The 45538-nt window shown below is 47.5% G+C and carries 36 protein-coding genes, 2 tRNA genes and 1 pseudogene; 16 read left to right on the forward strand and 23 right to left on the reverse strand.

Annotation, left to right across the window (positions count from 1 at the left end):
- Positions 1 to 611 precede the first annotated feature (611 nt).
- Both SGI98_10265 and SGI98_10270 read right to left on the reverse strand, forming a co-directional pair.
- Positions 612 to 1751, reverse strand: coding sequence for a DEAD/DEAH box helicase (locus SGI98_10265; GenBank protein MDZ4743787.1), 1140 nt, complete (start codon positions 1749 to 1751; stop codon positions 612 to 614).
- A 23-nt stretch (positions 1752 to 1774) separates the two neighbouring features.
- Positions 1775 to 1921: pseudogene (locus SGI98_10270) on the reverse strand (VF530 family DNA-binding protein).
- Positions 1922 to 2152: 231 nt separating this feature from the next.
- Between SGI98_10270 and SGI98_10275 the strand changes: the two are divergent.
- Positions 2153 to 2590: a hypothetical protein gene (locus SGI98_10275; protein MDZ4743788.1), complete on the forward strand. Its 438-nt coding sequence runs from the start codon at positions 2153 to 2155 to the stop codon at positions 2588 to 2590.
- A 712-nt stretch (positions 2591 to 3302) separates the two neighbouring features.
- On the opposite strand, the gene SGI98_10280 is transcribed toward SGI98_10275, so the two are convergent.
- The 7 genes from SGI98_10280 to SGI98_10310 form a co-directional block, all read right to left on the reverse strand.
- A tRNA-Pro gene (locus SGI98_10280) sits at positions 3303 to 3379 on the reverse strand.
- A 109-nt stretch (positions 3380 to 3488) separates the two neighbouring features.
- Entirely contained in the window at positions 3489 to 5099 is a 1611-nt protein-coding gene (locus SGI98_10285; protein ID MDZ4743789.1) for an Rne/Rng family ribonuclease, read from the reverse strand.
- 5 nt (positions 5100 to 5104) lie between these two features.
- Positions 5105 to 6283: a rod shape-determining protein RodA gene (rodA, locus tag SGI98_10290; GenBank protein ID MDZ4743790.1), complete on the reverse strand. Its 1179-nt coding sequence runs from the start codon at positions 6281 to 6283 to the stop codon at positions 5105 to 5107.
- A gap of 5 nt (positions 6284 to 6288) precedes the next feature.
- Complete coding sequence (gene mrdA / locus SGI98_10295; protein MDZ4743791.1) at positions 6289 to 8409, reverse strand: penicillin-binding protein 2; 2121 nt, start codon at positions 8407 to 8409, stop codon at positions 6289 to 6291.
- A 3-nt stretch (positions 8410 to 8412) separates the two neighbouring features.
- Positions 8413 to 8928, reverse strand: coding sequence for a rod shape-determining protein MreD (gene mreD, locus SGI98_10300; protein ID MDZ4743792.1), 516 nt, complete (start codon positions 8926 to 8928; stop codon positions 8413 to 8415).
- Between the two features lie 48 nt (positions 8929 to 8976).
- Complete coding sequence (gene mreC, locus SGI98_10305; GenBank protein MDZ4743793.1) at positions 8977 to 9861, reverse strand: rod shape-determining protein MreC; 885 nt, start codon at positions 9859 to 9861, stop codon at positions 8977 to 8979.
- Between the two features lie 43 nt (positions 9862 to 9904).
- Positions 9905 to 10948, reverse strand: coding sequence for a rod shape-determining protein (locus SGI98_10310; GenBank protein MDZ4743794.1), 1044 nt, complete (start codon positions 10946 to 10948; stop codon positions 9905 to 9907).
- 112 nt (positions 10949 to 11060) lie between these two features.
- Here SGI98_10310 and nadC point away from each other — a divergent pair, with 112 nt between their 5' ends.
- Positions 11061 to 11924 carry a carboxylating nicotinate-nucleotide diphosphorylase gene (gene nadC / locus SGI98_10315; GenBank protein MDZ4743795.1) on the forward strand — a complete coding sequence of 288 codons (864 nt, stop codon included), beginning with the start codon at positions 11061 to 11063 and terminating at the stop codon, positions 11922 to 11924.
- A 206-nt stretch (positions 11925 to 12130) separates the two neighbouring features.
- On the opposite strand, the gene SGI98_10320 is transcribed toward nadC, so the two are convergent.
- Positions 12131 to 12619 carry a DUF2062 domain-containing protein gene (locus tag SGI98_10320; GenBank protein ID MDZ4743796.1) on the reverse strand — a complete coding sequence of 163 codons (489 nt, stop codon included), beginning with the start codon at positions 12617 to 12619 and terminating at the stop codon, positions 12131 to 12133.
- Between the two features lie 138 nt (positions 12620 to 12757).
- Here SGI98_10320 and SGI98_10325 point away from each other — a divergent pair, with 138 nt between their 5' ends.
- Positions 12758 to 16231 carry a hypothetical protein gene (locus SGI98_10325; protein ID MDZ4743797.1) on the forward strand — a complete coding sequence of 1158 codons (3474 nt, stop codon included), beginning with the start codon at positions 12758 to 12760 and terminating at the stop codon, positions 16229 to 16231.
- On the opposite strand, the gene SGI98_10330 is transcribed toward SGI98_10325, so the two are convergent.
- Positions 16223 to 17323: a uroporphyrinogen decarboxylase family protein gene (locus SGI98_10330; protein ID MDZ4743798.1), complete on the reverse strand. Its 1101-nt coding sequence runs from the start codon at positions 17321 to 17323 to the stop codon at positions 16223 to 16225. The genes SGI98_10325 and SGI98_10330 overlap by 9 nt on opposite strands.
- 286 nt (positions 17324 to 17609) lie before the next feature.
- Between SGI98_10330 and cysS the strand changes: the two genes are divergently transcribed.
- The 8 genes from cysS to SGI98_10370 all read left to right on the forward strand — a co-directional run bounded on the left by cysS (position 17610) and on the right by SGI98_10370 (position 28307).
- Positions 17610 to 19058 carry a cysteine--tRNA ligase gene (cysS, locus tag SGI98_10335; GenBank protein ID MDZ4743799.1) on the forward strand — a complete coding sequence of 483 codons (1449 nt, stop codon included), beginning with the start codon at positions 17610 to 17612 and terminating at the stop codon, positions 19056 to 19058.
- 74 nt (positions 19059 to 19132) lie between these two features.
- A complete protein-coding gene (locus SGI98_10340; GenBank protein MDZ4743800.1) occupies positions 19133 to 20515 on the forward strand; it encodes an FAD-dependent oxidoreductase in 1383 nt (460 codons plus the stop codon).
- Between the two features lie 303 nt (positions 20516 to 20818).
- Positions 20819 to 21895, forward strand: a complete 1077-nt coding sequence (aroB, locus tag SGI98_10345) for a 3-dehydroquinate synthase (protein ID MDZ4743801.1) — start codon at positions 20819 to 20821, stop codon at positions 21893 to 21895.
- 22 nt (positions 21896 to 21917) lie between these two features.
- Positions 21918 to 23021, forward strand: a complete 1104-nt coding sequence (gene dprA / locus SGI98_10350; GenBank protein ID MDZ4743802.1) for a DNA-processing protein DprA — start codon at positions 21918 to 21920, stop codon at positions 23019 to 23021.
- 259 nt (positions 23022 to 23280) lie between these two features.
- A complete protein-coding gene (locus SGI98_10355; GenBank protein ID MDZ4743803.1) occupies positions 23281 to 25854 on the forward strand; it encodes a DNA topoisomerase III in 2574 nt (857 codons plus the stop codon).
- Positions 25817 to 26842, forward strand: coding sequence for a tyrosine recombinase XerC (locus SGI98_10360; GenBank protein ID MDZ4743804.1), 1026 nt, complete (start codon positions 25817 to 25819; stop codon positions 26840 to 26842). The genes SGI98_10355 and SGI98_10360 overlap by 38 nt, the downstream gene beginning before the upstream one ends.
- Positions 26839 to 28146, forward strand: a complete 1308-nt coding sequence (locus SGI98_10365) for a 3-deoxy-D-manno-octulosonic acid transferase (GenBank protein MDZ4743805.1) — start codon at positions 26839 to 26841, stop codon at positions 28144 to 28146. Before SGI98_10360 ends, SGI98_10365 begins: the two co-directional genes overlap by 4 nt.
- The gene (locus SGI98_10370; GenBank protein ID MDZ4743806.1) at positions 28146 to 28307 is read left to right on the forward strand and encodes a hypothetical protein; all 162 of its coding nucleotides are present in this window, start codon (positions 28146 to 28148) and stop codon (positions 28305 to 28307) included. The genes SGI98_10365 and SGI98_10370 overlap by 1 nt, the downstream gene beginning before the upstream one ends.
- Before the next feature lie 363 nt (positions 28308 to 28670).
- Here the strand turns inward: SGI98_10370 and SGI98_10375 are convergent, their stop codons facing one another.
- The 6 genes from SGI98_10375 to SGI98_10400 form a co-directional block, all read right to left on the reverse strand.
- A complete protein-coding gene (locus SGI98_10375; protein ID MDZ4743807.1) occupies positions 28671 to 29762 on the reverse strand; it encodes a PilT/PilU family type 4a pilus ATPase in 1092 nt (363 codons plus the stop codon).
- Positions 29763 to 29779: 17 nt separating this feature from the next.
- The gene (locus SGI98_10380) at positions 29780 to 30133 is read right to left on the reverse strand and encodes a hypothetical protein (protein MDZ4743808.1); all 354 of its coding nucleotides are present in this window, start codon (positions 30131 to 30133) and stop codon (positions 29780 to 29782) included.
- An 83-nt stretch (positions 30134 to 30216) separates the two neighbouring features.
- A complete protein-coding gene (leuB, locus tag SGI98_10385; GenBank protein MDZ4743809.1) occupies positions 30217 to 31302 on the reverse strand; it encodes a 3-isopropylmalate dehydrogenase in 1086 nt (361 codons plus the stop codon).
- Between the two features lie 65 nt (positions 31303 to 31367).
- A complete protein-coding gene (locus SGI98_10390) occupies positions 31368 to 31979 on the reverse strand; it encodes a 3'-5' exonuclease (protein MDZ4743810.1) in 612 nt (203 codons plus the stop codon).
- Positions 31980 to 32068: 89 nt separating this feature from the next.
- On the reverse strand, positions 32069 to 33100 hold the full coding sequence (gene cydB, locus SGI98_10395; GenBank protein ID MDZ4743811.1) for a cytochrome d ubiquinol oxidase subunit II: 1032 nt from the start codon (positions 33098 to 33100) through the stop codon (positions 32069 to 32071).
- Positions 33097 to 34467 (reverse strand): cytochrome ubiquinol oxidase subunit I, encoded by a 1371-nt coding sequence (locus tag SGI98_10400; GenBank protein ID MDZ4743812.1) that lies wholly within the window; start codon positions 34465 to 34467, stop codon positions 33097 to 33099. The genes cydB and SGI98_10400 overlap by 4 nt, the downstream gene beginning before the upstream one ends.
- A gap of 165 nt (positions 34468 to 34632) precedes the next feature.
- On the opposite strand from SGI98_10400, the gene SGI98_10405 reads away from it, so the two are divergent.
- Together SGI98_10405 and SGI98_10410 are read left to right on the forward strand one after the other, a co-directional pair.
- Positions 34633 to 35301 carry a hypothetical protein gene (locus tag SGI98_10405; GenBank protein ID MDZ4743813.1) on the forward strand — a complete coding sequence of 223 codons (669 nt, stop codon included), beginning with the start codon at positions 34633 to 34635 and terminating at the stop codon, positions 35299 to 35301.
- A complete protein-coding gene (locus SGI98_10410) occupies positions 35298 to 36617 on the forward strand; it encodes an AarF/UbiB family protein (protein MDZ4743814.1) in 1320 nt (439 codons plus the stop codon). The genes SGI98_10405 and SGI98_10410 overlap by 4 nt, the downstream gene beginning before the upstream one ends.
- 107 nt (positions 36618 to 36724) lie before the next feature.
- On the opposite strand, the gene SGI98_10415 is transcribed toward SGI98_10410, so the two are convergent.
- From SGI98_10415 to SGI98_10425, 3 genes are all read right to left on the reverse strand, one after another.
- On the reverse strand, positions 36725 to 37168 hold the full coding sequence (locus tag SGI98_10415; GenBank protein MDZ4743815.1) for a type II toxin-antitoxin system VapC family toxin: 444 nt from the start codon (positions 37166 to 37168) through the stop codon (positions 36725 to 36727).
- Positions 37165 to 37428 (reverse strand): hypothetical protein, encoded by a 264-nt coding sequence (locus SGI98_10420; protein ID MDZ4743816.1) that lies wholly within the window; start codon positions 37426 to 37428, stop codon positions 37165 to 37167. Before SGI98_10420 ends, SGI98_10415 begins: the two co-directional genes overlap by 4 nt.
- A gap of 554 nt (positions 37429 to 37982) precedes the next feature.
- Positions 37983 to 38057: transfer RNA gene (locus tag SGI98_10425), tRNA-Cys, on the reverse strand.
- 180 nt (positions 38058 to 38237) lie between these two features.
- Here SGI98_10425 and SGI98_10430 point away from each other — a divergent pair.
- The gene (locus SGI98_10430) at positions 38238 to 39491 is read left to right on the forward strand and encodes a glycosyltransferase (GenBank protein MDZ4743817.1); all 1254 of its coding nucleotides are present in this window, start codon (positions 38238 to 38240) and stop codon (positions 39489 to 39491) included.
- A gap of 59 nt (positions 39492 to 39550) precedes the next feature.
- Positions 39551 to 41530, forward strand: coding sequence for a phospho-sugar mutase (locus SGI98_10435; protein MDZ4743818.1), 1980 nt, complete (start codon positions 39551 to 39553; stop codon positions 41528 to 41530).
- A 7-nt stretch (positions 41531 to 41537) separates the two neighbouring features.
- Here the strand turns inward: SGI98_10435 and SGI98_10440 are convergent, their stop codons facing one another.
- Genes SGI98_10440 through SGI98_10450 form a run of 3 tightly spaced genes read right to left on the reverse strand, consistent with a single transcriptional unit; the run spans position 41538 to position 44934 of the window.
- Positions 41538 to 42506 (reverse strand): GTP-binding protein, encoded by a 969-nt coding sequence (locus tag SGI98_10440; protein MDZ4743819.1) that lies wholly within the window; start codon positions 42504 to 42506, stop codon positions 41538 to 41540.
- A 4-nt stretch (positions 42507 to 42510) separates the two neighbouring features.
- On the reverse strand, positions 42511 to 43563 hold the full coding sequence (locus SGI98_10445) for a hypothetical protein (GenBank protein ID MDZ4743820.1): 1053 nt from the start codon (positions 43561 to 43563) through the stop codon (positions 42511 to 42513).
- 24 nt (positions 43564 to 43587) lie between these two features.
- Positions 43588 to 44934 carry a GTP-binding protein gene (locus tag SGI98_10450; GenBank protein MDZ4743821.1) on the reverse strand — a complete coding sequence of 449 codons (1347 nt, stop codon included), beginning with the start codon at positions 44932 to 44934 and terminating at the stop codon, positions 43588 to 43590.
- A 129-nt stretch (positions 44935 to 45063) separates the two neighbouring features.
- Here SGI98_10450 and SGI98_10455 point away from each other — a divergent pair, with 129 nt between their 5' ends.
- Positions 45064 to 45513 (forward strand): SufE family protein, encoded by a 450-nt coding sequence (locus SGI98_10455; GenBank protein ID MDZ4743822.1) that lies wholly within the window; start codon positions 45064 to 45066, stop codon positions 45511 to 45513.
- Positions 45514 to 45538 lie beyond the last annotated feature (25 nt).

The following is a 45538-nucleotide window of genomic DNA, read 5'->3' on the forward strand; positions in this document are numbered from 1 at the left end:
ATATAATAATTAACAATACGTAGCCCTACTTCAAAGACAGCGAAACGTTAGTCCCATGGTTCTTGGGTGGGGGTGAGGGTGTGGAAGGATTTTCAATAATGGCCAATCTTGTACCATTCATTCCAATAAAACTGGCTTTCGGGAAGTTTTCTTTGTCTTTATCTCGTCTCCAACAATCCCAGTGCACTTCATGATTTATAAACAATGCGGCAACTGCCGCAATAACCCTTTGCTGGCAACGGAGGGAGAAGACGCTAAAAATTACTCTAGAAACCCCACTGAAACCGACCAATGTTTTATTGCCTTCCGAGGCTTGGCAAATTGTTCTTGGTTCGTCTTTTAGCTTTATCACCATCTCATCATCTGGTAGTGAGGAGAATCTGGGGATCAGCTCAGTTAATCACTTGATCATAGGTTGATTGTGCATATATAAGTAGGGACTGTCCTTAAAACGGGGAATTTTCAAACCAGCTCAAATGGCCAGATTGCGGACAGTGATATCTACTAGGATTGTTGAGACGGGATTCTCGCTTGTAAGAGAATCTCGTGTCTACCTTTTCCAGCACAGATCACACTTTGGACTCCCCGCCCTCCAGACACTGACTTCTGACCTACTCCCTCGTATCTTCGACGACTTTGCCTTCGCGCAAACGCACGCGTATGACCTTAATCCCCAGATCTTCAGAGTAACGTCTCACCAGTCGCGTCTCCGCCTCCGTCAGTAATGAAACTGCCACTCCTTTGGCCCCTGCGCGCCCAGTTCTGCCAACCCTGTGCAGATAGTCCTTGCTCACCGACGGGGCATCGACATTGAAAATGTGTGTGACTCCCGGGATATCCAGTCCGCGGGCGGCAATATCAGAAGCAATCAACACCTGAACACGCCCTGCGCGGAAATCATCCATGGCCTTCTTTCGATCCATTTTTTCATAGGCCCCATGTAAGTCCGCGACAGGCACATGATGAAAGTCCAGCTTGGAGGCGATGGTCTCCGCTGTTTCGTTCCGGTGTACAAAAACAATGGCCTTTTCAGGATTCATGGCGTGAATGAGTTTACGCAGGATATCCGGTTTGTCGCGTTCCTCGCAAACGAGATAAAGGTGTTCGATATTTTCGTTCACTGGTTGCGCCCCAGTTTGTAACATGACGAGATTCGGCGCGAGCTTTTCAATCTCCACACCGCTCCTTGACTGTTCTGTGGCCGAGACAAAGATCAACTGACGATCGCGCGGGGCTGCGAGAATGATATCGTGGATAAACTCCGCACTCTCATCGCCGAGCAGACGATCAGCCTCGTCCACGACAATGGTTTTAATCGTTTGGCCCTTGAGTTTTCCCATAGCTATCAATTCGCGGATACGGCCCGGTGACCCGACCGCGATGTGGGGTTTCTTTTTCAACTTCTCGATCTGGCGCGCCATCGATGTGCCGCCGATCAATAGCAATGTTCGGACTGGCATACCCGAATGTTGTGCTAGGTCCGCACACTGGCGTTGAATCTGGATGGCCAGTTCGTGTGTGGGCGCGACAATGATGACCTGCGTGATGGGTTGCTTCATATCCATCCGGCAGAAGAGGGGCAGGAGGTAGGCGAGCGTTTTTCCGGTCCCTGTTTCGGAATGGATGTAGGCATCCTTCCCCGCCTGTAAGACAGGCACGGCCGCGGCCTGAATCGCCATCGGTTCCGTTATTTTCTGCTTTGCCAGCGCCGCTACAAGAGAGTCCGGCAAACCCAATTCACTGAAAGTCATGCTTCGTTCCTTTCCCCGGGACATCACTCCATATCATGCGTTTTGTGCCAGTGGTCATCAAAATTCCAGTCTTCCACCTTTTCTCGTGCCCAGGGATTTTTCCGTAAAAAGGTGAGACTTGATTTGATCGTCGGACTCTAGACCAAATAGCGGATAGGGATCCGCTTGGCTGACATTATTTGGAAGTGTCTTTTGGCTTTATCTTCTTCGGCTTCTTGACTTCTTTTCTCTTGCTGTTGTTACCTTTGCCCATAATGAACCCCCGGTTAATGTTTCCATCAGTTATGCCCTAAAGCTGACACATTGCAACAGCAGAACCTCGAAATAATGCGAACACCCTCTCGACACGGTTACCACGGAGCAGATATGCCAATACTGCATCCATCTGCAGACCGTCAAGAATGTCGCCCTCTCCTTCTCCACACGCGCCCCCTGACCGAGAAAGAGGTGTTAAATCAATTCTTCGGTTCGCCAAAACCGACTTAATTTTTGAAAAAAATTGCCTTCTTGCCAACGGGGCCCTCTTCAATCCGGACGACTACATCGTCAGAGCGGACAGTAATCCTCCACAGAAAAACCAAACCAAACGAGCTCGTCCCTGCATGAAAAAATGGAACCGGACAAAAACGATTTATTACGACGAGGTGATGAAATCTCTGGAGTGGATTGACAGCTGCAAGCCGGGAATTATAAGGGAAATCGAAACTCAAATCGTGCGCCTCCCATTCATGAAGGAGGGGGAAGAAAATAAAATGCTGACTGCGATCCGGCAGTTTTTAGAAAAAGATGTAATTATTAAGTACACGAAAAAGTTACTGAATCGCTTTAAAAATAAATAACGCCACATCAACTAGTTTACTAAAGTTGTTTGTTGATATTCTTTTCAGTAGACTGAATCTTCTCCCCCAATGTGGTGTGGGGGAGGGAATTATTTCCAGTTGTTATTTTTCTTCATTGCTCATGGGTTGTTTTTCAGGCCATTCACTTCCTCAAATCTTTCACAACCCGATTAATCTACCCTGACTCAGGACTGAGTGAGGGCGGAATATATCCCTTTTAACGTGGTCCTATCTGTCCGTGACATAAATACAGCAGGTTTTAAAATAATAGAGGTTCTCCTTTGAGAAGACGTTTCATGTATTCTGTAAAACGCATTTCAGGAATTCCGTAGTACGACACCCTAAAAAAACCGTGCTTCCCTAAATATTGGGCGAATGAGAACGGATACAAAAAATGGGATTTAATGCCCTGAGGTGTCCAAAATATATTGATTCCTTGTGTCTATGATAGAGTCGAAAAGATGGGGTTAAGAATCGATTTTATGAAGATAAATGAGCTGAAATTCTATTATACATTGGACAGGGGGTGAAATAAGTAGAAGTTGGAAGTGCACTGAAATGAATGACTTCTGTTATGTGTCCAAAATACAATGATTCGATTGGATTGATTTGTCTAAGGTTGGATGACTTGAAGTGTCCAAAAAAGCGTAGTTCCCTACACTACAACCTACAACCCTACAAAAACACCTGAAATCATTAAGTGGAAAAATAATGGTCGGGCCGGTGAGATTCGAACTCACGACCTTTTGAACCCCATTCAAACGCGCTACCAAGCTGCGCTACGGCCCGAACCTAAATACATTTTGCCACATTGAATAATGCGGCAAAAAGATGAATGATTACTTTAAGAGGCTTCCGTCCGATTTGTAAATAGCTGATTTTCGGAAGAATTGCATGATTAAGCCCCGTAAACCAATAGTTCCTCGTTGGTGACGGAATCGGTGATTTTAAAATGTTCGATAGGCATTCCGGCGTCAGAACGGAAAGAGAGTTTACCCGCATACTTTCTTTCGAGATCCACAAGTAAATCCTCATCTTCCTTACGGAGGCGGTTAAGGATTTCAGGGTTAACAAAAATACGGTATTCACGACCGGGTTCATTTTGGCGCATGATCTGGGCTACACGGCGTTGGAGCTCGACACTGATACTCTCGGGGGATTTAACCACACCGCGACCTTTACAGCTAGGGCACTCGACATAAACAGCGCGTTGGATGCTTTCGGCATGGCGTTGACGGGTCATTTCCATGAGTCCGAGCTGGGAGATCGGTAGGATATGGGTTTTTGCCTTGTCCTTGCGAAGATTATCACGCATACGGTTAAAGACGGACTGTTGGTCACGGCGACCTTTCATATCGATAAAGTCGAGGACAATGAGTCCTCCGATATTACGCAGTCGTAACTGGCGGCAGATTTCATCAACAGCCTCAAGATTAGTATTCAAGAGGGCGTTTTCATCCTGTTGTCCGCCGACTTTATGTTTGCCCGTATTTACGTCAATAGCAACCAAGGCTTCTGTTTCATCAATAATGATATAACCGCCGCTCTTAAGGGAAACTTGCCGGTTAAAGGCGTTGCTGATTTGTTTTTCAATATTGAATTTTTCAAAAATCGGTTGAGGATCCGCATAATGGCGTACACGGTTGACGGAACGTTTGGAAATACGTCCCATAATGTCCTTGATACGTTCACTTTCAGTCGCGCTATCAATGACAATGCGATCGACCTCCTCGGTAAGGAAATCACGGACCGTCCGCTCGATGAGGTCGGGTTCGCGGAAAAGGCAGTTCGGCGAGGAGAGGTTTTTCATTTTACGCTCAATATCACTCCATGTCTCGACGAGCATGGCTAGATCGCGGACAAAGAACCTTTCCTTTTGTCCGACTCCCGCAGTGCGCATGATAAGTCCCATGTCACTGGGGATTTCCATATTTTCCAAAATTTTGCGGAGGCGTTTACGTTCCTTGGGATCCTCGACTTTACGCGAAATACCACATGCATCGGAGAAGGGCATGAGTACAAGAAAACGTCCGGGCATGCTGATATTTGTGGTGACGCGGGGACCTTTGTTTCCGATAGGTCCTTTGGTGACTTGGATCATGACGTCCGAACCGGGAGGGTAAAGGTTAGGAATATCTTTTACTTCAATTCTTTTCCTGCTTTTCTTCCGTCCGTTACGATCGATTTGTTCCATTTCTTCGTCCAAAGCAGCCGGGATCATGTCCCAGTGGTGCAGGAAGGCATTCTTTTCAAAACCGATATCCACAAAAGCGGCCTTGAGTCCGATCTCATGGTTTTTGATCTTTCCTTTAAAAATACTCCCGACGATACGTTGCTCTGTGGTGCGTTCAATGGAAAACTCCTCGAGTTTGCCTTTTTCCAAGAGTGCCACCCGGTACTCGAGTTTTTCGACGTTAATAATGATTTCCCGATCGGTTTTAACGCGTCCGAAAGAAAGGATTTTTTTGACAGTTTCTTTTACTGATTCTTTTACTGATTCGATGCTCATAATTTTCATTTTCTTGAAGGGTTATAATAGCCTGCTGCATTGGCAGGAGGCTGATAAGATTTACGGTGTATCCATACGCTCTGGACAATACCCAGCGCGGATAGGGTGATAATCAGGAATGAACCGCCATGACTGATAAATGGCAGGGGGATTCCTGTGATAGGCATGACCCCGACGGTCATTCCTATGTTTTGAAAAAAGTGGGTGAAAATAATCATAGCGACCCCGATACAAAGAATACGACCGGATAACTCAGTGGTCCGGGTGGCTATCCGGATAATGATACCCATCATGATAGTGAATAGAAAAAGAATGGAGCAGCTCCCGACGAACCCGATTTCTTCAGCGACAACCGCAAAAATAGCATCAGTGTGCGCAACATTGCGGGGAAGATATCCGAGCTTATTCTGGGTGCTGTTCCCATAACCTTTTCCCCACGTGCCTCCAGTTCCAATCGCGGTTTTCATTTGCAAGATCATAAATCCGGATCCACGGGCATCAGCTTCCGGATCGAGGAATGAGGTTAGGCGTTTTTTCTGGTATTCCTTGAGTTTGAATCCGGGAACAAAATCATTATAGACAGCCACGCAGAATACGCAACCGGCAAGGATCAGAGATATAAGGTAACGTTTCGGAATACCCACAATAAACATGATGATAAATGTCACCGGGAGCATGACCATGGCTGAACCCAGATCGGGTTGTTTTAATACCAGCAAAAGAGGAACGCCCAAGATGGCGAGGGAAATGATTAAGTAGATAATTTTGCGGTGATCCTGTTTCGGGAAACTCAAGACATAAGCCAGTAACAGGATGAGTGATACCTTTGCAACTTCTGAGGGCTGGATATGAAAGGAGCCAAAAAAAAGCCAGCTTTTGGAATTGTTAATTTCTTTGCTCCATGGGGTCGGCAGTAATACGAGAATCAGCAAAACCAAGGATACACAATAAAAGTGGGGTGCTAATATAATGATTTTCCTAAAATCAAACATCATCACGAAAAAATAAGCCAGAAATCCCAGACCCATCCAGTGTAATTGGGATTCCCATGCGGTATTCAGGGACACGATCTCGGTTCCGGACTGGGCACTCTTGATAAAAAGAATGCCGATGGCACATAAGGCCATTGCGCAAAAAAACAAGGTCCAGCTTTGGTTGAATATTTTTTTCGGGTTGAAGTCCATAATCATTACATTCTTAACCCCCGTGCACCGCGGATTTTTGACTTGGGATCACCACTTTTTTCCTGTTTTTTTGGAGGTTCGGAGATTTCTTCAGGAATAGTATCGATAGGGAGAGCCTCCGTTCCTGCAGGATTAAGTGCAGATTCTGGTGTCGTAGCCTGTTCGGGAGCCAACTGTGCTTGTACCCCTGTTGTCTGTGTGAAGAACTCGGGGGAGAGTGGCTCGGGTGCTTCTCCGAGTTTCACCTCCGGAAGGCTGAAAATCTGATTCCATATTTGACCCGCCACAGGAGCAGAGGTAGCACCACCCGAGACACCGCCTTCCACCATGACGACCAGTGCATATTTGGGTTTATCAAATGGGGCAAAACTAATAAACCAAGTCTTATTGTCTTTGACGGTGGCTCCAGAGGGCAGACGCCGCCAAGCTTGGGCCGTTCCGGTCTTTCCGGCGATTTTAATCCCCGGCACGCCCCCTTTACCACCTGTTCCATTTTCCACGACTTGGAGCATACCTTCACGGATTACTTTTAAATTTTCCATTTTAAATCCGGTCTCGTTTTTAATGACAGGTTTGCTTTGCACGACGACCTGACCATTAACATCGACGATTTTAGAGACGAGATTTGGTTTGTAGAGGGTGCCCCCATTGGCAATTGTGGAGGTCATCATGGCCATTTGGAGTGGGGTGACCAAGACAAATCCCTGTCCGATGGATGTATTGGCAGTATAACCCGCCCCCCAGAAATCTTTTGGGTACATTTTTTTCAACCATCCGGGGCCGGGCATCACTCCAGCCATTTCATTAGCGATCTCGAGGCCGGTGGATTCACCAAATCCAAGTTTTTTGCCTGTTTGATAAATAGCCTCCGGTCCCGCCCTGAGTCCGATCACATAGAAATAAACGTTTGCAGACATGGCGATGGCCCTGCGCATATTCATCGGGCCCAAATACTGTTTACCAAAGGACCAACATTTGAAAAAGTGGTTACCTATCTGCATGCCCTGTGTGCAATCAATGACGGTATCACCTTTAGCCTTGCCGGTTTCAAGGGCTGCCAAGGCGATGACTGGTTTAAAAATCGATCCTGGAGGGTATGCGCTGACGGAGCGATCAAAAAGTGGAGTATTCGAGTCATTATTTAATCGTGCCCAATCATTCCTCGAAATAGCAGGAACAAAAGCATTTGGGTCAAAGGAAGGGATCGATGCCATGGCTAGGATTTCCCCCGTATAAACATCGACCAATACAGCAGCGCCACGCCCCACGCTTTTCAGGGCGTTCTCGACAATTTGCTGCATTCGTCCGTCAATTGTCAGGTACACATCACCGCCAGGCAAGGCGGGGTGCTCCGAGACTTTTTCCTCGATAAATCCTTTTGTATTTACCCGGATCATACGTCCGCCTTCTTCACCTTGGAGATATTGATCGAAATATTTCTCGATTCCCTGTTTTCCGATGAATTCCGGGGCGAAATCAAAATTGTTATTTTCATTTTTTTCTGGGGGACGCTCGAATTTGCCGACATATCCCAAGATATGGGATGCGAGGTCGTTTTGGGGGTAAAACCGGCTGGCGACGACTGTAATATCAGCTCCTGAAATAATGGGGCTGTTTTCATAGAATTTTGCCAGCCGTTCCTGGTCGAGATTAAAATTCACCCGGTAAGGTTCGAAAGGTTGTTGGTCGTAATGCCTCTCGACACTGCGGACAGTGGCAGCGGATTCCGGGATATCAAGTTTTTCGATCAAACGAGGAATACGGGACTGCACGATAATTCCTACGTCCTCGACTTTATGACCGCCTTTATTGATTTTATACGGGATGGGGACTCCTTTGGGAAAGCTACGGATCATCTCCTTGAGGTAAAGTTCGACAAAAAAAGTCGGTTTATTGTCCGCAAGAATCACCCCGTAACGATCACGGATCAGGCCCCGGGCACTGGGAAGGTGTTGGGAGCGCAGGGATTGATTCTCCATTTGTGAAATGTAATAGTCGCCCTTAATAATCTGGGTTTTCATCAGGAATACAACAAGGATGGTGATGCCAAAAATCATCCCGAAATAGACGAATGCTAACCGTGACTCCACTGACATGAGGAAACTGAATGTTTTTTTCCGTTCCATAGTTTATTGGGCCATTTTCCTGCGATTTTTCTTTGGCAACTTTATTTTCCTGAAAATATTTATCATCCAGAAAACAACCGGGGTAAGGAAAAGATTCACAATACTGGTATAGAGGATGATTTCGCTGATAGAAATCGACCAGTAGAATCCTCCTCTTTGGAGAATGCTCACGAGCAAGTATGAGATGGTACATACCCAGAAAGTGGCGACAGCTCCTGTGAGCATGATAGGGATGAGTCCTTTGTGGTAGAGGATATGCCGTTGGGTATGGATCATCATCCCGATGGATACATAAGCAAATGCGCTGATTCCCATCAGGTTATTGGAAAGGGCATCCTGGATAATACCAGCGAGAAAGGAAAATATGATGATAGTCGTCAGGCTGCAGCTCATCCCGGCATAGGCGATCAGACAGGAGATAATCTCCGGTCTAACCCCATGAAATAATCCGGATGGCCCCATTGATGTCTTGAACAACAAGGCGATAAACAATCCGATTAAAAGTGCGATAATGGTCATGTGTTTGTCTTTCCCGGTCAGGGGGGAAGATTCTTGTTTTTATTTTGATTACCGGCGGCGGGCTTTTTTATCAACATCGACCAAAATGAAAGCGTATTCAAGATTGGCGAGGTTGACCGATGGGCGGATAATGGCTTCCTTATAAAGCCCTAGTGTTCCACTCGTTTTGACTTCCCGTACCTCAGTAATTGTTCCGATTTTTATTCCGGGAGGGAATACCCCCCCCAGACCGCTGGTGATTACTTGCATGCCGGGCCTGACATCGGCTTTGCGGGCGATGTATGACATGCGTAAAACAGGATTTAGCTCGGTGGACTCACGGGTGCCGGCGACGATTCCGTGTTCGCCATTCTCAGAAATGACGGCGGCTACTTTGCAGTTTTCATCGATGAGCATGATCATCCGGCAGGAGTTTTTAAATACGGTAGTGACTTTACCTGCCAAACCATCCGGTGTGATGATGGCTGTATTGCTTTCAAGATAGGGGATTTCAGCGAATCCTTTATCCAACATCAGGCCTTGCCACCAAATGGAGGCATCACGGGCGATAATCCTTGCTGCTGCCAGCTCAAAGGGGGAGTTTTTAACGAAGCCGATCATATCCCGGAGATTATCATTTTCTTTAACCATTTCCCTGAAGCGGTCATTTTCTATTTTTAGGAGTTGATTTTGTTGAGTGAGGTGTGTGTTCTCAGCTTGAATCACATCCAAGGATTTGAGGTTCTGACCCACATGCTGGAATTCTGATTTGGTTTTCGAGATTGTCCCGAAAAATGGCGCGTAAAAATCACTGATGATTTGGGGGATGCGTGCGATGGAGAAACCTTGTGGGTTTTGACCGTTTATATTCTTCGAGGGACGACCAAAGACCAGCAGCAGTACCACTGCAACCAGTACCAAGATCGATACACCAATCAGAATGACTTTTTTCATCGGTTCTCTTTATTTTAAAAACGGGAATTAACCGCCGGTTGCACTAACCGTGATAAGTTTTCGCCTCATCGATGGATATTTCACGGAGAAGCTGAGGATAACTTAAAACTTTCCCGATTCCTTCGGCCACGGCACTCAATGGATCTTCAGCCACATGCACAGGAAGACCCGTCTCATCCGCGAGTAATTTATCGAAACCTTTCAGCAGAGCTCCTCCCCCTGCCAAGACCATCCCGCGGTCGACAAGGTCAGCACTGAGCTCGGGAGGGCAACGGTCAAGTGTCACGCGGACGGCATCCACGATAATCTTGATCGGGGCGGCCAAAGCTTCCCGGACTTCCTGTGAGGAAAGGCTGAGAGTCTTCGGTAGGCCTAGGATTAGGTCGCGGCCTTTGATTTCCATGCTCATTTCGTGTTCAAGAGGGGTCGCTGAACCAATTTTAATTTTGATTTCTTCGGCAGTGCTTTCGCCAATGAGCAGGTTATACGCACGCTTGAGGTATGTCACGATTGCTTCGTTGAACTGGTCACCTGCGACACGCACGCTGCGGCTGTAAACGATTCCGCAAAGCGATATAATCGCTATTTCCGTAGTCCCACCGCCGATATCCACAATCATATTTCCCGCTGGTTCTTGTACAGGCAAACCAACCCCGATTGCAGCTGCAAGAGGCTCTGGAATCAATGAGGCGGAACGGGCCCCGGCATTGAGGGCGGCTTCACGCACAGCCCTTTTTTCGACTTCCGTAATGCCTGAAGGAACCGCGATGACGACAATGGGGCGGATGAACTTGCGGTTGTTATTTACCTTATTGATAAAATGTTTGAGCATTTCTTCGGTGATTTCAAAGTCGGCAATGACACCTTCTCTCAAGGGCCTGACAGCAATAATATTAGCAGGGGTACGTCCGAGCATTCGTTTGGCTTCATCCCCGACGGCGAGGACTTTGCGTGTGCCTAGGGAAACGGCCACGACGGATGGCTCGCGGAGAATGATCCCGCGGTCTTTAACATAGACAAGAGTATTAGCAGTGCCTAAATCTATCCCGATGTTTCTGGGGAATACTCCCAAGATCTGGTCGAACATGCGCTAAATCCTTTTAAGAAATTGAAATTCATTGCAAAATATTATTAATTAAGACATTTCTAGTCTCATCGACTTTTTCCGTCAAGACCATTAACCTAACTAAATAAAGCCCATGAAATCAACACAAATAATTGAGCCGAAAGAGTATAGGATGATTTTGGAGGCTGCTTTGGCGGAAGATATAGGCTCCGGAGACGTGACAAGCATCGCCACTGTGCCCGAAAATGCCCTCTGTGAGGGGGTTATTTTTGCAAAAGAAGAGGCGATTATTTGCGGAACGCAAATTGCTCAAGAGGTTTTTAAACAGGTCGATGGAAAAATTACTGTCGAAATCATTACTCCTGATGCGCAAATTGCTCCCGAGGGCCGGGAGGTTCTACGGATAAAAGGCCCGGCCCGGGGAATTTTGACGGCCGAGCGTACGGCATTAAACTTTTTACAGCACCTTTCGGGCATTGCGACATTAACTCATAAATATATGGAGCAAATTGCGCATACCAAAGCCCGTTTGCTGGATACACGGAAAACGCTGCCTGGCTGGCGCAAATTGCAAAAGTACGCAGTCGCATGCGGAGGCGGAACCAACCACAGGATCGGGCTTTATGATCTCGTGCTAGTCAAGGATAACCATCTCAAACTCATGAACCGCGAAAACCCCGGTGACTTCTCAGTGGCGGTGGCCCGTGCGCGCAACTTGTTTCCCGGCTTAAAAGTCGAAATCGAGGCTGAAAGCTTTCAGGAATTCCAGCATGCCTTGGATGCGGGGGCGGATATTATCCTCCTCGATAATATGACGTGTGAACAAATGAGTAAATGTGTAGTGTCAGCAGGAGGCCGTTGCAAGCTAGAGGCCAGCGGGGGAGTGAATCTCCAGACCGTGAAGCAAATTGCTGAGACCGGAGTGGATTTTATCTCAGTCGGCGCCCTGACCCACTCGGTTCGTGCCGTCGATCTTTCTTTGGAACTGATTTTTTAAACCATGGGATGTTTGCGGTATTGAGGAGCCTATCTGTGATGCTTGTAATGATTGAATAAGGGAAAACGTGGTTGTAATTCAATTTTCCGGCTAATTCCCAGTAGGGTTTGAATATCGTCGGATGTTTTTTACCCCCTTGTCCCAAACTAAGCCGGAAAATGATCTAATCATCCTTTCAAAGGATGGGGGGTGAAGCTTAGGGGGAATCAATCGTTTCGTTTTTGTTTTATTGCGAGTTTTTCTTTCGTCTTTTGGTATTCGTAGACGATGCCTTTCATCATAAAATAAATAATGAAGCTTAATGGGAGTGCTAGAACGGCCGAACCAAGGAGCAGGGGAAACCCGACCCCGAAGAAAGTTGTCCAGTTTAAAATATCCTCGAGTTTAAAGGAATGCATCGGTAAGTGACCTCCAAAATGGTGGGGATCGGAGAGGATCCAATGGCCGACTTGGTACTGGATGAGCAGGACACCGGGCAGGAACGGGGAGGCTATGTCATGAATCGTCACTCCGACAACCGCGGAGATCTTGTTGCCGCGAAAAAACCATGCGTTTAAGATACCTAAGAGCGTTTTCAGCCCGAAAAGGGGAGTAGCACCCCAGAAAAATCCAATAGCGAAACCAAAAGCAATGGAATGAGGGGTGGCATCCAAGTTTAAAAGCTGGTCTTTTTGTTTGATAAACCATTTGCGCATAGGGAAAACACCGAAATGTTACAATTAAAAGGGTATCATTTTTGTCTTCTTTAGCTTAATGAAAACAGAATTAAGCTTTGATATATAAAGCAGTTTTAATGAACATACAAATGCGAATTTAATCCAGAGATTAATCATATGATTTCAGACAGACAACACCGTAAAGATATTCTTGAATCCGTCGGGCTGCATAATACCCATGATGGAGTGTATAAAAAACAGATGGATGAATATATCAATCTGAAGCTAGCGGCCAGTGGTTTGGCTGTCGCAGCCAGTATGGATGAGCTTCCTCTATTTTCCCTGGGAAAATCGATCATTCGTAGTGCGATAGAAAAAAACAGAAAACTCAGCGAGTCCCTTTGTCCTGTCGACCAGAGAATACAGGATTTTCTGGATGCATACCTTTCCGATGTCCCGGACAAGAAGAATATCCGATTGCCGGCTAATACATTGACTTTGGATTTTCATGGACTGGCCCGAGAGCTTTCTCTTCCCCATAATGGTGATCAATACACCTCCGAAATCCTGAGTTCTTACCGGGTAAAGCAGGGAGTGCTTCATAACCCGAAAAGTGATCGCCGGACCACTGAAGGTGTTTTTCATGTTGTGGAAGGGGGCTTGGCCATTCCTGCAGACAAGAAGGCCGTACCGAAAGCTGTTTATTCGAGGATTTTACACCATGCGCTGCATCCCCCGAGTTCACTCTTGGACTTGCCATTCTTGAAAGGGTGTACTGGTAAAACAGGCTCTTTTGTCAGTTTGTTACTGCGTCCGATTATCAGTCCTGAGGTTATCGGGATCAGTCCTGAGTTAAGAATGGAAATCAGGTTTTTTGCACCCGGGAGTATGACGAGTAACTTGGATTTTGTGGAATCGATTTTCGGCAATGCCGGTGACCCGAATCTCCAAGAAAACAATGCTGCACTCGATGAACTCCACTGGAGCGGGCACACGGGCTGCGTGATTTTGGCCCCACACTTGACCAAGTTAACGAAAAAGGAACTGGGACTTCCCCACAATGATGTGGCCACCGTACACCAACGCGGTGATGGTATGTGTTGGCAGGATGAAGGCGAGCTTTATAATGATGGTCAGGCTTTCAAAGTCACTTGCCGTGATCAACGGGGGATTATTGTTACGATTATTGCGGATAATTACTTTGGTTATTGCAAAAAAGAGGTCAAGACCCAGATCAGTTATGCATGCAATTTGCGCGGACTCTCCGAAGAAGAACATGCAGGAGGAGCCATCGCATTCCGGAGTTATGACCTCGGGGACCAATTCGTCGCGGATGATTCGAATAACCAGTCGAGTCATACTTTAAAAGAGAATTTGGAGAGATTAGGGTCATTGATGAGTGTCCACCAGGATGGGTACGCCATCGATAATGAGTTCCCGGACATCATCTACTTGCCGGAGAATTCTGTGTTTAACCTCAGGGAGAACGAGATTTGTTGGAAGACCGGGGGAAAGTCTGGAAAGATTAATTTATTAACCGGCGTCTCTTACCTCCTTCCCAGTGGTTACCGTGTGGAGTTAGTCAAACCATCCGAATTACGTCGGTGGCGCTTGGTAGGGACATATCCCGAGGGAACCTTTTGCCATAAGCCATGTACGGTATCCGGTGGCGGAAAATCTGAAATTTCGAAATCCATTGCTGATGCGATCCTCAATGGACCTGTTTTTATTGCCGATTTTGAAAGGGATTTCGAGTTTGTCCGCCAGATTCTCTTTAAGAATTATTCCACACGTTTCCGTGATGAAACAACCAAACAGGATAATCGTCCGCTCTTGAGCAGTGAACGAACCTTGGGGTCTGTCATTAAATTGCTCACACCCAGCCCGGAATATAACGATGAGTATAACTCTTGGTTGCGTTCGATCCCCCCTCATATCCATGATCTGACATTGGTCATCAAAAGGTTATACCGGCCTGAATGGGGTGAGAAATGGATGGATCAATTCAGCGTGGATAGTGTGGACGGATTGCCGGGTAATGAGCTGAAATACAATAATCAGAAATTAGTCACGCAATATCTCCGGGTGGGATTTGACCAGCAGGGTAAGTGGAGGACTTTCACCCTGAGGAAGGATTATATGCCTTCAATGAAAGTCCAGATGGAAGATGATATCAGTGCCTCTCTGGTCGTTCCCATATCAAGACTCCGAAATTTGAATCCCCATTATGAGAACCCCTCAGTGAAATTTGTCACAAATTGCGAATACCGCTTTTTCCAAAGGCCCGATGATGCGATTCATCGTGGTTATGATAAGCGGACCGAAGAAGATTTTTCTGGATCGGCCGGTTTCTACAGTAATTATGAGGCCTTGACGCGTCAGGATGCCCTCCAAATGATGTCTGTTCCGGTTAAATTCGATGAATTTACTGATCCGATTAAAAAAACAATTCGTGACTTTGCGTCAGGAATAAAACCGGATTATTTAGTGTGTCCTGACCAACCCCGTTTTGTCGATGGGAAACGTTCGAAAAACCCGCGGTATTTGCAAGTGCGCCCCGAGCTGGAGAATCCCCGCTCAGTTTATTTGGCCGAAATGATGACACGAATGTACCGTAAACTCCATGTGGGTGAGCCTGTATATCATCCCGTGAATGCTGTCCTGCCCGGTCGCAGGAATAACCCACCCGAGCAAGGGATCAGACCATTGGCTGTCCTAAATCCGATTCATTATCAGGAATTGCCCGAGCTGTTTATGGATTTCATCAGTAGTCTGACAGGAAAGTCCCCTTCGACGACAGGTGCGGGTTCTGAGGGTGCGCTCACAAAAGGTCCATTCAATGCTTTGTTACCGGTGCATGACCTGAACTATGCCCTCATTTCATTTATTATGACGGGATATAATGGATTCTCGACTGCGGCTGCTTATGTCGGACCAAAATATCAGGTGGCCCATGATGTCAGCCTCCTGGTGCCGGAAATCTGGGCCAGAATGATGCCTAATGAAAGGGAACCTAGATATTTGATGAGTATTGGAGCCCTCGAAAAGCTTGAAGATTTCGAATACAAGGGCAGGAAAGTGCTCTCCAGCCGTTTGGGCTACCGGATTACCGAACGGTTTACACGGGAATTCCTCGGACGTATGTTTAGTAATCCTGAAACGGTCTTTACCCCTGACATGATGCGTCCGGAAAATCAAGGGATCGAATGTTTTATCGATGGTGTGGATAATATCGTCGAAACAATGAAGAGAGTGGCGCTAAATTATTTTGAGGACGGGTCTATCGATGCGGCTTGCCCTCCTCTCAGGGCGTTATTGCACATCATGGCTTATGGGGAATATGAAAGTAAAGATGTCCAACATCCTGATATCCGCACCCTTTTCACCCGTGAACAGGTTATTGCCAGTGATTGGTATCGGCAAAGGCTCCTTGCAGCCCAGAAATCCGAAATAGGACGCTTGGAAAAATGTTTGTATGCTTTCAAGGAAGCCAAAACAAAGCCCCATCTCTTTGATGATGGGTTTTGTGAGACTTTGGACGGCAAAATCAACCGGCTTGAAAACGGTATTGCCGAGGTCTCTGCCGCAGGATATATTGAAGGCCTCGTGGGAACGATCGGGACCGAGCCTTTTTTCCCCCTATCAAAATGATCCGTATTTTTTGACCAATTCCATCAGATAAAGGTAATTCTCCCAAGTGACTTGGGGAGGAATCGAGTGGTCGCTGTGATAAATATAGCCGCCACCCTTTTTGGCCATCGGAATTTTGGCGGCGACCTCAGCCTCATATTTTTCACGGTCATTGCTGATGAGGACCATAATGTCAATATTCCCCATGAAGGCGATTTTTTCGCCATACTTGGGCTTGAGCTCGCGAATGTCGATATTGGCTTTGGATTCCATCGGCTGGAAACAGTCGAATCCATTTTCGAGCATAGCCGGGATTAAAGGACGGAAATCCCCGTCTGTATGGTAGATGACTTTTCCTTGGCGTTCCTTGAACCAACCCACATGGCGTTTGTGGGAGGGTTGTACCATTTTCCGGTACATGGAAGGGGAGCAGAATGGGCCGTGGTTATAGGCGATATCTCCATAAATCCATGCCCCGTCGAATTTAGCCCCTTCTTTTTCAATATAATCATATGTCCTCAAAACGATATCTGTGAGCGTCTCGAAGACATCGCTGACGAGTTCCGGGTCCTCCGCCATTAATACGCAGAGTTGTTCGTGTCCAAAAATATCTTTGGCTATTTCGAAACATTCTACCCCGTTCCAGTAAAACCACAGGTCCTGGTCCTTACAGATTTTCATTTTGGAAAAAACTTCTTCCTTACTAATCCGTTTTTCAACGGGAGTAGCAAGTAGTGCTTTTTTGTGAATTTCCCAAGTTTCACGGTCTTTGACGGTAAAACTCTCGTGTTCAGGTGTGCCTGCTTTTGATTTCCAGTATCGAACCACAGCCCCTTGCCCGTCGAGGTAGCTGACCCATTCATCAGTTTCGCGAATGACTTCCCGGCGGCCTTGATAGGCACTCATCTCCATCCATCCAGCCCCCCACATATCAAAATCAAGATAACGATAGAGCTCGTCCCAGCCCATGTCAGCCGGCATCCCTTGGGATTTCCAGTTCTCGATAGTTTCCGGCCAAAAGGAGTCCATCCGAGGAATATGGTCGGTTTCTTTGTGTTCCATGGCGAGGATTACCCGTTCCCGGGATGTGAGTGTGGTGGGGAGTGTTTTCATAAGATGAGATTAATTTGTATTTATCCATTATGATGAGTGAGAGCCCCTCAAGAATCAATTTTTTAATATACCGATTTGATCACTAAATAAGGTATATTTACACTTAAATAGAATAGAAGATACTGGCGGACAGTGATTAATGGATAGACTGCATTTACGAGTATGATTATATTATGTATTTTAATGATTTTACACCGTATGATCTTTGAGGATGCAGGGGTAAAGAATCGGATGTTGATTTTAGAAGGTTTTTACTTTTTGCTGACGGGTCAAAATACAAAACATTATGTCAGTCCGTCTTTTTGATACACTTAAGCGTGAAGTTCGTCCCTTGGAGGAAACTCAATCCGGGGAATTCCTCTATTATTGCTGTGGACCTACGGTTTATGGCCCCGCCCACATCGGCAATTTCCGGACTTTCCTGATTCAGGATGTGCTCCGCCGAGTCTTAGAGGTTTCCGGTTTTTCCGTCAAACATGTCCGGAACCTGACGGATGTGGATGATAAGACTATCCGTCATTCCCAGTCCCAAGGGAAAACGCTTGGGGAATTCACAGATTACTGGACAGGTTTTTTTCATCAGGATTGTACAGAGCTTAATATCCTGACTCCCCATGTCGAGCCCAGCGCGGTCAAAACGATTCCCGAGCAAATTGCGATGATTGAAAAGCTCATGCAATCGGGCTTTGCCTACGCAGGCCAGGACGGATCGGTTTATTTTAAGATTAATGCCTTTAAAACCTACGGACGCCTGTCCCATTTACAACAGAGGGAGATCCAGGTCGGTGCATCGGCATTTGGTGCCGGTGATGCGGATGAATATACTAAGGATAACGCCTCGGATTTTGCACTTTGGAAATCACATAAGCCCGAGGACGGGGCCAACGGCTGGGAAGCTCCTTGGGGTAAAGGCCGTCCGGGCTGGCATATCGAGTGCAGTGCCATGTGTAAACATTATCTAGGGGATACGATCGATTTGCATTCCGGGGGCGAGGATCTTGTTTTTCCCCATCATGAGAATGAAATCGCCCAGAGCGAGGCGGCTAATGGTGTGGAATTCTGCCGGCATTGGTTCCATATCGCCCACCTGATGGTGGATGGGGCAAAAATGAGTAAGAGCCTAGGGAATCTCTATACCCTCGACGATATTAAAAAACGCGGTTTTACCGCTAATGAAATGCGTTATGTCCTGATCAGCGGCTTTTACCGCCAGCCGTTGAATTTCACCTTTGACTCGATGCATGCCGCTAGCAGTGCCTTGGGCAAATTGCGTAAGATGGCCGAGCAAGTTGCACTAGTGGCTGATGAAAAGATCGATCTTGTTTTAAATTTCCGCCCTCAAAAACAATTTATTTATGCCGGTGAATTTGTCGATTTTTGGATGTCATTACAGGATGACTTGAATATTCCCAAAGCCCTTGGTGGCCTTTTTACGGGGGTGAAAAAAGTCGAGGATGCTTTAAAGTCGGGCACTCTCACCCAAGACGCTGCGAAACTCATCCTTTTGGATCTCGGGCAGGCTCTTTATGCTTTGGGACTACATTTGCCTGAGGCGAAGGGGGAAATAAATGTCGTTGCCGAAATCCCCGAGGATGTGCAGCAACTTGCGCAGGGGCGCTGGGATGCTAAACAATCCAAGGACTGGGCTAAAGCGGACGAAATCCGTAAGCTACTCGACGGGATGGGGTGGATTATTAAAGACCGTAAGGATGGATTTGATATAGTAGCGAAATGATGTCGCCTTTTTACTGGGGGAAAATAGCCATTCCTTTAGAAGAAACTGATTGATTAGAACGGAGATTTAAACTCATGAAAACTTACGATTTTATCGTTATTGGAGGGGGAAGTGCCGGGTATGCCGCTGCGCGGACGGCCCGGGAATATACGGATGCAGTCGCGATTATCGATGGGGCCAAAGAGCTCAGTGGACTGTGCATTTTGCGAGGGTGTATGCCCTCGAAGACACTGATTTATTCTGCTGAGATCCTGCACCTCGCCCAAAAAGGCAAACTATTTGGTTTAGACATTCCGGAGGCCGCCGCAGACATGCGCAAATTGCACGAGCGTAAATCGCGAATTGTCGGGGAGTTTGCAGGGTATCGGCAGGAACAGATTACATCCGGACGTTTTGATTTTTACCCGTCCTACGCGCGTTTTGTTTCACCAAATGAAATCGAGCTCACTGATGGTACCCGGCTGGCGGGAAAGAGGTTTTTTATCTCGACGGGCTCGACGGTCAGTGTGCCTCCGATTTCAGGCTTGTCTACTGTTCCCTTCTGGACGAGTGATCATATCCTAGATTTGGATTTTATCCCGGAGTCGGTGATTGTGTTAGGCGGTGGAGTGGTGGCTTGCGAACTCGCCCAGTACCTCGCCCGGATTGGTTCCCGTGTCACGCAGATCCAGAGGAGTGAACACATTCTCAAGGAGACAACCCCGGAAGCTGCCGAAGTCATCGAAAAAGCATTCACGGATGAGGGAATGGCTCTTTTTACTGGGACACAAATCGAGAAAATCAATTATTCCGATGATCAGTTCACGGTTGTTTTTAATCACCTGGGGAAACTATCCACACAAAAAGCAAAGTATCTCTTTAATGCGCTGGGCCGTGAGGCCGCGACGAAAGGTTTGAATCTTGATGCTGCCGAGATCAAGCTCAGGGCCAACGGCAAGATTGACGCCAATGAGTACCAGCAAACCAGCAATGCCGCAGTTTATGCGGGTGGAGACTGCACGGGGCCTTACGAGATTGTCCATATCGCGATCCAGCAGGGTGAAGTGGCCGGGAAACACGCCCTAGGACAAATCACGACTCCCATGAATTATAACAATTTGCTCAGTGTAGTCTTTACCGATCCTCAAGTGGCCCTCTGTGGCACTACGGAAAAAGATCTCAAGAAAAAAGGGATTCCTTACATTTCGGCCAGTTATCCCTTTGATGATCACGGCAAGTCCATCCTGATGGAGGCCAAGCGGGGTTATGTCAAAGTCATTGCTCATGCACAGACAGGCAAATTACTCGGTGCGGAAATCGTCGGTAAAGATGCCGGTGAATTGATCCATATTTTCTCCACTGCCATTGCCCTCGGGGCCACGGCCGCTGACATGGTGAAAGCGCCTTGGTATCATCCGACCTTGGCAGAGATCGTGACCTATCCACTGGAAGAGATTGCCGAGAAGATTTTGTCTTAATGGCCTTTTTCCCTTGAAAAGCGATTTGCTTCGCTAGCCGGAGTGGCAGTAAAAATTCAAGGTTAATCAGGGATGGAATGTCTATTCTCTAAGGAAAGTATCCCCGGATCAAGGCGGCTATCTTCTGGCATGAAAAATGGCAGAATGAGGACGAATCCTACAGTAATCTCAGGGTGGACTCTTCCAAGGGGGGCCCTCGATACCTATCGGGGCGGGATGACAAATTCTTTTTGGCTGGGGCGTTGATCTTTCGACGGTGTGGGTTTCCTTGACGGCATTTGTGTGACGCTTTAAGCAAGATGGATGCAGCAAATTGTTCCAGTCAAACTCGGGTCGCGTTCCTATGACATCCATATCGGTGCGGGTGTTTCCGCGCAAATTGCGGATGTCCTTAAACAACAGGCATTTTTTAAGAGGGGGATGATCGTCACCGACCAGAGGGTTTCAGGCCTCTACCTGAGGAAGATCAGGAAGACCTTGTCTGAAGCCGGATACGAGACGGGTGAATATATCCTTCCTCCGGGGGAAACAAGCAAAACCCTTTCGTACTGTGAAAAAGTCTTGAGCCAAATGGCCAAAGATAATCTGGAGAGGAACTCATTTATTATTGCCTTGGGCGGTGGTGTGATCGGGGATCTAGCTGGTTTTGTCGCCTCCTGTTACCTCAGGGGCATCCGTTTTGTCCATATCCCCACGACTTTACTGGCGATGGTGGATTCATCTGTGGGCGGGAAAACAGGGGTGAATCTCCCCGAGGGCAAGAATCTTGTCGGTGCTTTTTACCAACCCGTCAGTGTCCTCGCCGATCTGGATATGCTGAAGAGCCTTTCCGATAGGGAATTCTCCGCTGGCATGGCTGAAGTGATCAAGTACGGGGTGATCCGGGATAAACCTTTTTTCTATTTCCTCGAAAAGAACATCGAGAAAATCAAAGATAAAGATTTGGAAACCCTTACTGAGATCGTTAAGCGTTGTTGCGAGATTAAAGCAGAAGTGGTCTCCGAGGATGAGCATGAAACAACAGGGTTACGCGAGATTTTAAATTTCGGCCATACGATCGGCCACGGCATCGAAGCGGTCGGGGGGTATGGCAAATTGCTCCATGGTGAGGCCATCGCCGTCGGGATGGTCTTGGAGGCGAAATTAGCTGCCGAAAAGCTGGGCTTCTCCGCTGACGCATCGAACCGCCTACGCAAATTGCTGGAGGCTTTTGACCTACCGACAAAGATTCCAGCTGTGGACAAGGGGCTTTTACTCCGTTCCATGGCCCGGGATAAAAAAGTCCGTGACGGGAAATTGCGTTTTTCTATTCCTGAGGATTTCGGGGCGACTGCCACCGGGATTGAATTCAGCGAGGATGAAGTCCGCAGGGTTATATAATTCTTTTTTTAGGGCGGGGCTTATGGATAAACGTGAAGCACTCTTGATTTTAAATTTGATCCCGCAGATCGGGCCGGTGCGTGTGCGCAAATTGCTCGAGCGTTTTGGGGAGCCAGCGGATATACTTGCGGCGAACCGCAAATCATTACAGGAAGTAAATGGTATCGGTGCGGAAATCGCGCAGAATATCATTGATTGGGAGAAACATGTTGATTTGGAGGCTGAGCTCAACGCCGTGGAAAAGGCCGGGGCCCGCCTTCTCATTGAAGATGATGGAGAGTATCCCGGTAACCTGCGTGAGATTTATGATCCCCCTTTGGTTCTTTATGTCATGGGCAAATTGCTCCCGCGTGATGACAAAGGAATAGCCGTGGTGGGCTCACGAGAGACCAGCAACTACGGGATGGAGACCGCAAAGAAGCTTTCCTACCAAATGGCCTATTCAGGCGTGAGTGTCATCAGCGGCTTGGCCCGTGGGATCGATACCGCCGCTCATCAGGGGGCTCTGGCGGCAAAGGGACGGACTGTGGCGGTCATCGGTGCTGGGCTGAATCAAATTTATCCTCCAGAAAACCAGTCGCTAGCAGATAAGATTATCGAGACGGGATCAGCTGTGATTAGTGAATTCCCCATGAATGCGAAGCCCACCCCGCAGAATTTCCCCATGCGCAACCGTATCGTCAGTGGGATGAGTATGGGCACTCTTGTCGTCGAGGCGGATCTCAAAAGCGGGGCCCTCATTACCGCACGGATGGCCCTCGACCAAGGAAAATTGCTTTTTGCGGTCCCCGGTCGGATCGACAGCCTGCGTAGTCGGGGCTGCCACCAGTTGATCAAACAGGGCGCGAAACTTGTCGAGGATGTCGGGGATGTATTAAGCGAATTTGAGTTCCTTTTCCCGAAGGAAGACAATTCTGCCGGTGAAAAACCTGCCCTCGCACGGGCTGATCTCAGCGATAATGAAGCGTTGATTTATAAACTCATCGAAACCGACGAGGTGGATATCGACACCCTGATCGAAAAAAGCAATTTGCCCAGCCCTACAGTCTCCGCCACCTTACTCGGGCTCGAGCTCAAACGTCTGGTGAAACAACTCCCCGGAAAACGTTTTGTCCGTGTGGGTTAAAGTTTGTATTTTGCTCAGTCGCGTGGAAATGAAGGGTGCCGGGGGAGTTACGTATATTACCCGGGAATTTTGATCCGAAAAAAGCAACTTGCCCAGTCGGATGGTGTCCGCTACCTTGCACGGGCTCGAGTCGATGCGTTAGATTCAGGTTTTTGCCTGTCAAATGCCTCTGTGGAGCGAGAATTAGCGAATATAAAAGACCGTATATTCCCTATTGTCTTGAGACAAGGGGTGACGGGATAAGAGGAATTTTCAGATCATGGGTAAAACACTTGTCATAGCGGAAAAACCGAGCGTTGCCGCCGATATCACGAAGGCTTTGGGCGGCTTCAAAAAGGAAAAAGACTTTTTTGAAAGTGATCACATGGTCGTGACATCTGCCATCGGCCACTTGGTCGAGCTTTGCCTGTCTCCAGAACTTGAGAAGAAACGTGGTAAATGGAGTTTTGAGAATCTCCCCGTCATTCCAGAGGCATTTTCCCTGCGCCCGATTGAAAAAACAGAGGCCCGGTTCAAACTGTTGAGTAAATTACTCAAGCGCAAGGATATTGATGACGTCATTAATGCATGTGACTCGGGGCGTGAAGGGGAGCTGATCTTCCGTTACATCACGCAGTTAGCCAAAAGTCAAAAGCCTGTGAGACGTTTGTGGCTCCGGTCCATGACCAAAAATGCGATTTGCGACGGGTTTGAAAAATTACGTAACGGTGAAGAGCTCGATCACCTCGCCGATGCTGCTGTGTGCCGTTCGGAATCCGATTGGCTCATCGGGATCAATGGCACCCGCGCCTTTACCGCGCTCGTCTCCAAAGGGGGGGGATTTCACCTCACGACTGTGGGACGCGTACAGACCCCGACCCTAGCCATTCTCGTCGACCGCGAAGCTAAAATCCGGAGGTTCGAGGCGAAAACTTATTGGGAAGTCCACGCCCTTTTCAAGGCAGAGGCTGGGACTTATGAGGGCCGGTGGTTTGATGAAGGATTTAAGAAGCCTGCCCAGGAAGAAGGCGATGATGAGGTGAATCATGCCCGTGCTGAGCGCCTGTGGGATATAAAGAAGGCTGAGGCGATCCGTTCCAAATGCGAGGGGAAACCTGGCATCACCGAAGAGTCGAAGAAACCAGCCTCACAAATGCCTCCCTTGTTATACGATCTGACCTCGTTGCAGCGTGAGGCGAATAAACGTTTTGGACTTTCGGCTAAACGCACATTGCAAATTGCACAAGCCCTTTACGAGAGACACAAGGTCATTACATATCCGAGGACCGATTCTCGTGCCTTGCCTGAAGATTATATCGAGGTCGTGAACCAAACGATGGGGATGCTCAAAGGGACATCATCTTTTGGACAGTATGCAGCCGAGGCATTAAATAAAAAAATGATCCATCCGAATAAACGGATATTTAATAATGCTAAAATCTCGGATCACTTTGCCATTATCCCCACGACGACCGCAGCGGTAAAGCTCGAGGAATTCGAGTACAAGGTCTATGACATGATCACGCGCCGGTTTATTGCGGTTTTTTTCCCAGCAGCACAATTTGAAATCACCACCCGGATCACCCGGGTCGAAAGTGAACCCTTTAAGACCGAAGGTAAAGTGCTTGTGGAGCCCGGTTGGCTAGCGGTTTACGGGCGCACGGTTCAAAACGCCGAGTCTCCGGATGAAGACGAGGATGAGAAGGAAAAGTCGATTATCCCTGTCGGCGACGGGAAAAATGTCCAAACCCAAAATATCGATGTGCTGGAAGCCCTGACAAAACCCCCGGCCCGTTATTCGGAAGCCACCCTATTATCCGCGATGGAAGGGGCGGGTAAATTTGTCGAGGATGATGATCTCCGTGAGGCCATGAGTGAAAAAGGCATCGGGACCCCGGCTACACGTGCCGCGATTATTGACGGCCTTATTTATGAGCAATACATCCGCCGTGATGGGCGCGAGCTCATCCCGACGACCAAGGGCATTACCCTGATCTCGCTTCTGAGAGGGATTAATATTCCGACCCTTTGCTCCCCCGAAATGACGGGAGGATGGGAGCATAAACTTAAACGGATGGAAAAGGGCGAGTTTACTCGCCAAGAATTCATGCGCGAGATTTCCAGCCTGACCAGCGAGATTGTGGAAAAAGCTCGGAATACCACGAGTATTGAAGATATCGCTGGGGAATTCGTCACTTTAAAGACTCCTTGTCCGAAATGCGGAGGCACGGTGAAAGAAAACCTCCGGACATTCAAATGTCTGGCTTGTGATTTTGTCATCTGGAAAAGTATTTCAGGGCGCACATGGGAGCCTGTCGAGGTGGAGGAGTTAATTGAGAAAAAACAGGTCGGGCCCCTTTCCGGATTCAAGAGTAAAATGGGACGCCCCTTCTCGGCTTTGATTAAATTAAATGCTGAGAACAAATCAGAGTTTGTCTTTGAAGGTGGACCTAATGGTGAGAGTGGCGAGCAGGAATATGATTTTTCCAGCCAGGAATCCCTCGGGAAATGTCCGGTTTGCACATCGAATGTCTATGAAACACCCGTCAGCTATGTTTGCGAAAAAGCGGTAGGCAAGGACAAGTCCTGCACTTTCCGTTCCGGCAAAATGATTTTGCAACAACCACTGGATATCCTCCAGATGCGCAAATTGCTTTCGGAGGGGAAAACAGATTTCTTGCCAAAATTCATTTCCACAAAGACTAAACGCCCGTTTGCAGCCTTGCTTAAAATAGGGAAGGGCGGCAAGACGGAGTTTGAATTCGCCCCCCGCGAGAAAAAGCCTAAGGGCGGCAAAAAAGTCGTTTCAAAAACTAATGAAGAAGCAGTCGCCGCACCTACCGAAAACCCCTAACGTGCCGTCACCCTTGGAGCCGACGACACACCAAGGGATTGATCCGCTTCACGAGGCGTTTCTCGGGTACATGAATCTGGAAAGGGGGGCTTCTGAAAAGACATTGAGGAATTACAGGCAAAACATCCTGGAGTTCGTGATTTGGTATGAAGCGACTTACCGGAAGAAACCCGATTGGGAGACGCTGACCCTCCATGATTTCCGTTTTTACCTCTCTGAAATAAGCGGGAAACTCGCGCGGGCGACGGTTTTACTCAGGCTCTCGGGATTACGCTCGTTCTATAAGTACCTCATCAGGTCGAAGCGTTTGACGGAAAATCCCCTGCGCAATTTGCGCTCGCCAAAAAAAACGAGGGGGTTACCGGTTTTTTTGAATCATACCCAGATCGAAAAACTGCTCAACGCACCGTTAGAGATGATGGCCGCCGCACAAGCGCAAATGATCAAGCCAGCGACCGGCCAGAAGAAAAAACAAGGACGTCCGAGTAGCCCTGTGTTAGCCCTGAGGGATGCAGCTTGGTTAGAGTTATTTTATAGCAGCGGGTTACGTATTAGTGAATTAGTGAATCTCCGGCGGCAGGATCTGGATGAATCGGCAGAAGTCGTGCGGGTAATGGGTAAGGGTGCAAAAGAAAGAATGGTGCCAGTCGGTGAGCCTGCAATCAAGGCACTGGAAAAATATTGGGTCCAGGCCGGGCAACCTAAAGGTGATGAGTTTATTTTCTCTGCAAAATCACGAAAACCCTTAAGTGTATTATCCGTGCAAACAAGGTTGAAAAAATATTTGGCATTTGCGGGGATTGATCCAAAGGTCACCCCCCACAAATTGCGCCATTCATTTGCGACACATTTGCTCCAGAACGGGGCAGATTTACGGAGTGTCCAAGAAATGCTTGGTCATAAAAGCCTGGCCGCCACCCAGGTGTATACCCATCTGACCCCGGAACGCATGAAAAAAGTTTACGATCAAACCCATCCACGCGCATGATTCTCCTGATTCTTTATAATTTCCTTTTTTCGCTCGTGTTCCTCCTGGCGCTGCCATTTTATGCCTATAAAATGGTCAAACGAGGTAAATACCGTGACGGTATCCTCGAACGTTTTGGGGTTTATTCCCCCGCCTTAAGAAAAGAACTCCGTGGGAAAACGGTCATCTGGATTCAAGCCGTCAGTGTCGGCGAGGTGATGGCGGCATTAAAGTTAATCGACGAGCTCAAGGCACAATACACGCAGGCTAAAATCCTCCTGACGACCACAACGGCGCGTGGGTATCAAGTCGCGACACAAAAGGTGCCCGCCGATGTGGTTGTCGCTTATTACCCGCTGGATTTTTATGCGCCGGTGCTTTCGGCATTCCTGACATTCCGGCCGCAATTAATCCTGCTTATGGAAGGTGAAATCTGGCCGAATATGATGTGGATGGCCAAACGGGCGGGAATCCCTGTGGGTTTGGCGAATGCCGATCTTTCCCGACGTTCGGAACGGCGTTATAAACGGTTTGGAATCCTCTTCCGGCCGATTTTCAAAATCTTCACATGGGTATTTACCCAGACACGTGAAGATGAGGGAAGGTTTGATCCGTTGGGCGTGAGAAAGGAGGCTCTCCAAACTGTGGGTAGCCTGAAATTTGATACGGCGATCCCGACACGTCCACTGCCCTTTGACGCCGGAAAATTATTGATACTATGTGGGGTAGGACAGGCACGCCCGATTTTTGTTGCGGGGAGTACCCATGAAGGGGAAGAAGAGGTCATTATCCGTGTTTACCAGAAGCTCAAGGAGCAATTTCCCGGTTTATTCCTGATTCTGGCTCCGCGCCATGATGAAAGAACCAAAGAAGTCGAGGGGATCTTGGACCGCTTTGGTGTGGGATACTCAAAAAGAACCGAGATGGTCGAGTCCGGTGTGATCGACCTTGCGGGTTCGGATTGTCTCTTGATTAATACCACGGGTGAGCTCAGGGCTTGGTATGAGGCGGCAACCGTGATTGTTATTGGAAACAGCCTCGTCGGGCACAAGGGCGGGCATAATATTATCGAGGCGGCGATTACCGGGCATCCTGTCATCTATGGTCCAAATATGCAGGATTGGGAGCAAATTGCCGCGCAATTTGTCTGCGCCGGGGCTGCTATCCAGGTGGCGACAGAAGATGCCTTGATTCTTGAAATTGCTGGATTACTGAATAACCCTTCACAAAAGGAAGAGGTTGGACAAAAAGCCAAGGATTTAATCCTCAAAAATATGGGGGCAGCGAAGCGAACAGTGGAAATAATCAGCCGCTGTGTGAAGTAATGAGAAAAATCCTTTCAGCCCTGTTTCTATTGATTGTCGGAATCTCCTTTATCCTCTTGTTACCCCGGGTGAATGCCCGTTATTTGGCGATGATGTATTTGGGGCTCGGCATTTATCTACTTCTGCGCAGTTGGTGGCGGCGGGTGATCAAGCCAGATTAGGTTTCCCGGGCCTTTCCGAGATAGCGCAAGGCGAGCACGACAAAAACGACCCCCATTCCTAATCCGATGAAGGGATTCGATGAGGAACGTTCCCCGGTGAGAATGACTTCCACCCCGCGCAATGAAAGACCCACTCCTAAAAGCTAAAAACGAGAACGAATAAATAGTATATTACTTTCATATGACTGGCAGGGTACGTGGGAGAATGTTTTGAGCAATAAAAAATCATGTGATTTAGGAACGAATCTCTCAGTCGCCAAAATCTTAATCTCATCAATAGAAGGCGAAATGCTTTACGTGATGGCCGTGACAATGACTTCGGGGCGGTGGTTGTGAATAAATAATCACGAAGTCAAAAATCACTCATCCCATGATTCTGCGGTCGTCACCGAGATTAATGCCTTTAAGTTTCATTTTGAGTGCATCGGGATTCGGCGCGTATGTCATGGCGAGGGTTTCATCGATGCAATTTGCTTTGACTAGGTCGTAAATAGCTTGGTTAAAATTCTGCATGCCATCTTCCCGACCTGTCTCGATGGCCATCGGGAGTTTGTCGAGTTTGTCTTCTTCGAGTAATTTGCGGACCGTCGGTGTATTGAGGAGAATTTCAAGGGCTGGATAAACGCCATTGCCGTCTTTGGCAGGAATCAGCCGCTGGCACATAATTCCTCGGAGACAGAGGGCAAATTGGCGACGGATCTGCGACTGTTCTTCCGAAGGGAAAAAATCCAAGAGTCTTGTGACCGCTTGGGTGGCGGTAGCGCTGTGTAATGTGCTGAGGACTAAGTGTCCCGTTTCCGCTGCCCTGAACGAGGCCATCACGCTGGAGTCATCCCTCATTTCCCCGATAACGATGACGTCAGGGTCTTGGCGCATGACATTGATGAGCGCATGTTTAAAGTCCATGGTGTCCAGTCCCACTTCCCTTTGATTAAAAACAGAAAGTTTATCTTCAAAAAGGTATTCAATCGGATCTTCCAGGGTAACGATATGCAGCTTTTGAGTTTCATTGATCCAATCAAGCATGGCGGCCAGAGACGTGGACTTTCCCGAGCCGGTGGCTCCACAGATGAGGATAATCCCATCCCCGTGGTCCCCGATGGATTTTGCATGAGCCGGGAGATTAAGATTTTCCCACTTAGGAATTTCACTTTTTACATGCCGCAAGGCTAGACTTAGTTTTCCCCTTTGATGGAAGATATTTGCCCGGAAGCGACCGATGCCGGATTCATCAAATGAAAAGTCGATTTCCCTTTCCTCATCGAATTTCTTGCGCAGGTAGGGCGGGAGGAGGTATTGGACGAATTGTTGGCAGGTTTCTGACGGGATGATCGTATCCGGCACAGGCATTAACTCGCTGGATACCCGGTAAATCAAGAGGGCATCACTTTTGATATGAATGTCTGATGCCCCTGATTGGACAGCGCCTGAGAGAATCTGTTTGAGATATTCCATGTGGGCAAAAGGATAGCCTATGAAGAGACATGAATCAATCTTGATGCTGATTGGAGTGCTTTGGTGGAGATATCCAAGCATTTGGTGAAGTAAAGGGTGACATCGTAGGCGGAATGGCTATCCGTGACCTTGTCACAGGTAATCACCACCCCATTACATTTGACCTTTCGATATTTATGGTCGTTTACCTTTATCTCGAGGTTGATGGAGAGTTCAGTCCCAAATTGAAAATACCAATTTGTCCGCAAACACATACCTTTATCACAGATTTTAAAGTGGTCAGGGGAAAAACAGACCTTTTCATCATCAAAACACATGTTTACGACACGGGCATTTGATTTCGATGATCCATGAATAGGAGAATGGGACATGACGATAAAATCAATATAGGGAGGTTTCTTATTCTGTCAAAAGACAGAATAAGAAAATGGAGGGTTTATCCTGTCCCCTGTGCTTAGATTGCCGCACAAATCAGGTCGCCGATTTCCCGGGTATTCACCCTTTTTGTCCCCTCGGAATAGATGTCACCTGTCCGGTAACCCTCTGAAATGACTTTCTCGACGGCGTTTTCAATCGCCTGGGCAGCAGCTTCGTGAGCGAAACTATAACGGAGCATCATGGCGGCCGAAAGGATCTGGGCAATCGGATTCGCGATTCCTTTGCCTGCGATATCAGGGGCGGTCCCGCCGCTGGGTTCGTACATACCAAATGTACCTTCAGCCAAGCTGGCACTCGGCAGCATACCCAAGGACCCGGTGATCATGGCCATTTCATCACTAAGGATGTCCCCAAACATATTTTCGCAGAGTAATACATCAAATTGTTTGGGGTTACGTACGAGCTGCATGGCTGCATTATCGACATACATGTGGATGAGCTCGACCTCAGGATATTCCTTCGCAATTTGCGTCACGGTTTTGCGCCATTGGACACTATTTTCGAGTACATTAGCCTTGTCTATGGAGTGCAATTTTCGGGCGCGTTTTTGTGCAGCCTTAAACGCGACATGCGTGATTCGCTCGATTTCGGGGGTCGTATAAACCATGGTATCGATGGAGCGAACCCCTTTACCGTCTTCGAGTGGTTCGGATTTTTTGGGTTGGCCAAAGTAGATGCCGCCGGTGAGCTCGCGGATACAAAGGACATTAAAACCACCTTCAATGATGGACTGTTTTAATGGGGACGCATGGGTAAGTCCCTCATAACAGATGGCCGGACGGAGATTGGCGTAGAGCCCGAATAATTTGCGTAGGGGGAGGAGGGCTGCACGTTCGGGCTGTTCATGGGGGGGCAGTTTTTCCCATTTGGGTCCGCCGACTGAGCCGAAAAGGATTGCTTGGGAGGCACGGCAGCTTTCAATCGTAGAGTCGGGAAGAGCCTTCCCGTGGTTATCGATGGCGATCCCGCCGACATCGGCGTGTTTAATATCGAAAGTGAAAGAAAATTTTTGACCGATTTTATCGATTACTTTCAAGGCCTCAGCCATGACTTCAGGTCCGATTCCGTCCCCCGGTAAACAAGCAATTTTGAAATTTGACATAAGGCCAACAGGAATAGCGGGTGTGCAGAAAAATTCAATAGCTTCTTTATTTCCTTAAAAAAAATTCAAGGTGTCGCATGAGCACTATTTTGGAGGGCCAGATAAACCCGGAGCGCAGCGTAAGAGTCATTGGCCGCGTAGAGGATTTGTTTTTCAGTCAGATTTGGGCGGGACCAGTCGGAAGTAGTTGTTTTTTTCGATTTTGAAAGTTTCTGACTAAAGAGCATGGCGATAGCGGTTTTTGCTCCAATGGTATTTTTATGGCCAAGCTGATTGAATGAATGATTAAGGTCGATGATGCCTTGGGGTTCTACCCCAAATTTACGGGTGATAAATTTCAGATCGTCCTTGAGTCCGAATCCGATTTTGAGGATGCCGGGGGATTGAAGCAGCTCAATGATGGCAGGAATAGAATCTTTACAATTCGCCTGGAAAATCCAGGCGTTTTCCAAGGTGGAAAATTGCAGGATATGGGGGCCTTGTGACACCTCGTCTTTCCTGAATGTGGGCCTCGACTCGGTATCAAATCCGATTAAATGGTATTGAGATAATTTTTCTAACGCCCTCTGGGCCTCGTGCGGCCCGGACACGACAGATATGTCCTTGAGGTCCAAGCCACAAAAAGGTTCAAGTATAGCAATTTGCTCTCTGCTTGGGGAGGCGGGTTGTTTTATCATCAAGCAATACTCTATTTTTATCCTGATAAAACAGGAAGTAAAAAATCGCACCCTGATGATTGTCTCGAAAATGACAAAATCAGGTAAAACTAGTAACTCATCTGGTCGAGCTTCACTTTGCCGCGGAAAATGTAATAAACGCTGACTGTGTAGGCGATAACAACGGGTAAACCGATAATCGCCATGAGTAACATGATGCCGAGGGTTTTTTGTGAGGAACAGGCATTATAAATCGTCAATGAGTATTCAGGATTGGGATTACTGTAAACCATGTGAGGAAAATAACCGATTCCAAAAATCACCATCAGAGCAGCAATTGAAAAACAAGAGGACATGAAAGCGAAGAAATCGCGGCCTTTATGAATTTCCCGAGGGATATTGGCAATCGCTAGCATATTCAAGATGGCGATAATGAAGAGTGATGGATTATGTTTAAAAATGTCGACCATGTGTGGGACATAGAGGAGAGTCGCCATCGTGGTGGTAGCGTAACAAATAATAAAGATGATGATAAGTCGGTTCACCCAACCGCGGATTTTTTTCTGGAGGTCACCTTCGGTTTTCATCACTAGATAGATCGATCCATGCATCATGAACAGGGCGACAGTAGTGACTCCCATCATGAGGGCATAAGGATGGAGCATGCTTAAGAAATCCCCGGCATATTCCCCGTCGGCTCCAATAGGGACTCCGTAGGCGAGATTCCCCATGGTCACACCAATGAGGAAACCCAAGAGCAGGCTACCGAGGAAAAAACCGATGTCCCACATTTCCCGCCACCATTTCATGGGTTGTTTACTGCGGAACTCAATAGCGACTGCCCGGAAAATGAGGGCAAAAAGCAAAAGCTTGATAACGATGTAAAACCCAGAGAAAACCGTCGCATAAACAATCGGGAAAGCGGCGAAAAGGGCTCCCGCGCCAGTGACCAGCCAGACTTCATTGCCGTCCCACACCGGGCCGATGGAGTTCAGCGTGATCCGGCGTTCCTGGTCGGTCTTTGTAAAGAGATGCAGGGCACCCACACCAAGATCAAATCCGTCGAGGATGGCGTATCCTGTAAATAACACGCCGACGAGCACGAACCATACTATATTCAGGTCTAAGCCCAGTTCTGTCATTTGTTTTTCTCCGGTAAAGCGAGTTTTCCTGTGGGGATAAGGTCTTTATCATCGGGTCCATGCTGGATCTTTTCATTCAACAAATAGAGGAAAACCATAAAGAGCAGGAAATAAATCAGGACGAACATGATGAGAGAGAAAAGAACGGCTTCTGCTTTGACGGTTTTTGACAGGCCTTCTGATGTTTTCATGAGACCATAAACAATCCAAGGCTGGCGTCCCATTTCGGCGGTGTACCAACCGGCCTGATTAGCTACCTGAGGACCGAGAACGGAGAGGACGAGGATGAATTGGAGCCACTTCCATTTGAAGAGCCAGCCTTTATACCAGGCGAACACCGTAAAAAAGGATAAACCGATCAATCCCATACCGATGGCGATCATGAGATGATAAACTTGGAAGACAGCATTGATTAATTGAGGGCGGCCCCATTCTGGTGATATCGTATCGAAACCTTTCACAGGTGTTTCAAAGTTTTTATGGGCGAGGAAACTCAGGCCACCGGGGATATAAAGACCGTATACTTTTTCAGCTTCCACATCGACCCATCCGAAAATATACATGGGTGTATAGGGTTTCGTTTTGAAGACCCCTTCCATGGCGGCAAGCTTCGCGGGCTGGTACTTCATGACGATATCAGCGGAGCGGCTGCCCGAGTATAACTGGAGAAGGGAGGTGATACAGGCGACGGTCAGGGCGATCTGGAGGGATCTTTTAGCGAATTCCAGATGACGATTCTTTAATATGTAATAGGCACTCAGACTGATCACAAGCCATGCACCCGCCTGCCAACATCCGACCAGTGTATGGAAAAGCCTGTCCATGGATGATGGATTAAAGACCATGGCCCAGAAATCGGTGATTTCAGCCCTTGCGGTTTTTCCTTCACCGACAATACGATATCCTGCCGGGGTCTGCATCCAGCTATTAGCGACAATGATCCAGACAGCACTGAAATGAGCACCTAGACACACCATACAAGTCGAGAAAAAGTGAAACCCGGGTTTTACCTTGTCCCAGCCGAAAACAAGAATAGCCAGAAATCCAGACTCAAGGAAAAAGGCGAAAATCCCTTCTGCCGCCAGCGCGCTGCCAAACACATCGCCGACAAATCGTGAGTAAGTGGCCCAGTTTGTACCGAACTCAAACTCCATAACGATCCCGCTGGCCACGCCGATCGCAAAAATCAGGGCGAAAATTTTCGTCCAAAAACGGGCCATTTGGTGGTAGATATTATTTTTAGTCTTCAGCCAGAGACCCTCTGTAATCACCATGATAACACCTAACCCAATGCTCAAAGGGGGATAGATATAGTGGAAGGAAATAGTGAAGGCGAACTGTATGCGGGAGAGTATTTCGACATCCATTGTGGGTGAATCATGGCCATTCCTTCTTTCCATGGCAAGTTTGAATTTGTGTCGCTGTCGTAAAAAAGAGCTGAAGACTCTTAATTGTGATTTATATATTTAAATCTAGACGGCAAGTAATGGAATGCGTGTTGCATTTTTAACGAATAATGGGATTTGTATGGGATGAAAACCGATCCAAAGCTCAAAAACCGTATATTGGCTGCGTATATTGATTCTTTTAAGGAAAAAGGAGTGCCGCCTGTTTCTGCATATACCTTTTGCAAATCGCTAAAAATTACGGAAAAATCCTTTTACCAAGAGTTTCCATCACTAGAGGCTGTCGAAAAAGTTTATTGGCAGAATATGATTAAAAAAGTCATTGCAGCCATCGAAAGGGGAGGGGAATGGAAACAGTTTACGTCTAAACAACAGCTTTTGGTATTCCTCTATGCCTTTTTTGAGGAAGCTCTGGATCACAGGACCCTGCTACTTGTGCGGATGAGGCAGGTATCACCCATGGAAAAGCCGGCATGTTTTTCGGGGTTTGAATCGGTTTATAAGGATTTTATCAGACGAGTTCTCAAAAAGGGGGTGGAAACCAAAGAAATCGCAGCCCGTGGCAAATTGCAGGCTTTTTATCCCGAGTTATTTTATTTCCATCTCCGTGCGGTAATCGATTTTAACCTCAAAGATGCAAGCGAGGGATATGAAAGGACTGATGCCCTGATCGAGAAGTCTGTGACCTTTATTTTTGATCTCCTGCGGACTTCCGCCATTGAGTCGGGTTTTGATCTAGGTAAAATGTTTATCTCCATGATGCGCCCCGCAAATTGCGCAGATGATCATTCATGAAATCCCAAGACTCAATCCGTAGTTCAAAAGTTTCCAGAATAGCTGCCTTGGCGGGAACCGGTGCCAAAGTGGGGATGAATTATTTAAAGCATTATGGCAAGAAAGCGATTACGGGGAAAGCGGACCGTGAAGAGTTAAACCGTAATAATGCTAAGGATATTTATCAGACATTCAGCCATTTGAAAGGAGGCCCTCTTAAAGTGGCCCAAATGCTGAGTATCGACCAGAATATGCTCCCCGCGGCTTATGCCAAAGAGTTTTCGCAAGCCCAATATTCCGCCCCACCCTTATCATACCCCCTCGTGGTCCGCACCTTCCGCCGTGAATTTGGTAAAGAGCCTTTGGGGATTTTTGATTGTTTTGGTGCTGATGCAGTCAGTGGGGCATCCATCGGCCAAGTACATAAAGCCGGCTTGGGTAAAAAAGAATTTGCCGTGAAAGTGCAGTATCCCGGTGTGGCTGACAGTTTGAAAAGCGATTTGGCAGTGGTCAAACCCTTAGCACTCCAGATCATGGGCCTCAAAGAAGCTGATGTGATCGATTATTTTAATGAAGTGGAAACCCGCTTGCTCGAAGAGACTAATTATGATTTGGAGCTGAAACGTTCCGTAGACCTCTCTAGGCGTTCAGCTTTGGTTAAGAACGTTTGTTTTCCCGAGTATTACCCGGAATTCTCCTCCAAACGTATTCTCTGTATGGATTGGGTCGATGGTATCACGATTGATAAATTTGCCGATGGTGATCCTTCCCAGAATGAACGGGATTTAATCGGCCAAGCCCTTTGGGACTTTTATGACCATCAGGTCAATGTCCTCAGGGAATTCCATGCGGACCCTCATCCGGGGAATTTCCTGGTGCATAAAAATAAACTCTGGGTCTTGGATTTCGGTTGCACAAAATCCCTCGATGATGATTTTTATCAGAAACATTTTATTTTTCTAGATCCCGGCATATTGGATGATCCTGCATTATTCCAAGAGGCTATGAGGAATATGAATATCATCCTGCCCACCGATACTCGTGAGGAAAAGCAGAGATTGATGGATATTTGTGAACGCTCAATCAGGATGCTGGCCCGCCCATTCCATGAGGGGGAGTTCGACTTTGGGGATCCGTCTTATTTAAAGGAAATTTACCAGATGGCAGAGGAAAATGAACGAATAGGGGGAGGGTTTCGTTCTCTGAAAGGTAAAAGAGGATCTGCCCATAGCCTGTATGTGAATCGGACTTATTTCGGGCTCTACAGCCTTTTGGCGAGACTGAAGGCAAAGGTGAAGACTTCCCATCGGGGCCGGCTTTACAAAGAGGCTGTATAATTTAGAAATCTGATGTCTATTTGCAGGGAAATGGCGTTTGGCTTTTTATGGGTAGATTGTGCGTCTGGAGTAAATCTCCTAGACCCACTCACTGGAAATGACAAGAATCACGATGGAATGATATTGATCCCGCGCAAACCAAAAAGGGGTGCGGCTATCAATAAATGGCGGTCATTGGAGAAAATTTCGTCGAATCCATTTTCGGCGGCAGAGGCCAAATGCAAAGCATCGGCAGCCCGGATAAAAGTGTTTGCAGGAGCGGACGCATAAACATTCTCGACACGAGCCACTATTTCCTCCGTGATCGGTAACCACCGGATGACTCCTTGCGTAATATCCATCCTTAGCTGAGCGAGAAATCCCAAGAGTTGGGGATGAGTAGCGTATCCTTCCCGAAACTTCCGATGGCAGACTGAAATTACTTCTGCCTTCCCGTGGAGGGAACAGACCAGTTCGCTCACTGTACCCATATGTTTTTGAACCTCAGCATATCCATCCTCAGCGCATAGGGTTTTGAAAATATAGGCAGAATCGTAATAAACAGACTTCATCGAGCGTCACGATCCTCACCAATCATGTGAGTGGAGTTCTGCCCAGCAGAAAAAGCGCCTGCCTGTAAGATAGCCTCATACTCAGGTAATAATTTGCGGTGACTCAGAGCAGATTGCTCGATTTTTGCAGTTAAGGCAGATCTTGAAAGTTCATGCTCTAACGATGATAATACAATATCCCTCAATGACTTACCTGTCTCGATAGCTCGAATTTTAGTCCTTTTATAGAGGACTTCAGGAATATCAATAGTTGTTTTCATAGATACATATTGCCGTATTTATGCTTTTACGTCAATCCGCATCTTTTTAAGTTTTCTCGCTAAAATTATTATCTACCTCGAACTTTCTTGAATGATTCGAAAACGACTAGTCATCATAAACATTGAATTTCCCCTAGTGGTGAAAAAATAAGTTCAAACCAATAATAAAAACCCGTGCGTCGACTGTATCTTATTTTTGGCTTCTCTCGGAGGTTAAGGGGTGTCAGCACCTTGTAATATCCAAACGTACAGTACTCCTTCAAGTGCTTCCTCTACGGAATATCCCTCTCAACTCAGATAATTGTTATTCCAATATGTCAACCGATAATCCAACTGTAGGATTCAGGTTAAAACCTTTGTTATGACAGGGCACCTTAGATGGGGAGGGCTATCAGGACATGATTGGACAAAGCCTTTGTCTAAGACGTTTGAAAATACTTCTTAGGCCAACCTAAAACGTCCCTGAGAAAATAGAACTAGTGATTAGTTTTGCTTGTTTTTTGAACTCTTGAAAGCGAGTTTTAAGCAATAGAATAAGTGCTTCTGTAAGGAATTGGAGGCGGAGGTCGGAATCGAACCGACTCATAGGGCTTTTGCAGAGCCCGGCCTTCCCACTTGGCAACTCCGCCTTCATAAAAAGCATCGGTGAGGAAATATGGGGCTTGTCGGGTTCGGCATCAAGTCTAATCTCTGAAAATGATGCCGGAAGGGCTCTTAAAAAGCTTTTTTTCTCGCTCTTAGGGTTTTATCAGCGTAGTAAAAAAGATGCTTGGAGAGGGAAGGAATCACCTGTAACAAGCGGAGTAACCATGAAAATATGTGATTTGACCCAGTTTTATTCACCCGATAGCGGGGGGGTAAAACGTTATCTGACTGAAAAACAGGCCTATATTGCCGAGTATACAGCTCATGACCATGTACTGATCGTGCCCGGGGCCACCTCCGGAGTCACCCAAGAAGGACAGACCAGAATCCATACGATCCGTTCCCCCCGGATCACACCGACATCACGTTACCGGATGATGCTTCGGATGAATGAATTGCACCGGATATTGGAGCAGGAAATGCCGGATATTATTGAATTAGGCGATCCCTATCATGTGGCTTGGTCAGCGGTTAAATTTGCGGATATCCATAAGATCCCGGTCGTGGGATTTTATCATAGTAACTTTCCCGAGGCTTATGTCCGGACATTCATGCGGTTTTTTGGTTCTGGAATCGCCCATGCTTCTGAGCGGTATGCACAGAATTACGTATGTAGACTCTATAACCGGATGACAGCGACATTGGTGCCTTCACCCGGGCTCCATCAGTTACTTTCCAGCTGGGGTGTAAAAAAACTCTTTGATGTGGACTTGGGTGTGGACATACAGACTTTTTCTCCTGAGATGGCGCAGCCCGCCCAATTACGCAAAAATCTGGGATTACCCGAATCAACCAAGCTTTTGCTTTATGTGACGAGGTTATCCCGGGAAAAAAATGTCCAGACACTTTTGAATGCTTTTGAGCTTTTGGTGCAGGCTTCAGATCCCCATCTTACGATTCCTGCGCCTCCCGTGACGCAAGGAATCGGGGCGGATCCTGTTCGTCCCGTCATTCGTGATACCCAATCGGGGGCCAAACCCTATCACCTGATTATTGTGGGGGATGGTCCGCTCAAAAAAGCTGTTCAAGCGACAGCTAACCGTACAAAGGCCCTCACCCATTTGCCCTATATCTCGGATAAGTCTAAGCTGGCTACCCTTTATGCGAGTGTCGATCTTTTTGTCCATCCCGGTGTGCTGGAAACATTTGGCCTCGCGGCATTAGAAGCGCAGAGCTGTGGCACCCCGGTATGCGGAATCAAGGGCAGCCGTTTAGACAGGATTATTTTCACCGGCCTGAAATTCTGGGCGAGTATGAATAGTCCAGAGAATCTGGCGAATGCCATCCAGCAAATGTGTTTCTTGGATTTGAAGGCAATGGGTCAGGAAGCGCGTAAGGCGGTTGTCGAGAAATACTCTTGGCCATCGGTTTTTGACAAGCTTTTCAGTATCTATGCCGAGTTAACCGGGAAAAAATGATTTGTTCGACCCGCTAGGCAAGGTCTTGATCTCTTCGCGTATCTTTGTAAAGTGAAGGCATGTCACTGGTTTCCCGTCATTTGATTTTCGCTGAAAGTAAAAAGTCCATCTTACCTTCTACATTGTCTAACGCCCTCTTGATCTATAACAAAGTCGGCACCCCCGACTGGGTCAAAGAGAGCATTCAAGAGCTTGTCCATGATCATAACTGGAAAGAACTCAATGACCGTTTCTATAAACAAATGTCATTTGGTACTGGGGGGATCCGTGGCCGGACAATCGGGAATACAATTACATCTACTGAAGAGGGAATCCCCACGGAGCTCGGTCGCCCGCAGCACCCGGCCGTCGGTACGAATACGATGAATGAGTATAATTTGATCCGTGCCGTAAAAGGACTCTGCCGCTACGTTCTCAAAAATTTCCAGCCCACTCCCGAATGCCCTCGTCCACGAATGGTTTTCGCCCATGATACCCGCCATTTTTCACGTGAATTTGCAGAGATGGCCGCCCGTGTCGTCCAAAGAATGGGAGTCGATGTCTCGCTTTTTGAGAGTGAACGTTCCACTCCAGAACTCTCCTTCGCCCTCAGGCATTTGAATGCCCATGCAGGTGGGGTCATCACGGCTAGTCATAATCCGGCCCATGATAATGGATTTAAAGTCTATTATTCGGATGGTGCCCAAATCGTCGATCCCCATGCATCCGGGATTATCGATGAAGTCAATGCCGGCTCGGATCAGCCGACTGAAGAAGGGGCGATGGTCACCCCCGGAGAGTACGCGGTCCTGGGTGCAGAGATAGATGACTTATACGTTCAAAAACTGCTCACCCTCTTGCTTGATGCACCGATGGTCCAGTCGCAGCAGGCGAATTTAAAAATCGTCTATTCACCCCTGCATGGGACTGGGGTGAAATTAATCCCGCGTATTTTGAGTGAGCTGGGTTTTAGCCATAGCCTTGTGGAGGCTCAATCATCAGCCGATGGGCGTTTCCCCACGGTTTCTACTCCGAACCCAGAATATCCAGCGAGCTTAAAGATGGCCATCGAGCAGGCAGAGTCCCTCGGAGCTGATTTGGTAGTGGCCACGGATCCGGATACCGATCGTATGGGGGCTGCCGCCCGGGATTCACAAGGGGAGCTTGTTTTATTAAGCGGGAATCAGATTGCCTCCTTAATCGCCTTTTACCGGACTCATAAACTAACGGAGCAAGGCGTTATCAATGGGAATAATGCCAAAGACCATGCGGCCCTGATCAAAACCGTAGTGACCACTGACTTACTGAAATCGATCGCCACCCACTTTGGTGTTAAAATCGTGGAGACACTCACGGGCTTTAAATACATAGCGGAGAAGCTGGGTGACTATGAGCAAATTGTTCTTGATGCCAAAAAGATGACAACGGCGGAATACTCCGCACTCAATGAGCGGGCGAAACGCGACTTACTCCTGAAATACAGCACATATTATATCTTTGGGGGAGAGGAAAGTTACGGTTACAGTGCCTCGGACTTTGTCCGGGATAAGGATGCGAATGCCGCTGTCCTGATGTTTTGTGAAACAGCTGCTTTTGCTAAAGCACAGGGATTAACCCTGGTGCAAATGCTCGATGATATCTACATGCGTTTGGGATTTTTCTCGGAGATACTGGGACAAATCACCCTGGAAGGTGCTGAAGGGGCCCAGAAGATTAAAAGGTTACTCGCCTCTTATGCGGAAAATCAACCGGCTGAGCTCGCTGGGAGAAAGATAGTGAAAGTCCAGCGTTTTGACCAAGAGGATATGCATGATGTGGACGGCAAATTGCTCCCCAAAGAATTAATGTATTTATACCATTTTGAAGATGGTGGACGCGTGGCCGTGCGGGGGTCAGGCACAGAACCTAAAGTCAAATATTACCTCTTTGCCCAAAAGTTACCCAGAGCCGGTGGGGTCTTTACAGTCGCAGAGCTGGCTTTGGCTAAATCCACTACAGACACCTTGCTCAAAGAGTCTTGGAAGGTTATTGAGCAAAATGCGCAAGAACGAATGGCCTAACCGATGATTATTTGAGGGTTTCTTCCAATTGCGCTGTCAGGCTTTTCTGGTCGATTTTTGGCCCGATAAATACAAGTTGTGAAAAGGGTTCTTCCCCGGCGAGCCATTCCTTGTCCCAATACATGGAGAAACGGTTGTTTACCCCGTGGAAAATGGCTTTTCTCTTTTCATCGGCAACAAAGATAATTCCTTTGCTCCGGATCACCCGTCCTTTCTCGCTAATGGATTGTACCCATGTCTCAAACTTCACCAGGTTAAATGGTTTTTTTGTCGTATAACTGAATGAAATGATATCCGTGTCATGGTGGTGGTGGGACTCATTCAGAAGGTCAGGTTCCAGTTGGAGCTTTTGATTCACGTCAAATACACCGACATCCAAAACCTCCTTGAGGGGGATGACGCCGTTTTGTGTTTTGAGGATGCGGGCAAAAGGATTAAGTTCGCGCAATTTGCGTTCAAGGGTGAGGATATCCGACATCGGGACAAGGTCTGTTTTATTAATAACGAGGAAGTCGCCGAGGCGCACTTGGTCTTCCACGGTGGCGCTGACATCAAATTGTTTTTGAAAATTTTCGGCATCCACGAGTGTGATGATCGAATCCAAGCGGACGATTTTCTGGAGCTCGGGAATATTAAAGAATGTCTGGGCTACGGGGCCGGGATTAGCCAGCCCAGTGGTTTCGATAATGATATAGTCGAGTTGATTTTTCCGTTCAAAGAGTTTGCGTATGGATTTAACGAGGTCGGTGCGGACAGTGCAGCATATACAGCCGTTATTCATTTCGAGGACTTCTTCGTCCCCTTTTTCGATCAAGGCATTATCGATGTTGATCGCCCCAAATTCATTAATAATCAATCCGATTTTATAACCGTGTTTTTCTTTCAGGATATAATTCAGGGTCGTTGTTTTTCCGGCTCCGAGGAAACCGGTAAGGATGGAAATGGGGGTGATTTTGTATGTGGATACTTCGGGCATAAGATTATTTGGTTAAATTAACATTCCAGACGCGTAATGATCCCCTTTCGCCACCTGCGGCGATTTGTTTGCCATCAGGGCTCCAAGCCATGGATTGCAGGGGATCGTCATCCAAGGCGCGTATGGCGACGAAGTTTTTGATTGATTGGCTGTAAAGCTCGATATGTCCCGCAGACGTGCCTACGGCGAGGAGAAGGGGTTCTTTCGGGTGATAAGCCATCGTAGCAATTTGCCCCGCTACCGTTTCGAACATTTCGGGGGTGGACCCCGAGGGGCCAGTCCCTTTAAAGTCCCAAATCGTGACATTATTCAGGTTTGCAGAGGCCAAATAGCGGCTCTGGGGATTCCATGCGATGGATTGGATTTTGACGGCGTAACCGCTCATGTGCAGGTCTTCGACCTTTTGTTTAATCGGCCAGATATGGAGGGATGAGTCTTGGTTACCTGAAGCGATCCATTTTCCGCTAGGACTCCAGCGGATGGTCAGGAGGGAGCCTTTATAGGCTAAGGGGGTCATGGAGGCGAGGTCACTAATATCCCAGAGGGAGATACCACCGTAACTAGCGACCGCCAGCTCGGGTTTGCCGTGATTCCAGTCGAGTCCCGCGATCGTGCCGCCATGCTCGGGCGATGTAAAAATAAGTGTGCCGTCGGATTTCCAGATATAAACTTTTTTCGCTGCGCTGGTGGCGAGGTATTCCCCGCAAGCCGACCATGCCCCGTGCTCGACCCATGCTCCGGCATGGTCGAGGTCTTGGACTTTACTGAAATCGTCGAGGGAATAAATGGCTGCCTTTTTATTATCATATCCGATGGCGAGCAAATTGCGCACAGGATTCGTGTTATTCCAGAAAGTCCCGGCTGCCGCCCCGGGGAGGGCGGATATTTTTTTGCCGGTCTGCGCCTCATGGATGAGTGTATCCCCATCCACGGGAGAGGAGCAAAGTAAACGGTTATCGAAACTATAAGACATGGCGATGACACAGGCGTCGAATCGGGTTTCAAAAACGGGAGTGTATTTTTTTGCAATCTCTGCTGTATCGATCTGTTTGGGCATGGCGGGATTTTTTAGAGGTAGGGTTTAAATAAGACAGGCTTTGAATTCCTTATTCAGGGATTCACGGTTGAGATTCCGCCCGATAAAGACGAGTTGATTGCGGCGGGGGCGTGATCCCCAGGGTTTATCAGGTTGCCCGTCGAAGATCATGTGGACTGCTTGGAAGACAAATTGGTTAGGTTCACCCTCGATACTGACGATGCCTTTCATCCGGAAAATATCAGCTCCTTTATCCCGGAGCAATTTGCTCAACCATTGGTTGAATTTATCCGGGTTCAAATCCCCCGGAGTATCGATCCCGACGGAAGAAATGGAGTGATCATGCTCGTGGGGGGTGGAGAATTCTTCAAAAAATTCTGCATTCACCGTTTGCCCGTCTTTGACGAGTTTCATTTTGAATTCTTGTGGTCCGTGCTGGGTGACCATGCCATAACTCCCGCTTGTTTCGATGGTCAAAGGGAATTTAGCCCCGGTTTCCCCCACGGATAATGAGAATAACTTGAGTCCGGGGGTAATGGCTTCACCGGGAGCCTTCACCTCCGGTTTTGTCGTAAAGAGTTCTTCGGCTTGATGCTCCATGTGGTGGAATTCGTGGTGCGAGCAATTTGCCGTGGGGATGAAGGTCATTTGCATGGAGGGGTCCGGACCGGAATCGAGGGATAATTCATAATGACCGGCCTCAAGCTGGTAGAGTCCGCCCCACTCGAAGGGTTTTTCCTCTTGAAGGAAATGAGGGTCGAGTTCGAGGGTTTTATTTAAGTCAAAGGCACGGATATTGAGTAATTTACCTACCTCGATCTCCGCATTTTGAGTCCGGTGGATCGTGACAAACCGGTTCATGGCATGGATCCGTTTTTCTAAGGCTACCAATTGTTCTTCCGGTACGAGGTCAGTTTTATTCAAGAGTAGGACATCGGCAAAAGCAATTTGCTTCCGGCATTGGTCGTTATCGTCGATGTGCTGGAGGACGTGTTTGGCATCGACGACGGTGATAATGGCATCGACTTGGAAATTATCCTTCATCTCGTTATCGATAAAAAATGTCTGTACGACCGGGGCCGGATCGGCCAAACCCGTGGTCTCAATCATGATATGGTCAAATTTATCTTTCCTTTTCATTAACCTCCCGAGAATCCGGATCAGGTCACCACGCACCGTACAGCAGATGCAGCCGTTATTCATTTCAAAGAGTTCTTCATCAGCACTCACGACCAGTTCATTATCGATACCGATCTCGCCAAATTCATTTTCGATTACAGCGATTCTTTTGCCGTGTTTCGTGGTGAGGATGCGGTTGAGCAGGGTGGTCTTGCCTGCGCCTAGAAATCCTGTAATGACGGTGACGGGTATTGGATTGGTCATATCGGACATAATTCAAGTGCTCCAGTAGGTGAAATTTGAGTACTAATTTGGTTATTTTTTATCGAAATGCAAGCCCGCTCATAGGAAGGGATGAATTTATTGTTTGTCGATTTTAGGAGGAGCAGTTACTTTGTGTGTATGTCAGGCCAGAAAACTATTCCCGAAATCCAGGTGGAAATTGTCGATAATTACTCGTTTTTCGATGATTGGATGGATAAGTATGCACAAATTATCGAAGAAGGTAAAAAATTAACCCCTTTTCCGGAGGAATACCGGAATGATCAATTTAAGGTGCAAGGGTGTGTCTCGCAAGTCTGGCTCCATTCCGAGTTAAAAGAAGGGAAGGTTTTTTTTCATGCGGACAGTGATGCCATCATCACCAAGGGGCTTATTGCGCTTTTATTACAAGTTTATTCCGGACAGTCACCAGCGGATATCGTGCAAAATCCCCCGGTTTTCCTTGAGAAGATGGAGCTGGGGAAACATCTTTCACCCAATAGGTCAAACGGCCTAGTCTCCATGGTGCGGGATATCCGTAACTACGCCACAGCTTATGTCCAGATGTCAGAGGCCGGGAGCCGGATGTAAGTATTTTGACAGATTGGTATTTAGC

It is taken from the genome of Verrucomicrobiota bacterium, assembly GCA_034440155.1.
Classification (GTDB): domain Bacteria; phylum Verrucomicrobiota; class Verrucomicrobiia; order JAWXBN01; family JAWXBN01; genus JAWXBN01.

What these genes read in the sequence shown, in the direction of transcription:
- cydB (MDZ4743811.1), bottom strand. Translation starts at nt 33,100, where the DNA reads ATGACAGAACTGGGCTTAGACCTGAATATAGTATGGTTCGTGCTCGTC.
- SGI98_10410 (MDZ4743814.1), top strand. Translation starts at nt 35,298, where the DNA reads ATGAAATCCCAAGACTCAATCCGTAGTTCAAAAGTTTCCAGAATAGCT.
- leuB (MDZ4743809.1), bottom strand. Translation starts at nt 31,302, where the DNA reads ATGTCAAATTTCAAAATTGCTTGTTTACCGGGGGACGGAATCGGACCT.
- SGI98_10355 (MDZ4743803.1), top strand. Translation starts at nt 23,281, where the DNA reads ATGGGTAAAACACTTGTCATAGCGGAAAAACCGAGCGTTGCCGCCGAT.
- SGI98_10340 (MDZ4743800.1), top strand. Translation starts at nt 19,133, where the DNA reads ATGAAAACTTACGATTTTATCGTTATTGGAGGGGGAAGTGCCGGGTAT.
- SGI98_10440 (MDZ4743819.1), bottom strand. Translation starts at nt 42,506, where the DNA reads ATGCCCGAAGTATCCACATACAAAATCACCCCCATTTCCATCCTTACC.
- SGI98_10415 (MDZ4743815.1), bottom strand. Translation starts at nt 37,168, where the DNA reads ATGAAGTCTGTTTATTACGATTCTGCCTATATTTTCAAAACCCTATGC.
- SGI98_10400 (MDZ4743812.1), bottom strand. Translation starts at nt 34,467, where the DNA reads ATGGATGTCGAAATACTCTCCCGCATACAGTTCGCCTTCACTATTTCC.
- SGI98_10390 (MDZ4743810.1), bottom strand. Translation starts at nt 31,979, where the DNA reads ATGATAAAACAACCCGCCTCCCCAAGCAGAGAGCAAATTGCTATACTT.
- mreC (MDZ4743793.1), bottom strand. Translation starts at nt 9,861, where the DNA reads ATGAAAAAAGTCATTCTGATTGGTGTATCGATCTTGGTACTGGTTGCA.
- mreD (MDZ4743792.1), bottom strand. Translation starts at nt 8,928, where the DNA reads ATGACCATTATCGCACTTTTAATCGGATTGTTTATCGCCTTGTTGTTC.
- SGI98_10430 (MDZ4743817.1), top strand. Translation starts at nt 38,238, where the DNA reads ATGAAAATATGTGATTTGACCCAGTTTTATTCACCCGATAGCGGGGGG.
- mrdA (MDZ4743791.1), bottom strand. Translation starts at nt 8,409, where the DNA reads ATGGAACGGAAAAAAACATTCAGTTTCCTCATGTCAGTGGAGTCACGG.
- SGI98_10420 (MDZ4743816.1), bottom strand. Translation starts at nt 37,428, where the DNA reads ATGAAAACAACTATTGATATTCCTGAAGTCCTCTATAAAAGGACTAAA.
- SGI98_10375 (MDZ4743807.1), bottom strand. Translation starts at nt 29,762, where the DNA reads ATGGAATATCTCAAACAGATTCTCTCAGGCGCTGTCCAATCAGGGGCA.
- nadC (MDZ4743795.1), top strand. Translation starts at nt 11,061, where the DNA reads ATGAAATCAACACAAATAATTGAGCCGAAAGAGTATAGGATGATTTTG.
- SGI98_10325 (MDZ4743797.1), top strand. Translation starts at nt 12,758, where the DNA reads ATGATTTCAGACAGACAACACCGTAAAGATATTCTTGAATCCGTCGGG.
- dprA (MDZ4743802.1), top strand. Translation starts at nt 21,918, where the DNA reads ATGGATAAACGTGAAGCACTCTTGATTTTAAATTTGATCCCGCAGATC.
- SGI98_10455 (MDZ4743822.1), top strand. Translation starts at nt 45,064, where the DNA reads ATGTCAGGCCAGAAAACTATTCCCGAAATCCAGGTGGAAATTGTCGAT.
- SGI98_10405 (MDZ4743813.1), top strand. Translation starts at nt 34,633, where the DNA reads ATGAAAACCGATCCAAAGCTCAAAAACCGTATATTGGCTGCGTATATT.
- SGI98_10285 (MDZ4743789.1), bottom strand. Translation starts at nt 5,099, where the DNA reads ATGAGCATCGAATCAGTAAAAGAATCAGTAAAAGAAACTGTCAAAAAA.
- SGI98_10445 (MDZ4743820.1), bottom strand. Translation starts at nt 43,563, where the DNA reads ATGCCCAAACAGATCGATACAGCAGAGATTGCAAAAAAATACACTCCC.
- SGI98_10380 (MDZ4743808.1), bottom strand. Translation starts at nt 30,133, where the DNA reads ATGTCCCATTCTCCTATTCATGGATCATCGAAATCAAATGCCCGTGTC.
- aroB (MDZ4743801.1), top strand. Translation starts at nt 20,819, where the DNA reads ATGCAGCAAATTGTTCCAGTCAAACTCGGGTCGCGTTCCTATGACATC.
- SGI98_10330 (MDZ4743798.1), bottom strand. Translation starts at nt 17,323, where the DNA reads ATGAAAACACTCCCCACCACACTCACATCCCGGGAACGGGTAATCCTC.
- SGI98_10275 (MDZ4743788.1), top strand. Translation starts at nt 2,153, where the DNA reads ATGTCGCCCTCTCCTTCTCCACACGCGCCCCCTGACCGAGAAAGAGGT.
- rodA (MDZ4743790.1), bottom strand. Translation starts at nt 6,283, where the DNA reads ATGGACTTCAACCCGAAAAAAATATTCAACCAAAGCTGGACCTTGTTT.
- SGI98_10365 (MDZ4743805.1), top strand. Translation starts at nt 26,839, where the DNA reads ATGATTCTCCTGATTCTTTATAATTTCCTTTTTTCGCTCGTGTTCCTC.
- cysS (MDZ4743799.1), top strand. Translation starts at nt 17,610, where the DNA reads ATGTCAGTCCGTCTTTTTGATACACTTAAGCGTGAAGTTCGTCCCTTG.
- SGI98_10370 (MDZ4743806.1), top strand. Translation starts at nt 28,146, where the DNA reads ATGAGAAAAATCCTTTCAGCCCTGTTTCTATTGATTGTCGGAATCTCC.
- SGI98_10320 (MDZ4743796.1), bottom strand. Translation starts at nt 12,619, where the DNA reads ATGCGCAAATGGTTTATCAAACAAAAAGACCAGCTTTTAAACTTGGAT.
- SGI98_10310 (MDZ4743794.1), bottom strand. Translation starts at nt 10,948, where the DNA reads ATGTTCGACCAGATCTTGGGAGTATTCCCCAGAAACATCGGGATAGAT.
- SGI98_10450 (MDZ4743821.1), bottom strand. Translation starts at nt 44,934, where the DNA reads ATGTCCGATATGACCAATCCAATACCCGTCACCGTCATTACAGGATTT.
- SGI98_10265 (MDZ4743787.1), bottom strand. Translation starts at nt 1,751, where the DNA reads ATGACTTTCAGTGAATTGGGTTTGCCGGACTCTCTTGTAGCGGCGCTG.
- SGI98_10360 (MDZ4743804.1), top strand. Translation starts at nt 25,817, where the DNA reads ATGAAGAAGCAGTCGCCGCACCTACCGAAAACCCCTAACGTGCCGTCA.
- SGI98_10435 (MDZ4743818.1), top strand. Translation starts at nt 39,551, where the DNA reads ATGTCACTGGTTTCCCGTCATTTGATTTTCGCTGAAAGTAAAAAGTCC.